The organism is Bacillus sp. FSL M8-0350, from assembly GCF_038593345.1.
In the GTDB taxonomy this organism is placed as follows: Bacteria; Bacillota; Bacilli; order Bacillales; family Bacillaceae; genus Bacillus; species Bacillus safensis.
The window spans coordinates 3,506,691-3,564,361 of record NZ_CP151985.1; the positions used below are offsets into that span (position 1 = coordinate 3,506,691).

Sequence of the window (57,671 nt, forward strand, 5' to 3'; positions counted from 1 at the left end):
ATCATGATCACGGTTAAACGTGACATCTGCTTGCTCGATGATGCTGACAATCCGTGTTTGCCAGTCACTATATTTCGCACGATACTGCGCATCAGCGACCGCATAGACAGTGACCTTCTGACTGCCTGTACTTGCTTTTGTTGAAATTGAATCTCCTGTATTGGCCTTAAAGGTTCTCGAGCCTACCTGCTTACCAGACTCATCTAATACCTTTGTTGTCACATCTCGTTCAATTGGAGGTGCTGTCTTCAAATCTTTAAAATCTTTTGCTTTTGGCAGCCCCTCACTAATATGGGTTTCGAACGGCGCATGACCATGATCATGCCCATGACCTGCACTCGCTACTGGTGCTGAAGCTGAACTTACCCCCGGTAACAAACTACCTACCAATAAAAATGACAAAAAGACTGAACGCTTTTTCATTCCTATCCCTCCTTTGTTTTTCACAAGGTTATATATTCACTGAAAATTCACCATTTTCCTTCTATTCAGTCAAAAACAGGGAATTAGATGCACAGGAAAAAAGTCGAATTACGTCATTTTCACTAATTTTTCGGATATTTTGACACACATTTCATCGAAAAATAGCGCTTTTGGTCTGGGTCTTACCAAACAAAAAAAGCCCTAAAAGTCGGGCTTTTGTTCAACTAGTTCAATTCCTTCAACTGATCAATATAAGCAAGGGCCGCCTCAAATTCTTCGTCCGTATAGCGCTGCTTGCTTTTAATGGTAAAGACCTTTTCCTTTACCTCATCTTCTGGCAGGTCATCAAAATATAAAATCGTTGAGACAAGCTCTAGGAAACGGGATGATTGCTCGTTCATCTGCTGCGTCAGCGCTTTGAGGTCAGGCATGTCCACTTCACACTGATCGAGAAACTCTTTCCCATTGTCCGTCAGCGAATAGCGATATTGATAGTATCCGCCCTTTTTTTCCTTCATTTCGTCCAAGAATCCAAGGTTGCACAGCTCTTCAATTCTGAGCGTCAACTCCTCTGAATAGGGGCCATAAAAATGAAAATCGTATTTCTCGTAAAAAGGCAAATCTAGCTTTTTTGCTATGTAAATCATCTTTTGCAGCTTCTTCCGTCCAACGATTTCCCCTGATTCAGAGAATACCTTCATCAACTTTGCATGCTCTTTCAACAAATTCCCGACATCTCCTTTTTCAGTACTTCCTTATCCCAAACCAAGCAGCTTCATGATCGCCTTTTTTTCTTCAGCTTTTTCCGACATATCTACAATTAAGTCCATCGGGAAATAAAGTTTATGATCGGTTCTTCGTTTACCGGAAATGGCGTCAACAATATCTGACTGTCTCGACAGTTCTTTAATATGACCGCTTTGCGTCAAAAGGTGGATTGGCAGCCTCTCTTCTTCCTCCCCTGGTCTGTAGAAGTCATAGGGCAAGTCAGAGGAAGAATCGACCACTAAATAATAGTCAGGATCAATTCCTGCCTCCTTGAACAAGGCAGTCAGCTTGAAATATTTCGTCATTTCTTCATTTGGATTAAACTCTGTATATTGGAACAATCGGCGGTTCATAAAACGGCGGCACAAATCAGCCAGCACGTGATCTTCTTCATCTTCCCACGCCTGAAAGTAAAATAAGACAATGGATTCATCCAGCTTAATATAGTCCTCTGTGGTGACATTCCCCTCAAAGATTGAATAAAAGTGAACGGGGGCATGTGTAAAAATATAACCCGTTTCATGCAGCTCTTTTGCCCGATGAAGGATTTTCGTTAAAATGACCTCCGCACTGCGTGTCACTGGGTGGAAATAGACTTGCCAGTACATTTGATAGCGGCTCATAATATAATCTTCAACCGCATGCATCCCGCTCTGCTTCATCACAATCTGATCTTCTCTCGGGCGCATCACACGTAAAATACGTTCCATATCAAAGTGGCCGTAGCTGACGCCTGTATAGTAAGCATCACGCTGCAAATAGTCCATTCGGTCGGCATCAATTTGACTTGAGATCAAACTGACCACCTGTTTGTTTTGATACGTTTTGGCAATGACTTCAGCCACATGCTTCGGGAAATCATCACTCACCCGGCGGAGCACTTCATTGACTTCCGTCTGCCCTAAAATAATATCTCTTGTAAACGATTCATGGTCTAAGTGGAAGACCTTTTCAAAGGAATGAGAAAATGGACCATGTCCGAGGTCATGAAGCAAGGCAGCACTAAGTACAAGCTCGCGCTCTCCTTCATCCCATTCAGGCCGCCCTTTAAACACATCATCCACAATTCGTCTCACAATCTCGTATACACCGAGTGAATGATTGAATCGGCTGTGTTCTGCACCATGAAACGTCAAATAAGTAGTTCCTAGCTGTTTAATTCGTCTCAGGCGCTGAAACTCTCTTGTTCCTATTAAATCCCATATTAATGCATCCCTTACGTGAACATAACGGTGCACAGGATCTTTAAATACCTTTTCCTCAGATAATTTCCCTTTTGGATACGCCATCGTTTCGTCCCTCTTTTTTTAAGACGTGTTTCTATTATATCGGGTAACTTTTCCCGAAAACATCCTTGAATTTGCTGGTGAATGTGTTCTCAAAGATTGCACGGACGTAAAAAGCCCGACCTGACAGGGACGGACCTCTTTTTAGGTCGACTGAACACATTCAGTGACATTTATTTGACTTTTTTTTGAACCTTTTCAAGTAATTCATCTTCTGTTGGTGCGGATAATGGGCGATTGTTCACAAACGCAAAAGCCTTTTTTCGTCCTGGACCACAATAGGATTGACAGCCGATCTCAATTTTTGCATCAGGGTCAACCGATTTGAGTCGAGGCAATAACGTCTTTAGGTTCGTCGCATCACAATCGTCACATACGCGAAACTCATTAGCCATGGTCTTACGCTTCCTTTCAATGATGATACTTCATTCTATATGAAACAGTTGGACAGCCAATCGTGAATAATATACCACCCAACATTGTACATCGAAGCGGCTGGACTTGCAAGACGCTTTGCCGCCCCAATCACGTGCTTACATAAAAGCTAGTATTTTCCACTATCCTTTTAGCAAACTTGTATAAACCTTCTTGAACTTGGCTAATCTAATACCATCAAATCATATGGGGGTTTAAACACATGTCAAAACAAAGACAAGATGCTTGGTCAGAGGAAAATGATCTCCTCCTGGCAGAAACCGTCTTACGTCACGTCAGAGAGGGCAGCACGCAGCTAAATGCGTTTGAAGAAGTTGGAGACAAGCTGAACCGCACCTCAGCGGCATGCGGATTTAGATGGAATGCTGTCGTCAGACATCAATATGAAAAAGCGCTGGCACTTGCCAAAAAACAGCGAAAACAACGGATGCGCGCACTTGGCAATGGCCAGCCTGCGAAGAAACGATTACTTTATCAGCCGCAAGTAGAAGAAACGGTTACTCAAGAGGAATTCTCACAGGAACTAGAGCCAGCAAAGGAAGAAACATTTGCACCAGCAGCTGAAACTGCTGAACAGCTTCAGTTTGTGGATCAAAGCTACAATGAAGAGTTAGCTAGTTTATCACATTTATTGTCACAGGCTTCTCCTGCCCCAAATACCGCAGAGAAAAAACCGGAAGCAAATCCATTTAGGCAGCATCAAGAATTAACCATCGACGATATCATTGATTTCTTACGCCGTTATGAAGGCGATGGTCAGCAATCCACTGCCTTACGTATGGAAAACAGCCGCTTAAAACGAGAAAACAATGAGCTTTCTCATAAAGTCTCGCAGCTAGAAGCTGAAGTGAAGAAGCTTGAAAAGGATCAGCTCACGATTCAAGAAGATTATGAAACACTCGTGAAAATCATGAACCGTGCAAGAAAACTAGTTTTGTTTGAAGAGGACGATAGTGCCGCACCAACCTTTAAAATGGACCGGAACGGCAACCTCGAAAAAATGGCAGAATAACAAAAAGTGCTCCCCGCCTCGGGAAGCACTTTTTTAAATGCCCAAAAATAGCATCACACTAAAAAGGACATTGATCAAAAACACAAACATAAAAATATACCTGACCTGCCTTACCTGAAAATCACCAAACATAAAAATATAAAGACCTGCAATGCCAAGTGTCAGGACAGGCTGAAGAAATGGCACTAAAAGCGAAATGCCGTAGCCGGCTCCCATGATGACAGGAAGCCATAGTAAATAGAGGTAACCGCCGTTTTTGGATTTCAAGAAACCACTTCCTCTCTTTCTTCTATCTGCTTGATTTCAGGCTGAACAAACTTGAGTCCGGCCATTGTGCGGCCGCGTTTTTGTGATGTCCAGACTGCAATCGCCGGCTGATCTGTGAGAGATTCTGTGTCAATGGTGATCAGCACTTTCTCATGTAATTCAATTGAAGCTTCAGATTCGATTTTGCACCCAGATAAACTTATATCATGTATGTTGACCGGCACCTTCTCTTCTAACCGGCCCTCATAGGACAGCGTGCCTGCGACGCCTTGCAACGGTCTTCTCATCCATTTGCGCCGCAAGGCCCTTGGTACTTTCTCCGTTTCTCTTATAAAGCGGAGAAATGTCCGAACAGCATAGGATTTTTTCTCACGATCCGTTATCGATACATGCTCTCGTGTGAATAAGAAACGGATCAGTGACAGATACTCTGATTTTTCTGTATCAGTAAAAGCAACACCAACCATCAGCTTGTCTCCATCTGGATGGCTCCAAACCACATCACACGCCACACTTTGATCCTCTGAAAAGAACAATTGCATTTGTCCTTGATTTAAAGAAGAAGCTTGAGCCAATGGAATGGATAGACGCGCACCTGAATCACTCATGTCTAGTAGAAAACAAGCAATCGACTCATCTTGATGATCAGAACAGATCTGCCCCTCTTTTTCTATGACAAACCGCTCTGATTTTCGATAACGCGGACGATCAAACGCCACAATCAGTGCCATGAGTAGACCTGCACCGTTATAAAGCACCCAAAAAATATTAATCAACGTGAGATCAGCATTCATCGTCCCATTTACCTTCATATCGTATCCTATTTTCACAAGGACAAGCAATGAGAGCAGCAAGAAGATCAAATGAGGAATCATCGTTTTTAAATGGAAATGTCTCTTGTCCGTTTGAATTCCCTTCGGTGTGACAAGGAATTCAACCCTCTTCTTCAAAAACAGCTCACTTAAAGCTACACCAGCCAAGTGGAATGCCATAGAGCTTTCGTAAATATGACTCCAAAACATACTTCGTTTTTGATTCGACACCAGTTTAAACGCTAAATACGAACTAAAGAACGCCGGCAGCCAAAACATAAAAATGGACTGGAAATCGGCCCAGAAACTTTGAATACCAAACAATAAAAACAATATTGGTGTAAGAATGTAAATCATTTTAAACAAACCGTTAAACCAATACACAATGCCATCTAAATAAAGAACTCGCTGCATAAGCGTTAAGCCGCGAACCTTCAATGGATTAAACTTACGGGCGCACTGAATGTTCCCTCTCGACCACCGGTCTCTCTGCTTTAACAAGTCAAGCCAGCTTTCAGGTGCCAGACCGACGGCTAATACTTCTCCGACAGACACAGATTTGAACTTCCCTTGGAGAAGCATTCCGGTCGCCATGTCTTCTGTAATCACTCCAGTAGCAAATCCGCCAATTTCCTCTAAGGCCGTTCTTCTAAATACAGTATTACTCCCGACATACATCACCGCATTGAACCGATCCTTACCAGCTTGGAGGGTTTGCATGAAGAAGTCCTGTTCATTTGGAATTCGATCCTTCGAGAACATATTATATTGGAAAGGGTCTTCGTTATAAAACGCCTGTGGAACTTGAACAAACGCAGTCGCTCCATCATGAAAGTAAGGCACTGTCTTTTCTAAAAAGGCAGGAAGGGGGACCATATCAGCATCAAGTGTGAGAATCAGTTCCCCATTCGTTTGAGACATCGCATGGTTTAAATTACCCGCCTTAGCAAACTTGTTATCTGTTCTTGTCAGATAATGAACGCCAAACTCAGATGCAAGCTGCTCCACAGACTCCCTCTTGCCATCATCACATAAATAAATGTGGACGCTGCCTTTTGGATAAGACAGATTCAAACAGCCTGCAACCGTGCGCTTCAGCACTTCAATTGGTTCATTATATGTAGCTATGAAAATATCAACTGTTGGCAGCCTCTCAAGATCACTGATCGTGACTTGTTTCCGATTTGAAGGCTTCCAAACAAGTGTATAAAACACAAGCAGCTGTAAAAATCCAATACATTCACAGGCAACAAGCAAGATGCCCATTATCATATTAAATGTACCTTCATGCGGCAGTGTAAAAAAGAGACGCCAGCAAATATAGGCAGCATTTGTTAACACACAGAGCACAATGATGATTTTTTTAACAGTAGAGGCAAGCGGCTGAATACGATACATCACATACAACACAGACAAAACACAAAGCATAAACAGCGGGTAATACGTGGTGAATATTGACAACAAATTTACCTTCTTTCTTACGCCATAAATGACTATTACATATAAAATCTCATAACAAAGGAGGGGATTTTTTCATCACATTGCCCCTCCAAATCTATTCAAGTAGCCAAATCAACATATTATTTCCACAATGTATCTAACTGATTTGAATAACAATCAATCACTTTTCGATAACTTAAAATAGCAGGATCTTTTGTCGTTTCAGTTAAACAGTTCAGTAATATTTCCATTGCTTTGCTATGTTCCTTTAAATTATTCAAAGTATGGCATAGAACGTTTGAATGGCTTTGTTGTCCGGATAAGTTTCCATCCCTTTTAGGAATATCTGTTTTGACTTTTCATATTCTCCTAAAGTTCTGTATGTACTTCCTAACCCTAGTAAAGCGTCTTCTAGTTCTTCTGAAGACAATCCTAACTCAATGGCCCTTTCATAAAAAAAGACAGCCTGCCTTTCCTCTCCTAACAAGTCATAACTTCAGGCACATTGATAATGAATAGAGGCATCGTCTGGATACTCTTCTGCAAGATGAGACAGCATTTCATTTGATTCTTGAAGATGTCCACTTTTTCGAAGTTCAATGGCTTTTTCAAGCTTTGTTTCCATCACTTCACCTCTACTCTTTTCAAGATAAAAGGACTGATATTTACGAAAATACCTTTTCATTCCGTTCAATCATCCGCGTCATGTTTTTCTCAAATTCCAGCTGTTCTTCTGCGTTCAGGCCCGAGGCTGTCAGCTGATCACTAAGCTTTTGAAGCTCCTCTAGTAATAAACGCATAAGAAGTGTACAATCAATCGGTTCACCGATTAATTCTGATAAGGATGCCATCGTATCCGGCTGTATATCAGGAAATACTGCCTTCACTTCTTGCCGTTTATCCTTTAAGGCGGCGTCATAAAAACGGCGGATCAAGTCGGCACGTTCACGCCCGCTTCCATCTGCACACAAATAAATTTGCACAGCGACCCCACCGCGTAATCTACGCTGAGAAATGCCTGCAAATTTCTTTCCATTGATACTTAAATCGTAGCTGCCTGGACAATATGAGCCGACTATTTCATAGGCTTCAATGTCCACATCATACATCGACAGCATCCGGCGGATCAATTCCACCATCGCATCATACCCGCGGTCAATATCAATGCCCTTCTTTTGTTCCGCAAAAATTAAAGACACATTCAGTACACCTTCATCCAGCACCACAGCAAGACCGCCTGAGTTGCGCACAATCACACGATATCCCTCTTCCTCAAGCAGCTTTACGCCATCTTGGAGGAATGGAAGTCTTGTATCCTGAATCCCAAGCACAATCGTATTGTAATGTACCCAAGAACGGGCTGTCGCTGGTGAGAGGCCCTTCCCCACCGACGCGCAAAGCGTATCATCCATCGCAAAAGATTGCTTCGGGTCCACATAGAGACCAAGACTCGACTGATCGATGATTCGCCATTTTGGCTGTGTCAGTAACTCAATAGGTTCATTTTTCATCTCCTGCATATCCTCTCGTACATAAACTGTGTTTATTATAACATGTGATGAATGGGGGGAGAATGCAAAAAAGCTCCATAACATTTGGCGTCACAGAGCGTTTCAGTTGGATGATTTGGTTTTCGGTTACGCTTCTATGTTACAGCCCTCACTCACCCATTTCAGAAAGTTGCCGGTCAGGAGCTCTGCATGCTGAGGGTCCATTACACCAGCATCCACGATCCATACCTTTTTCTCCTCTTCAGCCAGCCGCATGAGAAATACTTGCCCGCCGCCATCGTCGCCAATTGCCACATAGCCGCTTGCATATTGTCGAGCCTCCCATGTTGCATTGCGTTCCGCCATGTCCTCCGTACCGTATAGAAGCACCTCACCGCCAATGGAACATCCATTTGTCTGTTTCAGCAGTTCCTTATAAACATGGGGCAGCAGCATGTTTAGCTGGGATTCTGCCTCTTTGATCTGTATGTCACTTGCTGGTTTATTCACGTGCAGATGTGGGATTTGAGGTAAATTGAGCATTTTAAGAGCCTCCTCTATTTTAAGTTGCTGATTTTTTCATCACCCTTTTATACAAACGAAGGAGCATTTTTAAAAGAAAATAGAAAATGACCACGTCAAGTATAAAACCCCACACTAGAAATTCAAAAGTATGATGTCCGTGCAGAACTAGCCAATCAATAGGGAAACCGCGATAATCAGCATCTGAGTAAGAAACTCCTCTCAGCAAAGCTGTTCCTATAACAATCAGAACACTGATACTTAATAGCCAGTTGGATGTTTTTTTGTGTTGTTTATGTTCCATATGCATTCCTTTCTCTGTTTTGCTGCCCGATACAAGACTTGATTCCAGTACTACAGACAACCGTCCTATCTATGACAGCATTTCTTTAAGCAAACTCTCTGCTTTATGTAATTCATCTAGAAAGGGGTTTAGATAGTCATTATAACTATCCAAATAAGCTCTCACCCCGCCAATGATCATAATCTTTTGGAGATCTTCATTGTTCTGAATGATCCTTTGTGCATTTTTATATCTTTTGTATATTAATAGGAGAACACCTTGATTGATTTCTTGTGGATATTCTTTTTCTAGGATGTTGATGACGGTTTGGATTTGTTTCGTTAGTTGTTGTTTTTTGTTCATTGAACGCTCCTATTTTCAAGGTTTTATTTAAATCATTCAATGGTACTTTACTGTTAATAATATTTATTGAGCTTTGATGATACACATGCGCTATCATATTTCAGCCCAAACTGCCCCAGTTATGAACCTACAGAAACCGGTTTTGCCAACGATCAACTTGAAGCATATTTCGCTAACTCATAAATAATAAAAAGGCCCTCTTACCGAGGGCTTGTCAATTGTTACTCATCTGCCAATTCCCATACTATTTGACCATCTACCAAAATCTTATTTGGTGGATCATCATAAAGAGATATCTCAACTAAAGAGCTTTTCTCTTGAATTAACCAATCGTATACACTGCCACTGTTTTCATTAGGATGAGATAGAATATCATTTACTTGGAAAGCGGCAGCAATATATTCCGTAAAATTAATATCCTCTTCATCTAACATGTTATCTGTTTCAAAAACTGTATCTAGTCTTCCTAAGATTTTCAATCCACTATTCCATTCCAATATTATATCTTTTTTTTCATACTTTATTAATGTTCCAATCAAAGGATCATAACCCATTTTTTACCTCCAATTCACCATACTAAGGCCTCGCTGGTACGATATGAGCACCATCTTTCCCATAATGTATCATTCCCTTAGTAGTCTCTTCATACTTTCCAGTATCAATATTATAGTATTTTCCTATCGCTTGGCCAAAGTCTATCCTTTCTTTATTCTTACCCAATTCTTTGCCTGTCCCTGCATATTTATCCAGCAATTCCTGTGCCTTTTTATTATCTCCGTAAAAAATGCTTTTCTTTTTTCCATTTGCTACTTCTTGCTTATAATTTGGTGTTTCTGGAATATGTTTTTCTTGAGCTCCTGATTTTACTTTTGCAGGGAAACCATTTACTTCACGGTACGGTCCTTTTGGTACGGATTGTTTACCGTAAGTAGGTGTTTTAACCCTCATCACATTCTTCCCTTGATCCAACCTAAAAACATATTTCCCAACCTTCACTATCTTCGTCATTGGGATGATAGAGGCTGCGGATAGGGCTTGGTCTGTTCTGCTGATGTTTTGGCTGGTTTCTGGGTCTTTGCCAGTAACGGCTCGGTAGCCGTCGTAGATGCCGCTGTATTCTAGGATGATATTTTCGGTGGTTGAGACGACTTCACCGTCTAATATGCGTTTAGCGTTGCCACGGCTGCGGCTTTCTGGAATTTTGTCGACTTCTTCTATTCTTATTTCGCCGTTTGCGATATACGTTCGGATGATTTGTTTATTGGCGTAAACGGTGTATCGTCCGCCAATAAAATCAATATCCGACGGGTCCGTGACGACTTCATCTGCGATGTCGAATTCTTTTAACTTTTTAATGCCTTTTACGTTGTATAGTCTACCATTTATGACCCTGATGTCTCTATGAATCTTGTTTTTCCCGTTCACGGCTTCCCTTTGCAATGTCGTAAGCGATGGATCGTTTGCTGACACTTGTTTACTGATGTTTTTATAGGTGTCATTCCGAACAACCGTCTCCACATTCGCGTGTTGTTTCTCTTTCAGTTTCTTCAGCATGATCATCATTGGATTGTCTTTTGGGTTGTCTATTTTATCCTTCAATCCACTGATGGTGCTGCTTACTTTTTCTTCTTTTTCATCTTTGAAAATAGATCCCTTTTGATAGCTCGTGATGTCGATTTTTGGGCCGGTGAACATGGGACTTAAGGTATCGATGTATTGCTTCATTGTTTGAAGGGAGCTTTTGGTTTCATGTAAAGCACTTGTCTGCTCCCGGTCAAATGCATGAAGCAGACCAATGGTTCTTGAGGTCTCGAGCCATGCCTTTTGATAGTTTTGCTGAAAAGCTGATTCATCTACATTTGGTAAATGAACAATATGACCAACTCTGTCAATGGCGTGGTTTACCTCTGATATGATTTCAGAAATTGTTCGTTCAGCTTTTTTTAAGCCTTGGTCAAGATCATGTTCGATAAATGCTTGTGAGATAAATCCGTGCTCATTTGATTCTAATGCGTGAAGAGCCTGCTTTGTGTTTTTTAATGCAGCGCTATATTCCTCAATGACGACCTGAAAGAATTGCAGGAAGGGAATATGGCATTCTGTATAAAAGGCGCGGATGGCTTGTCCCGCCTCTCCCTTTAGTGCGCCATCGAGTGAGATGATGTGATTGATTTGTTTTTCTAGGGAGCTGATTTGCTGCGACTGCTGCTTTAACGCATTCAGCGTTTGATCTATTCCGTTTATTAGCTCAAAGGCGTCAAGGGTTTTCATTGCGTTCTCCTTTATTTTCTTTTACTGCTGAAAGCAAGCGCCTTGTCCGTTTCAATCATGGTGTTCACCGCTTGTTCTGTTTGTACAAGCTGTTTCTGAAGAATGCCTATATAGGATGAACTTAATTCGTTCAGCTGCTGATTGATCTTTTCTATTGTGTCTGCCGTCAGGAGCTGATTTCTCCCTTTGATGGTGGTTGGAAGGGCTGCATTCATTTGAGCGCCTGATTGTTTTGCATGCTGTAATACTTGTTTGACCTGACTGGCATCTATTTTAATTTCTCTCGACATGTGACTACCCTCTTTTTTCTTCCAGTTGTTTCTGCTTTTCTTTCTCTATTTTTCTTTCAACCGAATGAATTTCATGTTCTAACGAATAGATCTCCGATGTGAAATCACTGATTTTCTCATTGATTCGATTTAATAGATTGGTTAGCTGTACACCTTTTATTTCCTGACTGGCGGAAGCCATTTCGTCTCGAATGTCATCAAACGTGTCTGCCAAATGGCCAAACCATGTATGTGATGTCAGACCTGGATGAGTGATTTTTTTGCTGGCATCTGACAGGGCCCATTTTGCCTCTTTGATTTCTTTTCGGCACATATTGAGTTCGATGATTTGTTCTTTTTTGATAGATATATCTGCCTTTAATGAATACAAGGCTGCTTTATAACCGATGATTGCTCCAGATATGGTCAAACACCTCTATTCCTTAAATAGTCCTCCGTTATGTTACCATTTACTAGCACAAGAGGCATATGATTGAAAGTAAATTTACCAAAAAATGAATCGTACGTATTGGGTTTTAATACCTAATTCTCGCGCGCAAAAAAGCTGGATTCATTTACTGAATCCAGCTTCTTATTGCTTATTTGAGCGAATCACCTGCTGATGCAGATGGATGATCGCTAAATGAGGTGTCTTTCTTTTCAGGAATATAATGGAGAGAGAAACCAACAAGACTGAAAAAGGCACTTAACACCAGTGTTGGGTTTTTGAATAGGTTCGTACTTGCAATGATCATATCTCCCTTTTGCAAAAGAATCCCTAGTATTTGACCGAATACCAACAGGGCTCCTGACGTTAAGAACAGGACAAGCAGCACTTTAAATAAAAATTCCATCAATGCTCTCATGTGTTTCTCCTTTCTATACTGGAAGTATTCCCATTCCGATGAGCCAGCCAATTCCTACGATCGGCAGCATATAGTAGAGAATCAGCGGTATAAACGTTTTCTCCGGTCTGGCTCCTGCAAGACCAGAAGCAATGAAAATCGATCCTGATGCCGGCGGGGAAGCGCCTTCTGTTGATGAAAAAGCAAGAATGGCGACAACAGCTACAACTGGGTCCACTCCGACTGAGACTAAAGCTGAAAATGAGACAAGTCCAACAGCTGTTAACGTGGCTGTTGAAGATAATGGTCCAGCCACCAGCGTAACAAGAATACCCACAATGAGCACCATAAGCCATTTCGGAATGGTAAGTACTGATGTGATTTGCGTCAAATCTTCTGCGAGTCCTAATTCAGCAAGCACCTGACTAGCAGCAACAGCAAACAGCATCAAGGCACCGATCGTTGTAAACTTAGGAATGGCCGACTTGAAAAACTGAGACCAATCTAGTGCAGACACCTTTTTTCTTCCAATTGTTAAACTAATCAACATCATGAGAATCGGAATCCACGTAATTAAAGAAATTTGATCCATTGCCTCTGGTCCGATGTTTGGATTACTTTTTAAGTAGTTTGCCAGCGGACCAATTGTGATAATGATAGGAATCAAAGCACCGAAAAAAATAAAGATCGACTTCCATCCTTGTTTCACAGCTTCCCTAAAAGGGAGAATATCATCTGGCGGCATAGCCTGAATTTTATTCTTTTTCACCAGGATATACACCAAAATAAATCGGTATACGACTTGATACAGTCCTCCTATTAGAAGCGCAATATATAAATCTCCCTCAGATACAAGGGCTGCAATTGGTGCAAACCCCAGCATGATAAACATGGAAGAGTTAGGAGGCAGTGCCGCCCCAAGTCCGCCATTCCCTGCTAAAATCGTGGCCGTATGGGTTCGGCTCCAGCCTGATTTAATCATCCAAGAGGCCGTGATAGAGCCAGTCGCAGCTGTGTTTGCAGAATTTGAACCTGAAAGAGCACCTAAGACTGCTGAACCTAACGTACTCATATAAGCCGCTCCACCAGGAAGTTTTCCTACAACCGAATTTAAGATTCGCAAGAGTGCATGAATTAATTCCAGCTTTTCGATTAAATAGGCCATGAATACAAATGCAACAGCTGCATAGAGCACCTCATATGTGGATGCAAATTTTAATCCATCCCAGAAAAGTCTTAATGCATCCAATCCGCCAAATAATGTGGTTGCAATAAAGCCTAATAGCATGGCTTCTCCCATATTCCGTTTCACGACGACATTCCATATAATGATGACAGCTATGAATAGAATCAACGCAATAAAACCCATATCGTTTTTTCGCCTCCCCTTTGTTCAATAAAACGCTTACAATTTATTGCCCCTGCTGCATCACGTCAATGACTTCTTCCCAGCTGGCCGGCTTTTTCCCATTAAACCGTTCTACGAATTGAAAATCTGCTAATCTCTCAAGCTTTTGTTGTGCTGCCCGAGACATACTGGCATCAACCTCTGCTTCATTCAGCATGTCAATAGAGCCAAGCAGCTCGATCGCTCGTCTTTTCGCATGAAGTGCACTCCCTGTCACAAGACGGTTCATGGTCTCTTCAAAACTTTTGCTATCCATTGTATCGCTTAGAGAAGAAATCACTTGATGTTCCACACTATACTTTTTTGAAATTTCCAAAAATTCAACCATGAGACCAACGATTCCCTTCATATAAACGCTTCTGATCAGCTTCAAAGCCGAAGCATCTCCTGGCTGGTCACTGATTTTTGTGATATTCATGCCATAAGCATTCATTACTTTCATGAATTGGTCAGTTCCACTGCCGCTTGCCGTGATCGGAACCTTGTGTTTGTTGACTGGAAGAGGCCCTAGCATGGCAGCATCTACGAATAGAGCTTTTTGCTTTTCAATTTCGTTTGCCACTTGTTTTTTGATGTCTGGTGTTGATGCCGATACATCTACATATAATTGATCCTCTTTCAAACTTCCCGATACGGATTGGGCCACTTCTAAGGTTTTATTCGCTGGCACAGCGGCAATGACAATATCAGATTTCTCAATGACTTCGCTAATACTGCTGGTTAATTGAACTCCTGTCTGCGATGCTTTTTCTTTCAATGCGCCAGCCAATTTCTCATTTTGTAATAGTACATCATACGCATAAAATTGATCTAATCCTTCTGTTTTCAATCCTGTTGACAGCTCATATGCCGCTTCTCCATATCCAATAAAGCCTATCTTCATCACAGATTCCCCTATCCTTGATATTTTTTCATTCTGCCTTCCAGCCATGCCGGTGCTAAGAGACTGATGTCTTGCTTTCCTTCGTTCATATACTGTTGAATCGTTTGTAATCTATGATTTTCATACGCTTGTTTCTCTTCCGCTAGCGTCAGCAGGTGTTCCGCTTTTTCCTTTGGAACGATGACGACTCCATCATCGTCTGCAATGACTAAATCACCTGGTGCTACTTTGACACCACCGCACGAGATGGTTTGATTCAATTCCCCAGGACCATCTTTAAAAGGTCCATTTGGCATAAACCCCTTACTGTAGATCGGAAAAGCCAGCTCCTCTAAAGCGAGTTTGTCGCGAACAAGCCCGTCAATCACGATTCCTTCTATTCCTACAGCCTTTGCTGCCCCTGCCATCAATTCCCCTAAATATGCATGGCCCTTATGGTCTTTTCCATCAACAATCAGTACATCTCCTTCTTTCGCAGAGTAGATCGCTTGATGAAGAAATAAATTATCCCCTGGCCGTAAGCTGACGGTAAAAGCTGTACCTGCTACATCCATGCCTCTTGCAACTGGTTTAATTTGATGATCCATCGCGCCGGTGCATCCCATCACGTCTGACAGCAAGGTCGAGTTAAGCTTTCTTGCCCGATCTATTAGATCATTTGACACGAATTGAACAGTACTCATAGTTTCCATCATCCCCTTTTAGTTATATTCATTACATTTAATATAATTAAAGTAATATTTATTACTTTTGTGATACGATCATACCATCTCGATTTTATTTAGTAAAGCGCTTTCAAAAAAATCAAATTAAAAAAATGAGTCACCACACGACTAATGTGTTGTGTGATAACTCATTTTCGTTAACATATGATTGATTTGATCTAAACGTGGTTTTGTTCTTTCAGGATCATTAATGGCTAAGGCACTTAAAATATAATCTACGATAAAGATAGCAGATACGACAGAGTTATGAGAGCTCACACTTGCTGAGGAACATGGCAATACATATTGTGCATACTTTGTTAGTGGAGAGCTGTAGCTGTCTGTAATTAAAAGCACTTCCACCCCATATGACTTCGCTGCCTCCAGCAAATCCTTCATACGCTTTGCATAGCGGGGATAGCTGACCGCTATAATGAAATCATCAGATTGAAAATGAACGAGATCATCCACCCAGTCACTTTTGTCTGCATCAATATATTGACAGTTCCCCAACAGCCGATTGATTCCGAGTGACAGATACTCGCCGACAGGTCTTCCGCTTCGAACACTTGTACACAGAACCTGGCGGGAGCTGGCTATTTTTTCAACAATATGCTGAAAGGTTTCTTCCGTGATATTGTCTAAAGCGTACTGGATATTTTGAAATTGCAGCTCAACATGATTATGCAGGAGCTTACTTTTATTTGAATGTTTGAGGTTCGCTTCAAGTCTCGTTTGAGGGGCAGCTTTATGCTTCATATTTGATTGAAGCTCTTTTTGAAGCTCGGAGAAACCGGAATACCCTACAGCAGCAGAGAATCTCATGATGGTCGCTGTACTCGTCCCTACTTTTGACGCCAATTTATCTACAGTTAAAAACGCAACCTCCATTGGATTTTGCACGATATAATCTGCAATTCTCCTTTGTGCCTCGGTTAATCCCGCGACCTTATGCTGAAGCTTATGTATTAAATCGTCCATTATAGCACCTGCCCATTCTATCGGCTTTATCTACGATCAAAATTTTTTCTTTTCCCCTATATTGTACACATTTGTCATCAAAAAAACAGCCAGCACGAATCTATCGTACTGGCTGCCTTTGTCGAGATCATTATAGTGCTTGAGCTGCTGTGATAAGCGCAAGGTTGTAAACGTCTTCGGCATTACAGCCTCTTGATAGATCGTTTACTGGCTGGTTTAAACCTTGAAGGATAGGACCTACAGCTTCAAAGTTACCTAAGCGCTGTGCAATTTTGTAGCCAATGTTTCCAGCTTCGAGGCTAGGGAAAACAAATACGCTGGCGTCGCCTTTGATGACGGAATCTGGCGCTTTTTTCGCTGCTACTGAAGGAACGAAAGCTGCATCGAATTGGAATTCTCCATCAAGTACAAGCTCAGGTGCCTTTTCTTTTGCAATGCGAACTGCTTCAGATACTTTTTCTGTTTCGTCTGATTTTGCTGAGCCTTTTGTAGAGAAGCTAAGCATTGCCACACGTGGTTCGATATCAAACATTTTTGCTGTGTTTGCACTTTCGATCGCAATTTCAGCTAGATCTTGGCTGTCTGGTGCAATGTTGATTGCGCAATCAGCAAACACATATTGCTCTTCGCCGCGAGCCATGATGAAGACGCCAGATGTTTTCTTTACGCCTTCTTTTGTTTTAATGATTTGAAGTGCTGGACGCACTGTGTCAGCAGTTGAGTGTGCCGCACCGCTCACAAGTCCGTCTGCAAGACCTTTATACACAAGCATTGTACCGAAGTAGTTTTCATCTAGTAATGCTTTTCTTGCTTGCTCTTCTGTTGCTTTGCCTTTACGTCTTTCTACGAAAGCTTGTACAAGCTCTTCAAAACCTTCATATGTATGAGGATCATACACGTCAACACCATCAAGTGTAAGACCTAGTTCTTTTGCTTTTGCTTCAACTTCTTGTTTTTTTCCTACCACAATTGGCTGCAATACTTTGCCATCTGCTAATTTTTGAACGGCTGTTAGAATGCGTTCGTCCATTCCCTCAGGAAAAACGATCTTTACTCCTTTACCTGCAACCTTTTCCTGAACTGTTGAAAAAATATCTGCCACTTCAATACCCTCCTTGATTTTACAAAAAAAGCGTTCTCTTTTAAGCATACTCTTCTTCTACCTAAATTCAAACTACCAACTTATATTATAGCGCTTACAAATTAAATTCTTATTTTTCAAACTAATTTAATCAATTTTGATAAAAGCTGTTTTCCTCGTTCAAGTTTTGATCACATCTCCATTTGGACAAACTATGTTATAGTTGGAACAGATGGAAAACTGTTAATAGGAGTGAAAGAAATGAGCGAACAACATACAACAAATGAAGCAGCTCAAACACTAGATGGCTGGTATGCACTGCATGATTTTAGAACAATTGACTGGACAGCTTGGAAGCTGCTGACAAGTGATGAGCGCCAAGCCATCATTCATGAATTCACAGGTCTATTGGAAAAATGGAAAACAGCTGAGCATGATAAGGCTGGGAGCCAAACAATCTATAGTATTGTCGGCCAAAAAGCAGATATTATGCTCATGATTTTACGTCCGACAATGGAAGAACTAGGTGAAATTGAACTCGAATTCAACAAGACACGGCTAGCAGAGTTTACGATTCCAGCTTATTCTTATGTTTCAGTTGTTGAGCTCAGCAACTACTTAGCAGGAGGCGGCGATGGCGGAGATCCTTACGAGAACCCGCATGTACGTGCTCGCTTATATCCAGAGCTTCCTTCTTCTCAATACGTGTGCTTCTATCCAATGGATAAAAGACGTTCTGGCAATGACAACTGGTACATGCTTTCCATGGATGAGCGTAAATCTCTTATGAGAAGCCACGGCTTAATTGGCCGAAGCTATGCTGGGAAAGTAAAACAGATCATTACAGGTTCTGTTGGTTTTGATGATTATGAGTGGGGCGTTACCCTTTTCTCTGATGATGTGCTTCAATTTAAAAAATTGGTTTATGAAATGCGCTTTGATGAAGTCAGTGCACGCTACGGCGAATTTGGTTCCTTCTTTGTTGGAAACCGATTAGCAAACGAGCAGCTGGCGTCTTATTTCCATGTATGATAAACCCTTAAGGCTTCGGATCTCTCCGAAGCTTTTTTATGTATTTGTTTAGAAAGGTGATCACATCTTCATTTTCAGGATAAGTAAGAAACAAAACTAAACTCATGGCCCACAACAATGCAGTTAGGATGAACATCATTTTATTTCTTTAGCCTGCTTTCAATAAATTGAAGTGTGTCGGCTGCTATTCTATTTCTAGATAGTACAATTCCAGCATGCCCACAACTGTATACGTGCCTTTTAGGTTGATCCCAGCTATTCCACAGAGTATCAGCATCGTTTATGTCGATATACATGTCATATTTTCCTGATATTAAGAGTACATTTTCTTTTTCTAAGAGAAGTTTTGCTTTACTAGGGTTCATAATATCCCAAGCTTTGTCGAGTTCTTCATACGTTGTCCCATGTTCCTCCAGATCTCTTCGTATATACTTCCCAGGAAGAGTGTTCCAGATGGAATGCGCAATATTGTTCGCATAAAAAACTGATACAATAATATTCACGTCTTTCTCGACTGTTGCTAATAAGTTTGTTAGCCACCCTCCTAAACTAATACCAACTACGATTATGTCCCCACCTTCATTTTCCTTGATCCATTTAATCAGCCCTCTAAGTTCAACAATAGCTTGCTGGGAGGATTGCACGGTTCGACTTATATTGGCGCTAATCATGTGTTCACCAGAATATGTTGAATTTTGTGGTTCCCTATCGAAATGATAAGGCAGCGTGTAGTAATACATATTCCAATCATAATTTTTAACAATTTTATCGTGAAAAATCTTCTTGATTCTGTCGTATGAATCCATTCTCCATCCATGTACAAAGATTACATTAGGCTTGTGCTTTGACTCTTTTCGTAAAAACACTTCCACCGAAACCTTGTCATTCTTATCTTCACCAGATTTGATGCTAGAATGAAAAGAAAATATTCCACTTTTTAAGTTTGCTGTATGGTTATCGATATGAAATTGTAAATCAATTGGCTGAGCACTAAAAAAACGATCCCTGTTACCTACGTCAATAGGCAAATGATTATAGTGACTTTCTTTGCTTCTTGTTCTGTGCATATCCATTAATGCTGCGTAATCTATTACCTTTAAAAGCTTCAAAAGAATTAACTCCTTTAATCTCAAATTATTACTATACGAATATTTCAGCATAAAAAGCTGAAAAGAATACAAAGGGCTAAAATAAAAATCATTTTAGCCCTTTGTCAACAATCTGAAACTTTTTATTTCACCACGGTCATTTCTGGCTCTTCTATTGGTTTCACACGTTCCTGAATGGGATGGGAAAAAGAGTGCTCTGACAAGACAATATGGGAGACGGTTTTTGTAAATCCAGATACTTCTTGAATAAAGGCTTCAATTTCTTCAAGAGAAGAAACTGACAGCTTAATGAAAAAGCAAGACTGACCTGCCACTCGATAAGCAAAAAAGGCGCGTGGATGCTCATTCATAAAAGCCACAAAACGCTGATACTCCCCATTTAACACCGTAACTTCCAGCAGGCAGTCAATCAGAAGCCCTAATTTTTTATAATTGACCTGAACAGAATACCCTTCGATAATCCCTGCATCCTCTAATTTACGCACTCTTTCTGCTACCGCAGGTGCTGATAAATTCACTCGTTTGGACAATTCCCTCATGGATAAGCGGGCATCTTCTCTCAATTCATTTAAAATATGCACATCTACATCGGTGATTTTCATTCGTACCTCTCCTATCCAAAAATCGTTCCATTTGAAAAGTATTTGATGATAATACTTATGATATGAAATGTAAAATAAAACTAAATAATGGTAGAATTTATTTTAACGGAATTGAATGAAAAAGCAAGTATGGAGGGATTACTTGATGAAAGAATCTTTAGACAGCCAGGCTTCTAAAACATTTCCCATCACACTTGCCATCGCACTCACACTTGGCGTTTTTGCTGCGGGATCGGAAGAGCTGGTGATTTCACCACTGCTGCCTGATTTATCAAACTCCTTTCAGCACTCTCTTGATATTCTCGCTCTTTCCATCAGCATTTATGGGTTAGCTGTGCTGGTTGGAGCTCCGCTGCTCGTTCCTTTAGGGGACCGGTATTCAAGAGAGCTGTGTTTGATTATTGGGCTGTCTTTCTTTTTGATTGGAACAGTGATGTGTGCTGCTGCCCCAAATTTGGCCGTGTTTTTTGCAGGCCGTGCTATTTCTGGGCTGGCGACTGGTGTATTTGTGCCAACAGCCTATGCTCTTGTGGGCGACCGGGTTCCATACGAGTATCGCGGCAAAGTGATGGGACTCATTGTATCGAGCTGGTCTCTTTCTCTTGTCCTTGGTGTGCCCATTGGCGCCTTTATCGGTCAAAGTTTGAACTGGCGCTGGACATTTTGGATTTTTGCCATGATGAGTCTCGTTGTTCTGCTGCTCGTCATCCTTGAATCTCGAAAACAAGTCACAACAGCTGCTTCAAAGGCACCTCAAACTAGGGAGAAATCAGGCTCTTTATGGGGGGCTTTAAAAATCGACCGAGTCCCTGCCTATTTGACCGTGACATTTTGTAACATGCTTGGATTTTATGGCATGTACTCATTTTTAGGAGCATACTTGCAAAGTCTGTTTTCCGGAGGGCAATCAACAGCTGGACTTCTGATCATGGCTTATGGTGTTGGCTTTTCCATGAGTATGTTTACCGGGAAATTAGCAGATTGGTTTGGCAAAACACGTTCACTTTACTTTGTGCTGGGCGGCATTACGCTTGTTCTTGCCTTACTTCCTTATGCACCGTTCTCATGGACATTGCTCATTTTTGCTTTATTTATTTGGGGTGCCATGCAAAGTTTATCTGTCACGCTTTTGAGCACCGTCCTGAGCGACTGCTCCCAAACCCACCGAGGCAAAGTGATGGCTTTTTACAGCCTTGCTTCCAATCTTGCCGTAATGCTTGGATCAGCTCTGATGGGACCTGTTTATGTCCATTTCGGCTATCATACAGTAGGGCTTGTATGTGCACTCATTACGCTTGTTGGTTTTCTCATCAGCTTCGTCAGCTATAAACGTGAAAAAACCTTACAGCAGAAACATAAAAACACATTTGAAACGTGAGCTCATTTCACTGCACATCTCGATATGTGCAGTTTTTTAGATCAATTTTTAATATCATCATAAAATACATTTTTTATAAATTTTGTTGACAATTACCAATTTTATTTTTTATAATCTAGTAAAAATTTGAAAAAGATTGGATGGTAAGGTAAACATGATCTTAAAGAATGATGTTTTTCATTTCAAAGAAGAGCCCATCGTTTCACCTAAGATGTTTACAGTCAATACATTAGGCCCTAAGGGGACAAGCAGTGAATATGCAGCAAAACATTTCATCTCTCATTCCACCACTACACTCGGCACTCATACGAAACTATCCCTTTACGACACATTCGAAACTTGCATTGAACATACTCTCTCTAACGCACTCCAATACACTCTCGTTCCACACGCATACGAAGGAATTAAACACTTCTACATGAGACCTGACCTTCAGCTTTTACAAATATTCAGATGTGACACGCCCATGTATGGTTTGGCTGTCAGACCAGATTTCCCCTTTCAAGAACAAATGCTTCACCATTTAAAAATTGTTTCTCATCCTGCACCTGTGAATTTGATTCAATATTTTATTCATCAAAATGCTGAATTTGAGCTTGTCAATTCTACAAGTACAGCCGCACAAAAAGTCAGAGACGGCGAATTTGATTTCGCTTTAACCAATGAGGTGGCTAGAGCTACATACGGCCTCACCTTCATTCGAACATTTAAAAGCATTCCTATGAGCTGGTCTATATTCGGAAAAGGAGAGATGTAACATGACAACTGAACAAAAGGTGCAAGAATTATATTTTCCTCAAGCGAAAAAACGAGAATGGGATAATGGTGTCATCCAATATTCTACTGTCAGAGGCGATACGGAAGTGTTAATTTCATACGTCCCTCCTCACACGATCATCGAACCTCATGAGCATCCAGAAGCACAAATCGGCATCGTATTAAAAGGCGAGCTTCAAATGACGGTCGGCCAATCGACCCAATTGCTCACCCCATTAGAATCAGCCTATATTGCACCACCATTCGTTCCTCACGGCGCATCGAATCTGACAGATGAAGAAGTGATCGCCATTGATATTAAGAGATTGAAAGATGGCGAGGAATATACGGCTCCTCCTACTTATTTCTTAGACATTTTCAAAACGCGTGATTTACTTCCTGGCATGGAAGTGACTTTTTTTGTGGAGGACTGGATGGAGCTTATGATTGCCAACATTCCGGGAAATGGCGGGGAAATGCCTTTTCATAAGCACCGTAATGAACAAATCGGGATTTGCATTAGCGGTGGGTACGATATGACGATTGAAGGCTTTACAGAAAAGATGGAATTTGGCACGACCTACTTCTGTGATTCAAAAGAAGATCACGGCGCCATTAATCCAAAGCCAGAAGCATCAAAGTCTATTAATCTCTTCTTCCCTCCACGCTATAACCGCTTAAAGCCAAAAGCGTCTAAGGTGAAGAAATGAACATTGCCGGAAAAGTCGTCCTGATTACAGGAGGTGCGTCTGGGATTGGGCTTGCCGCCGTCAAGCTTTTCTTTGAGCACGGAGCAAAAGTAGCAGTGGCTGATATCAATGAAGATAGCGGTAAACAACTCATTGAATCATTGCCTCATGAACATGCTGCGTTTTTCAAAACAGATATTACGAATGAGTCTGACTGTCAAAAAACCGTTCAATCCGTGCTGAGCCAATTCGGGACAATTGATGTTTTGATTAACAATGCAGGCATCGAAATTGTCTCACCTATTCACGAGATGACACTGGAGGATTGGAACCACATTCTACAGGTCAACCTGACTGGTGTATTTCTTATGAGTAAGCATACATTGCCGCATATGCTTGAAAAGAAAAGCGGAAGTATTATTAATACTGGATCTGTCGGAGGTCTCGTTGGCTGGCCTGACATTCCTGCATACAACGCAACGAAGGGCGGTGTCATCCAGCTCACCAAATCGATGGCGATCGACTATGCCGCTCATCAAATCAGGGTGAATTGTATCGCCCCAGGGATCATTGATACGCCATTAAATGAAAAATCCTTTTTAGACAATCATTCAGAAAGTCTTGAGGTTGTTAAAAAGGAAAAAGCAAAGGTGAATCCCTTGCTTCGTCTCGGAAAACCCGAAGAAATTGCGGGCGTGATGCTGTTTCTCGCCTCTGATCTATCCAGCTATATGACTGGAAGTGTTGTCACAGCAGATGGCGGATACACCGCTAGATAAAAAGGAGTGCTTTCATTGAGTAAAAAAACCGTACTTGTCATTGCTGACTTAGGAGGATGCCCGCCCCATATGTTTTATGAAAGCGTGGCGGCATCTTATCATATCGTTTCCTATATCCCTAGACCCTTTGCCATTACAAAGGGTCACGCTGAACTAATCGAAAAATACTCCATTGCCGTCATCAAAGATCGTGATTATTTTGAGACACACCCTTCTTTTGAACACCCTGATTCTATTTACTGGGCACATGATGATTATCTGAAATCAGAGGAAGAGGTGGTGGATGACCTAGTCCGTGTGGCTTCCTTTTTCAAAGCTGATGCCATCACCACCAATAATGAATTATTCATTGCACCAATGGCAAAAGCCGCTGAACGGCTGGGGCTGCGCGGCGCTGGGGTAAAAGCAGCTGAAATGGCACGTGATAAAAGCCAAATGAGAGCTGCATTCAACGCTGCTGGTGTCAAAGCGGTGAAAACTCAGCCTGTCACGACTTTAGCTGATTTCCAGCAAGCTATTGAACATATCGGGACACCGCTTATTTTAAAGCCTACATATTTAGCAAGCTCCATTGGCGTGACCCTTTTTCATGACAGAGCCGGCAGTGATGATCTCTTTTTAAACGTACAATCCTACTTGCAAACGATCCCCGTCCCAAACGCTGTGACATATGAAGCACCATTTGTCGCTGAAACGTATTTAGAGGGTGCTTACGAGGATTGGTATCAGGAGGGTGGCTATTCTGATTATGTCAGTGTAGAAGGGTTAGTCGTGGAGGGAGAATATATCCCTTTTGTCATACATGACAAGACCCCTCAAATCGGTTTTACAGAAACGGCTCATATTACTCCCTCGATCCTAGACAATGAAGCCCAGCAAATCATTATTGAGGCAGCTAAGAAGGCAAATGAAGGGCTGGGCCTTGAAAACTGTGCGACCCATACAGAGATCAAGCTCATGAAAAATCGAGAAGCAGGACTGATCGAATCCGCAGCTAGATTTGCTGGCTGGAATATGATTCCGAATATCAAAAAAGTGTTTGGGGTGGATATGGCCAAGCTGCTGATCGATGTATTAGTCGATGGAAAAAAAGCGGAGCTGCCAAAAGAGCTGCTTTCTGGACATACGCATTATATAGCAGACTGCCATTTATACCCTCAGCATTTCAAAGAAAGCGGACACATACCGGCAGAGGCCACACACATCACCATTGATCATATCCATATTCCGCAGGATGCTTTAGTTGGAGATACTGTGATCGTCAGTGAATCTGGCCCGTCCAAAGGCACCTTTGTCGATCTATCTTTATTTGAAGCCTTTAATGGCATCGTGTCGCTTGAGTTAAAAGGGTCATCCTCACAGGATGTTGCAGCATCCATCCGCAACTTACAGAAACAAACTGCCCTTCATTTAATGGATGAATTAGTCAAGGGATAGAAAGAGAGGGTAACGTGGTGGAGATCTTACCATCTAACATGATTAAACGGCTGCCAGAACAGAAATTTGGAACCGTATTTGAGAAAATTGCGCAAAAAGCACAAAACGGAGCGAACATCATAAACCTTGGTCAGGGAAATCCCGATCTTCCTACTCCTGCACATATCGTAAGCGCCCTTCAAGAGGCAGCAGGCACTTTGCAATTTCAGCAATATGCACCTTTTAGAGGCTTTGACTTTTTCAAGCAAGCCATTGCAGATTTCTACAAAAAGGAGTTCGGCCCTGAGATAGACCCACAGAAAGAGGTTGCTCTTTTCAATGGAGGGAAAACAGGCCTTTATGTCATGAGTCAGTGTCTGCTTGACCCTGGGGACGTTGCCCTCGTCCCCGATCCAGGCTACCCAGAATATCATTCTGGGATCTTGATGGCAGACGCAAAGCCCTACTGCATCAAACTTGAATCGAAAAATGGCTATTTGCCGACTCTCTCTTCAATTGATCCGGAGGTACTCAAAAAGGCAAAGGTTCTTTTCTTAAATTATCCCAATAACCCAACAGGTGCTGTGGCAAATGATGCATTTTTTGAAGAGGCTGCTGATTTTGCATCAGCTCACGGACTGCATGTCATTCATGATTTTGCCTATGGTTCATTTCATTATGAACAAAAACCCGTAAGCTTTCTGAACGCTCCTCTTGGGAAAAGCGTAGGAGTGGAATTATATTCTCTATCCAAAACATTTAATATGGCAGGATGGAGAGTCGCTTTTGCTGTAGGTAATGAGGATATCATCCAAGCCATTAACGCCTTCCAAGATCATGTGTTTGTCAGTATGTATGGCGGATTTCAACAAGCTGCAACTGTCGCCTTGCAAAGTGATGACCGTCACATACAATCATTAAAAGAGGTCTACCTTGAACGAATTCACTTTTTCATCCGTCAGGCAGAAAAGCAGCTAGGATGGTCCATCGAACGTCCAGCTGGCGCCTTTTATTTATGGGCTCCAATCCCTGATGATTTTGAACATTCTCATGCTTTTGCTGACTATTTACTCGAACATACTGATGTCGTTGTCACGCCGGGGGGTGTGTTTGGATCACATGGAAGCCGTCATGTCCGCATCTCAATGGTTGCTCCAATTGAACAGCTTGCCCTGTTTATCGACCGGCTTCGCATCCTTCCGATTCGCTTTAATCAAAAAACCCGCATATAGCGGGTTTTTTAATGTTATATACTTTTCATCGAACCACCATCGACGGATATTTGTTGGCCTGTAAGATAGGAGGCTTCCTCTGATGCGATAAAAGCGGCCAATGAAGCCATTTCACTCGCTGACCCCACTCTTTTCATTGGAATTCCTGACGCTACAGCCTGTACAGCTTCTTCCCGCGATAATGCCTGTTTACGCATCATGTTTCCGATAAATTGTTCATACCGATCTGTAGCAATAAATCCCGGGTTTAAACAATTCACTGTGATCCCTGAAGGTGCAAGCTGTGTGGCAGCATTTTTACTAGCATTGATAATCGCTGCATTCATCATACTGTTCGTAAACATTTGGTCGCCAGGCTCCTTCCATAGGTTCCCGACAATTTGAATGATCCGGCCATACTCATGTCGTTTCATCATCGCTGCCGCACGCTTCATCGTATCAATGTACGCAAGGGCTTTTTGAGAAAATACTGCCATCATCTGCTCGCTGTCACACGAATCAAAGGTATCCGGCTTCCCCCCTGGAATGTTATTAATCAACACATCCAGTCTGCCAAACTCTTTTTCTATTTTCGTAAAAGCCTCAGCCCTCACTCCTTCATCTGACATGTCCCCACAGAAAAGAGCCACCGGCTCCTTTGTTTCTGCCATACGCCCAATGTGCTGCTGCGCTTCTTCTAGTGAGGATTGATTTCTAGAATTGATGATAATCTTTACATTGTCTTGAACGGCAAGCTTTACGGCGATGGCCTTTCCAATCCCTGTACTTGCTCCTGTTACAAACGCAATTCTTTTAGACAAACTCATCCACATCCCTTTTCTTATCAGCTTAGTACATATACATAAAATGACACATATAGAATGTATTTCAACAAAAAAAGACCTTTCTCCTGCGAAAGGCCCCCCGTTCTCTATTTAAATGTCGTTTCCCAATTAAACCCGATCGTTTCGTCATTCCAGTCGATTCGCTTTTCATCTGGGTTATTCGGGTCATACGATTCTGTTGTGAAATACACAATTTGCAGCGGCGTCTCACCTAGTACACGATAGCCATGCGCGACACCCTTTGGGATAAGAAGCAGCATCGGATTGTCTTCCCCCATATAATACACATCGGTTTGCCCCTTTGTGGGAGAGTCCTCACGCAAATCATATAACACGACCTGCGCATGACCTGCAGGGAAGAACCAAACGTCGTCTTGTTTTTCATGATAATGAAAGGCTTTGATCACGCCTGGAAAGCTTTTCGACCATGACGCCTGCCCAAAGCGTTTCAGCATCGGTTCATCATCTCGAATGAGCTCTGCAAAAAAGCCGCGGTCATCACAATGTTTCATAAGTTTTTTCGTTTGAACACCATCAATCATGCTGTTGCCATCTCCCTTCTTTCTGCAAATATTCGTAAAGTGCATCCTTCCAATGCCTCGGCTGCCAGCCTGTGGCTTCAATCGCTTGAAGATCTAAGACAGAATAGGCTGGGCGAGGCGTTTGGAAGCCGTACTCTTCCGTGGAAATCGGCTCAATTGTGGCGGACAGGCCGCTTTTCATCACAATTTCTGACGCAAAATCAAACCAGGAACAGCTTTCTCGATTACTGACATGATACACGCCTGCCTTCTGATCAAACAAATGAATCAAGGCCTCAGCTGCATCCTTTGTATAAGTAGGAGACCCTATTTGATCGTTCACAATGCGCAAATGATCCTTCGTTTCAGCGAGCCGAAGAATGGTATTCACAAAGTTATGCCCCTCATGTCCATAAAGCCACGAGGTACGAATGATTTTCACTTCATCTGACACAAGCTGAATCAATTCCTCACCAAGCTTTTTACTCTTTCCATAAATGGTTTGAGGGTCTGCCTGTGCATCGATTTGGTAAGGGGTGTCCGCCTGCCCGTCAAACACATAATCTGTACTGACATGTAACACATCAGCGCCTGCGCGCTTTGCTTCCAGGGCTGTATAGTAGGCGCCAATGCCATTCACAAGATACGCCTTTTCGGTTTCTGTTTCACATTGATCAACAGATGTATAGGCTGCTGCACTGACAACAATATCAGGCTGATAGTGTCTCATCGCATGTCTAACTGCCTGCTGGTCTGTGATATTGAGCATGTTCCTCGTTAAGGCAATGACGGTCATGTCTTTTTCTTTGAGCTGTCTGCTCAATTCTTTCCCTAATTGGCCGCCTGCACCGGTGATTAAAACTTTCATCCGTCACCCTTCTTCGCTCTGATCGTATTTGGTTCGATACCAATTGATCGTTTTTTCGATACCTTCTTCAAATGACGTCTCCTGCGTCCAGCCGAGCTCGCCTTTTAGCTTACTTGCATCAATGGCATACCGTCTGTCATGTCCTTTTCGGTCTTGAATAAACGCAATTTGATCATGACTGATTCCAAGCTGCGATAGAATCGTTTTGGTTAAATCAAGATTTGTTTTCTCATTGCCGCCGCCAATATTGTATACCTGCCCGGCTGTGCCGTTTTCGAGCACCTTCTTCACAGCTCTCGCATGGTCTTCTACATACAGCCAATCGCGAATTTGCCGGCCGTCTCCATAAATCGGGATTTTCTCTCCATTGACTGCTTTTCTAATAATGGTCGGTATTAATTTTTCCTCATGCTGATACGGTCCGTAATTGTTGCTGCATCGTGTAATCATCGCGGGTAATTGGTAAGTGTGGATAAAGGATTTTACAAGCAGGTCTGAACTCGCCTTGCTTGCTGAATAAGGATTATTCGGTGAAAGTGGTGTTTGTTCTGTGAAAGCAGGATCATCTGGCTCCAAATCTCCATATACTTCATCTGTTGAAATATGAATGAGCTTTTTCGCCTTTCCTTTTAAAACAGCTTCAAGCATACGATACGTTCCAAGGACATTTGTTTGAATAAAAGGCTCTGCCGATTCAATGCTGCGATCAACATGCGATTCTGCCGCAAAATGAATGATCGCATCATAGACTTCGTCAAATGCTTGATCCAGCTCATGCTGAAGGGTAATATCCCCTTGAATAAACCGAAAATGAGACAACTTTAATAATTCATCCATCTCGTCTGGATGACTGGCATATGTTAATTTATCAAAAACGGTGAGCCTGACATTTGTATCCTGAAGCAGCAGCTTCACAAAATTCAGTCCGATAAAACCCGCTCCGCCTGTAATTAAATATGACTTCGTCATTCGGATCCCTCTTTTTTCTTCATCGTTTCAAACATTTTCGCAGATGCTTCGTGGAGAGATTCATGTGTTCCTGCATCAATCCACCACCCTTTTAACATATCATAGGTCAGCTGGCTATTTGAGATATAGAGATTGTTCACGTCTGTAATCTCTAATTCGCCTCGATCTGACGGCGAGATTCTCTCAATATATTGAAAGACTTCTTGATCATAAAAATAGATGCCCGTGACGCAGTAGGATGAGCGCGGATGCTCCGGCTTTTCCTCTATTGATAAAATCTGTTGACGGGCGGCATCAATTTCTGCAATGCCAAATCGCTTTGGATCTGCCACTTCTTTCAACAGAACCTTGGCTCCTCTATCTTGCTGCTGAAAAGCTTCAACAAAAGGGTTTAGCGAATCCTCAAATACATTATCACCAAGCATCAGCACAAACTTCTCCCCTTTGACAAAGGGCTTTGCATAGGATAAACCGTCTGATATCCCAGACGCTTCAGGCTGTACCTGATATACGATGTTCATCCCCAATTCCTGATCGCTTTCAAGCAGCTTTTGAAACAACGGGATTTGTTCTTCTTGTGATATGACCATCACATCTAAAATCCCTGCTTCCTTCAATTTGAACAATGACCAATAAATCATTGGATATGGACCAACCGGCAATAAATGTTTATTGAAAATCTTCGTTAAAGGCGCCAGTCGTGATCCCTTTCCTCCTGCTAAAATAACTCCCTTCACATCTACACATCCTTATAGTCTTTTTGGTGATGATTCATGAGGTGTATAAGAATGTTTTTCACTCGTTCAATTCCTTTTCCATCAATGAGTGTCCGTCCATTAAGATGGATGCTCCTGCGGAGAAAGTAGCTGCTGGACAGTCTTTCCACAGCACACCATATATCTTTTTCATCCACAAGTTCACCTAAGCCAAGATGGTGGCACGCTCCCTTTTGTGCAAAACGAGCGGCTGTCACTGCTTGATGGTCGACTTGTGAAAGGACAATACTGGGCACTCCGATACAAACTGCCTCGTATAATGTCATCCCGCCAGCAACTATTGCCAGATCAGCTTCCGAGAGACGCGCAGGTAATTGATCTGTATGACGAATGAATTGAATATGCTCAGCCTCTATTTGTTCTTCAATGCGGGAGGCTTTTCCTGTAACCGCTAAAATGTGTAAGTGGTCCGCTTCGAGTATTGCTGATACAGTCTTTAATAACAATCCACGCGGGTCACTGCCCCCAAGGCTGATGACCACCTTTTTGCATTCTTTTCGAACCTCATATGTGTCTTTTAATCGGCTTATCTCTTGATCTAACAATAAATAAGGTGTTCCATAAAAATATTCTGTCCCATCTACTTGCATGTACTTTTCGTCCAGACCGCCATAAATGCCGTTCACGACAGCATCAGCAAGCTGACAAGCTTCTGCTCTTTTTTCTTCGAATAAGACCAGCCTGGCAGAGCTGGAGGATGCTTTGACTAATTGAAGAAATTGGAGGTCACAATCAAGTACATCAATCAGCAGAAGATCTGGATTCAGCTCTTTTATGTCCTGCTCCATCTGAAGGAATGCCTTCGACTCCTGCACCAAATGAACGTGCCAATCTGGACCTGAGAGCATTTCTACACAGATCTGTTCATTTGTATAGAAAGATATGTCGTTTCCTTCTTGAAACAGTTGATTTGCCAGCCGTTTCATTCTGACGACATGACCCATCCCTCTTAAAAACCCACCATACACAACAATCATGATTTTCTTGTTCATTCAGCATCCTTCTGTTTCACAAATTGATTCAACCGAACAATATCAGGGTCTTGTTCGCAAATGGTGATGAGTTCAGCCGTAGGCACAGCAATGGAGCCGCCAGCTTTCTCTAGTAAACGGGTCGCAAACACATAATCTTCTTCTGTATCAATCGTGAATCGATAAGCAGGATATGCAAGTTCTTTGGGCGGTGTGAATAATTGCAGGTGAAATTGCTCAGGATGCTTTCTGATATAGAGCGTGACATGCTCACGCTCTGGCTGCGTAAGGGGAAAATTGTCGATTTCACTTAAAATCTGTGCGTCGATCATTTCCCCGGAAATACCGAGTGGCGTTCCAGCCGTATACGTGTAATCAGCCTTCTCTTGTCTATGTTTTTCAAGCATTTTCGACAAAAGGACTGGATCTATGAATGGGTTATCTCCTGTTAAACGCACAATGGTTTGCGGTTCAAAATGACGGACAATCTGCGCAAATCGCTGCAGTACATCCGCCTCACTGCCACGAAATACTTTATAGCCCTTTGATAAACAATAATGAGCCAGCAGATCATCTTCTGCCTCAACTGTTGTGGCGATCATGAGGTTCTGCGTTTTGTGATTGTAATGATCTGATTGCTTTACTCGTTCAACAATCAGGTCGATCAGCGCCATACCGCCGATCGGTTTCATTACCTTTTTTGGCAGCCTTGTTGAGCCCATTCTCGCCTGTATGACAAAAAGGACATCATTGATCATTTGGCGTCTCCTGCATGAGTACATCTTTCCACGAAACCCCTGTATGGGCTGGGATATCTCTGACAGCCTTTGCGCCAAGTAAAACCGCCATATACCTTGGATGCAGACCTTGGCTTTTTTGTCCTGGACGTAACACGGCTAGATTTTCTGCGGTCAATGTCTCGCCTTTCGCAATGCCTTTTGTCGTAAAAATGCCTCGATACGCAAATTCACGAATCTTGCCTTCAATAGCTGTTGTCGTTTTATAAGAACTGCCAAGGAGCTCCTCTGGCACTGAATGAGTGTCAGCTTCTGTTAGATTCCGCTGCTTTTCTGCCGCTCGAATATGCTGAACCATTTCCTTCAATTCTTCAGGATCAAGAGCAAAGGAATGATCAGCCCCAGGTAACGTTTTATCGACTGTAAAGTGCTTTTCAATGATTGCTGCCCCAAGCTTCACAGCGGCCACAGGCGCTTCAGTTGGATGCTCACTATGATCAGAAAAGCCAATGACTGCCTCGGGAAATGCCGCAGCTAAGGTTTGAAGCACGCGGAGATTCGTGTAAGCTCTAGGTGCTGGATACTTTGCTACGCAATGCATGATAGCGACCTGCTGATTATGCTCGCTTGTAATCGCCTCATATGCTTCATGGACATCCGAAATGGTTGCCCCGGCTGTTGAGAATATGATGGGCTTTTGAAAAGATGCCGTGTGACGCATAAGAGGCAAATGATTGATTTCATAGGATGCCAGCTTGAAAGCCGGCGGATCGGTTTGATTCAATAGATCCGCAGATTCTTCGTCACACACTGTGCTTAAAAATATCAGCCCTTTTTCCGCGCAACGTGACAATAACACCGGGAGCCATTCTGGCGGCAGCTCCATTTGTTCCACTAAAGAAAAAATAGACACCTCTTCCCCTTTGGCTGTTTCGTACAAACCCGGTTCCTTTTGATACATCCGATCAGCTTGAAACATTTGAAACTTCACCGCATCGGCACCTGCTTCCTTTGCCACATCAATTAAAGCAAGCGCCTGATCCAGCTTTCCATCATGGTTAATGCCTGCCTCTGCAATGATAAAGACAGGCGCGCCATCCCCTACTTTGCGATCTCCGATATAGAAATGCGCCATCTTACCTCTCTCCTTTTTTCGGCCACACATGGTAATACAAGAAGGCATTTTTTGTTCTAAAGCCCAGCTTTTCGTACAGCTGAATCGCGGTTGTGTTATGCATCTGAGTTCCGGCAGACATAAACCGATGCCCTCTCTCATGAGAGGCGTTAATCATCGCCATCACGAGCTTTTTTCCGATCCCTTTTCCTTGTGCATCCGCTCTAATGGACAATAAATCAAGTACCAGTTCATCGCCCTTTGTCACCCCTTGAATCAAACCAATGACTTCATCGTTCACCTTTGCTGCGAGATTGATATCTGCACGTCCGAGTAAATTGTTTCTCATCCATTCCTGAAAAAAATGCTGGACGGCATTCTGATCTAAAAAAGGATCAAGTGCATACCGGCTTTTCACAAAAGCCTGATGAGCAAGTGACACCGCCTCATCGTAATCCTTTTCATCCGGCAGACTGATGACCACATCTTCACCTGTAGATGGCATCTCCATTTGAACAGGCGGCGCCTCAAGACGAGTGAGACCGCCCACATAGTACACATGTGACAGCCTTTGGACGATGCGGTTTTTTTCAAGATCAGACGCTTCAAGACGTAAAAAGAAAAAATCGCATTTTTCTGTTCTCATCCAATTGATGAAACGCTCCATCAATTCTTGAAAAGCAGACGCTGTCTCCGCTTCGACAAACTTCACATGAAAAATATGCTGATGAAAAATGCCGCTTTCCCATTTTGACCATTCATATAACAGGACTGCCTTTAGCTGTGCGCCATTAACAAGAGCAAACTGCTTGAAGCCGTTCATTTGTTCCGCTTGTTGACCGTATTTCTCCAGCCAAGCAGCCAGCACCTGATCATCTACAGCATGAACGACCTTCATGATAATGCCTTCTGTTCTTTTAAAATAGACAACACCGCTGTGATAACATCCTGCACATCTTCATCTGTCATACTTGGATAGAGCGGCAGTGAGAGCGTCTGCTTGTAGTATGCAAGTGACTCAGGAAAATCCTCCGGTGAATAGTGATATGTTTCTTGATAGTATGGATGCAAGTGAACAGGGATAAAGTGAACACTCGTGCCGATTTTATATTCCTTTTGCAGCTGATCAATCAGTTCATCACGCGTGATAAATGCTTCTTTTGGATTCACTTGCAGTACATACAAATGCCATGCATGTCTTCCTTCTTGATGCACAGGCGGCAGGATCAGACCCGCTTCTTTTTGAAAAGCCTGATTGTATGCTTTTGCAATCTGTTCTCTCCGCGCCTGCATGTCATCTAGTCGGCTTAGTTGAACAAGCCCTATCGATGCCTGCACGTCAAACATGTTCATTTTATAGCCTGGTTCCTCGACCTCGTAATACCACGTTCCTTTTTCTCCATAACGATTCCACGCTCCCTTGCTCATCCCATGGAGCGCTAGTCTTCTAATCCGAGCCGCAAGCGCATCATCATTTGTTGTCAGCATGCCGCCTTCACCAGTCGCTAGGTTTTTCGTTGCATAAAAGCTAAAAGCGGTCGCATCACCAATGGATCCAACGGGCTGACCGTGATACGTTGTGTAAAGAGCGTGGGCAGCATCTTCAAGTACAAATAGATCATACTTTTTGGCAATGGCTAAAATTCGGTCCATATCGCACGATTGACCGGCAAAGTGAACAGGAACAATTGCTTTTGTGTGTGGTGTAATCGCCGCTTCTAGTTTCTCTGCATCAAGGTTGAGTGTCGCTGGATCAATATCGACAAATACAGGCGCTGCTCCCGTATGGATAATCGTATTGGCTGTTGCGCAGAATGTCAGAGGGGTTGTAATCACCTCATCCCCAGCCCTAATCCCTCTTGCCTTTAACGCTAAAAATAAAGCAGCCGTACATGAATTGACAGCGATCGCATGTTTTGCACCTGTCAGCTGCTGAAATTCTTCTTCAAACTGTCTTACTTTTGGTCCAGTTGACAGCCAGCCGGACTTTAATGTTCCAATGACTTCATCAATTTCTTCCTGCTGAATGAAAGGCAGAGCATAAGGAAGAAATTGTGCTCTCTTTTTTCCCATATCGCTTGCACACCCCTATCTTCATCTCTGAAAATCCACACCAGTTTTTGTTTTAAGCAGAGAAAGCAGAACATCGATAGATCGCGCATGCGGATAATGTTGTTTAATGAACTGAGCTCCTTGCTGCTTTGCCAGTTTCATCTCTTGTTCATCCGACAAAATACGAATGGCTTTCTCAGCTAGTTCAACAGGGTTTTCCATATGATAGCTGCCAAGCGACTCGTAATATGGGTATCTTCTGCCTTCTGTCATTTTCCCGATCAGCACACTCTTTTCAAAAAGCATGGCTTCAAGACCAACTGTTGATGTGAGCGTAATCACGATATCCACATATGGCAGCAAGTCATACAGGTCAATTTCTTTTTTAATCAATTTCACATGATTTCCCGCTCGTTCAATAGACACATAGTCATTTAATCGATTTCGAGCAATTTCCCAAGGATGCGGCTTCATGATCAGCTGAATGTCTTTCCGTTTGGCGATCGTTTTAAGAACATCGCCATAAAAGGCTTCAGAAAATGGCTGCGTTGCCACAAGCACGGTCTTTTTAGCCGGACTGAAATTCAATTTACGAAAAATGAGATCCTGTTGAAGCGGCGTTCGCTCCTTCACCAAATCAAACCTCGGATGACCTGTGATTTCCACCTGTTCCGGCTGACAGCCTTTGTCTACATACCAATCCTTTTCATACTTTCCAAACACCCCATGGCAAGTCGTAAAAATCGGTAAAAAGGCTTCGTCTCCCATAAGCGCGCCGTGTTGAAGACAGATACTCGTAAGCTGGCGTTTCACTGTTTGCAAAGCGAGTACGCGGCTGTAGACATCCTCTGTCGTTCCAACAATAACAGCTGCAATCGGCTGCATTTGAAATAGCATTTCTATCTGGTCAATGACATCAATAAATTGCACAATGTCCTTCCGCAGTTTTTCTCTAAAAAAGACATTGCCAAAGACAGGGTGGTGAGCGTAAGGTTTAAGGAGAGCATTTGCTTTTTCAATATATTCAGCGTGGGCTTCTTTATTAACCTCTCCGGCTAATTCCGGCTTACTGATCACGGGTAATCCGTAATAATCCGCCTTCTTCCAGCGAGCGAGCACCACCGTTTGGTTTGGATGGAACCGCATGTAATTTTGTTCCGTAAAACGCAGGTGTTCAAAGTGAAGCAATACCTTTCCATTCGCCGGACGATAAGCAATACGCTTGATCTGCTGTTTATGCTGATCAAAAAATGGCTGAATCTCTTCCGGTAATGGACAAGCGGTTGTCAGTTCTTGACCGAATGCTTCATCTTCCATGCGTTCCCTCACTTCAGGACTGATATATTGATAAAAATTACTGATCAACCCAAGAGGAATTTGCTTGTAGGACAAATCCTTCATCAGATTCACATACTCAAAGTACACCTGCCAATAATGATGAATATAGTGCGACACTTCAGGTCACCTCCCATGTCTTTGTTTTAATATACTGCGAAGCTCCCAGCAGGTGGACTGCTCGGGAAGTGCTTGAATAAAGGCACTTTTCTCTTCTTCTGCCAGCTGATAATGAATGGACTGTTCTGTAATGTAATTTGTATCTAATATTTCATCAAAGGGATAGAACGGATAAAAATGATTTAAGCGGAAAAAGAAACGGGCATCCCCTATTCGGTAAAAATGCGGACTCTCGTCCCAGTAAGACCCAAATTCCTCATGAATTTTTGATAAAATGGATGTACGATGCACGACCGAGCAATGATCTATGGCGCAGGGGGCATTCCATTGCACTGTTTGCGCCGGCCGAACCGTTTCCTTCACTGGCTCTTTTTTGCTATTTAAATAGATCACTTTAGAACTAGAATAGACAATATCTTTACCTGGATGGGCATCTAGATAATGAGTGAGCTTCTCTAAACGGTCCGGGGCGTAGACATTGTCATCTGTGGCATAGGAAATATACTCCCCTTTTGCCAGTTCTAATGCTTGATTAATCAGCACGGCGTAGCGAGTTTTCGCTGTTCTCTCTTCCAGCGTTTTAACACCGCTTTGGATAAAATGAACGCGGGGATCTTTGCGAAAGGGCTCAATCACGGCAAGGGTTTTTTCGTTTGATCCATCATCCATGATAAAAAGTTCAAAGTCTGACAGCGTCTGCTTCAAGACCGCTTCAATCGATCTGCCGACGTAAGCCGCCTTGTTATAGCTCGTCATAATGACAGTTACTTTTGTCAAAGTTTTCACCTCGGTCTCTTTCAAACTATGTTTATCATATGTGTCTCCTCTAAAAGAGACTGTAGAGTGACCTATTTTTTATTAAATTGTATTTTTTTATTGATCTATCTTTGAAAAATGCGAACTTTTTGGTAATATAAGTAATCATTTGTGTGTATTAAAGGGGTAAAGAACATTGGAAGCTATGAAGAATGATCACTCCCAAGAAGAGGAAGTAAAAGGATTTTTTCGATTTTTTAAAATTTTCGTCGCGACAAAAACGATTATTCGCTCATATCAACATTCCAATATTCCCATTTGGCTGATGATGCTCCTTGCAAGTATCGCCGGTACGGGCTGGATCTACGAAGGGTATTTTAGCGAGTATATGGGCAATCATATTCCATTCCCTTTTATTCTGTTACAAGGAGCGGGATATGGTATTTTGGCAGGCAATATGATTCTATTTTTCGGTGTCCTTCTGATTAAATGGTTAGGCCGTCTCTTTTTCGACTGTCAAACGGCATATCGAGATATACTCAAAGCCTGCACACTGACGGTCTTTTTCCCTTCTGCTTTATTTTCACTTACTTGGATTTTCACTGTTGGGATGCTCGGTCCGTATACGTTTGTTAAAATCTCACCATATTTAGATCAGCATTATGAAGTATGGTATTATCTCGATCTTTTAACTCTTACGGATGTATATGCAAAGACGTGGATATTTGGAATGGCAATTTTAGGCATTGTCGCTGTGATGAAGCTCAGATTATGGCAAGCCTTCATCATTGTGATCACACCGCTCGCCGCGTTTTTTCTCATCATGACACTTTTATTTGATATTCAGCACGCTGTAAACTGGATCATGTAAAAAAGACGAGTACCGATAGAATACGAGGGATTGTCTACACGCTGAGGAATTGCATAGCAGTTCCTTTTTTTCGTTCAATGTACATATTCTCCCCTCCTGTCTCATAGTGTGAAAGAGAGAAAGAATGCTATGGAAACAACAGGTGCTTTAGCGCCTTCTGTTTAGAACACCATGAGGAAAGAGGAGGAACGTTATGAAATTGAAAAATCAATTTGGGCAAGGTTCGGGTTTCGAAGGTCAAGATTTTCGCCAGCAACAATATGGAGCAAATCCGTATCCTGCGCAGCAGATGGGTTATTCAGTCCCTCCCCAAACGCAGGGTCAAATGCAGCAGGGGTTTTCGCCAATGCCGTCTACCGGCACTTCACAAGGAGGCCAAGGAACGCAGGGCGGCGGTCAGCCATATCAAATTCCTTCTGGACCGGTTTATCAGCAGAATGTCACCGGGCAGCTGCCTATTGAGCAGTCCTATATTGAAAATATTTTACGATTGAACCGCGGCAAGGTAGCCACGATTTATATGACATTTGAGGCGAGCAAGGAATGGAATTCGAAGATTTTTAGAGGCGTCATTGAAGCTGCAGGACGTGACCACATTATCATTAGTGATAATAAGACAGGAACACGATACTTACTATTAACGATCTATCTTGATTACATTACGTTTGATGGGGAAATTCAATACGACTATCCATACTCCATGTCTACGTATTCTCCGAGATAACGTCAAGCATGGCAAAAGCAAGGCTCAGGTGCCCTTGCTTTTTTCTTTTGTCTAGGTTTTTGTCACACCTCTAGGGCGCTGTTCATAAGATGCCTAGTAGTTTTTATCAAAAGCCTAGAGGTGACATCAATGACTGTTGAGCTGGATTATACATCACCAAATGTCAAATTTTCATACGATCTGAATCAAAGCCCCCTTGTGAAATTCGATCAGCATAACCTGATTAATGTGTTAGGAAAAAAACAATTAAACTCGTTGGATCAAGTGTCCCTGCTGGATATATATTTGAGTAAAAGCAAAGTCGTAGAGCCTCATTATCATCAAAATGCCGCAGAGCTTGTTTATTGTATAGCCGGTTCTGCTGCCGTATCGATGCTGAATCCATTTACAAAAAAACTGCACACCTACACCATCACACCTGGACAGGTGGCAAACGTGCCTCAAGGCTGGTGGCACTATGAAGTCGCTCTCCAAGACAGAACTCATTTGTTAGCCATTTTTAACGCATCTACACCTGAAGTGATCCTAGGCTCAGACCTTCTCACCCTCACCCCTTCTCACATCATGGCCCATACTTATTGCATGAACGAAACACAGTGGAAGCAGGCGATAAAGCCTGTGAAACCAAGTGTGTTTATCGGACCATTTTGCCACCGGGAGGATGAGTCTCAAACGCATCCTGTCCCTCCATCTCACTACGTCCCATATTATCAAGCACCGCCCAACTATACCCCTTACTGGAGTTAAGAAAAAAACCGATGCCCCTATGAGAGCATCGGTTTTTTGGCTTATAAATTTTTTGCTGCTGCAATGACAAGCATGATCCAAGAGGCGATAAATGCTACTCCGCCAATAGGAGTAATGGCTCCTAAAATCTTCACCTGCGTCAATGCCAGCACATAAAGGCTTCCTGAGAAGAAAAGGATGCCTGCAAGCATCACCCAGCCAGCGGCAGGAACCAAGGAGACACCTGACAGCTTATCTGCAAGAAAAGCGACAACAAATAAGCCAATGGCATGGAACATTTGATATTGAACACCTTTATTCCATATTTCTATATATTTTTCAGGGATTTTCCCTTCTAGACCGTGCGCACCGAAGGCTCCAAGTCCAACAGCAAGCATGGCGTTAATGGCACCTAAAATGAAAAATAGTTTCATTCGTCATTCTCCTTATCTCGTCAATTATATTTATCATAGCGCGGGTGAAGGGCGACATTCAACTTTCCCTTTACGTTGACACGAGATTGTCGGATTTCTTTTTCTTTCGTAACAAGAATTGGTCGACCACGATCGCAATGAGTGTGCCTAGAACAAGACCGTTGCTTAATAATGAAATGAGCACAGGATGCATGCCTTTCAAGGCCCCCTGAGGCACAAACATCGCCCCTACGCCTGCTAAAACAGCAATACCAAGAACAAAGCGAATCCGCGGAATTTCTTCTTTCTCATACTGATCAAACTCTGACATCGCAATCCCAATCATAGAAGAGAAGACCACAAAGTTTACAGCAAGCCCCACAGGTGATGGCAATGCAGAGAAAAAGCTCATGAGCAGCGGGAATAAACTAATGAGTACAATGAGCAGACTTCCTATGAAAAATGGCTTTCTCGAAGGAATTTTGGTTGTCTGGATAAATCCGGCTGCCCCCGAAATAGGTACAGGCGCAATCGCCCCGATCAGCCCGCTTAATAAATGACCAAATGCTGCGACAAAACCAGCAGGTCGTGCTCTTTTCCGCTCACGCAGTTCACCAAATGCCTTCACTGAACTTTCCACAATTCGAATACTTGCCAGCATGTTCACAATGAGTAAAATCGTTATAAAAAAGGACGTGACAAGCAATCCGCTGTCAAAGACCGGCATACCGAATGGAAACAGCTTCGGAAACTCGATGATTTGTTCTGGAATTCGAACCGGCTTCGCCAATCCGAGTAGAGCGAATAACAGCCATCCGCCTGCAAGTGCGAATAACACAGAAAACTGCCTCAAGTAATGCCATTTTGAGCGGCTGATCATGAAGGTGAGGATAATAATCAAGATCGATAAGCAAAAGACAAGCCCGTCCACCTGATTTCCCCGATAGCCGATGCCCATCAGCCCTTTCATGATTGGTTGACTTAGCTGCACAACAAGCAGCAGCAGGTAAATGCCTGTGACGACTGGCGTAAATAAAGACGCGAGCCAATTGATGATTTTAAATAAACTAAAAATAAAAAAGAAAACAGCACTAAAAATTAAAGCCCCTTGTAATGCTTGCAGGGTTTCAGGATACGTCGCAAAGATTGTACCTGTCATGCCGGCATAAAGGGTATACACACCCCACCAAAGCCCTGCTGGACTTTCATTGATCGGCAGCATATGGCCGCATAAACACTGCACCATCGCCACAAGACCAAGTGAAAAGAAAGTACTTTGAATCAGCTCCGCCGATTGCACTTGGTTCAATTCAAATGCTTGTGCAATCGCAATTGGTACGGCAATAGAAGCTGCGATAAAAAATGCCATCCACTGAATGGCGCCCAAAAATAGTTTCAAACCGATCACCTTCCCTTTGTCGTGACAAGACCATTAAAAATCAAAAATAGAGTCGCCGTTCCCGTCCTTCTCTTTTTGACCCTCATCATTTTGCTGAAATTTCTTCGCACCACTTGTGCCCATGAGTTTCTCAAGCATGGCTTGATCTGTAGTCACAGATGGCGCTGATGGTGTATGTATCGATGGAGGTGGTGAGATGGCCGGCGACTGCGGCATTTGCACCTTTGATGGTGCGTCGAGAATGACATCACATAGTGAAGAAATGGCCGCTACTTGACGTTTCACCTCTTCATCATTTCCACTTTGTTTTGCTTTTTGAACCGCTTCCTCCATTTTTTGAAGCAGGCTTGATATATGAATATTCAAGGGTAGACCCTCCAATCTAAAAAAATCTCTTTTCAACATTATTTTACCAAATGAACAAACCAAATGGGTTCATTTTTTCAAAGCAGTGCGCTCACGACTCTCTTATTTGACCCGTCATCTTCATTCACACATAATAAAAGAAACAAAATCGTCTATGAAGGGATTGAATAATGGACAAGCTTACTGCTCTATTTCAGAAACAAAAAGTCTTTCAGAAGCCGGCGGTTCAAGAACGCATCCGCATTCTTCAAGATTTAAAAGCAGCAATCAAACAGCATGAAAAGGATATATTACAGGCCTTAGCCCATGATTTACATAAATCCGAACAGGAAGCCTATACAACAGAGATTGGGATGGTGTATGAAGAAATCAATCATACCATCAAGCACCTTCACAAATGGGCGAAGCCAACTCGCGTGAAAACACCGCTGACTCATATCGGATCAAAAAGCATGATTATCAAGGAACCTTATGGAACTGTGCTCATCATTGCTCCTTGGAACTATCCTTTCCAATTGGCCCTTTCTCCATTAGTCGGTGCGATTTCTGCGGGAAATGCCGTGATTTTAAAGCCGTCTGAGCTGACGCCGGCAGTCTCACAAGTGATCAGCACTATCATCAAACGTGTATTTCAAGAAGACCATGCGGCTGTCGTAGAGGGCGGTGTTGAAGTCAGTACAGAACTGCTGAAACTGCCCTTTGATTATATCTTCTTTACTGGAAGTGTGGCAGTTGGCAAAGTCGTCATGGAAGCCGCCGCAAAGCATTTGACCCCTGTCACACTTGAGCTTGGCGGAAAAAGTCCCAGCATCGTCATGCCTGATGCCGACATCAAGCTAGCAGCGAAGCGGATCACCTTTGGAAAGTTCACCAATGCAGGGCAAACCTGCATTGCACCAGACTATTTGCTCGTTCATGAATCCATCAAAGAGGAACTTTTGCGAGAAATGACGGCCTGTATCCGTGACTTTTATGGTGAACATCCCGAAACGCATCCGCACTTTGGAAAAAATGTCAGTCAGCGTCATTTTGACAGGCTTACACAATTTCTCTCAAATGGAACGATCGTCACAGGTGGACAGCGCAATGAACAGGAGCTCAAAATTGCTCCGACCATTTTAGACAACATCACATGGGAAGATCCTGTCATGCAGGAGGAAATTTTCGGACCGATTCTGCCTGTCATGACCTTTGATTCTCTGCATGAGGCAGTTCATATGATCAAAGCAAGGCCGAAGCCGCTTGCGCTTTACTTATTTACAACAAATAAAGAAACAGAATCCTATATTCTAGACAACCTCTCATTTGGCGGAGGATGTATCAATGACACGCTTATGCATGTCGCTACCCCTTACCTGCCATTCGGAGGCGTCGGCGAAAGCGGCATGGGGCGATATCACGGGAAGGAAAGCTTCTTTACTTTTACGCATGAAAAAAGCGTCCTGCGGCAAACCAATCGCTTCGATTTTTCCTTCCGTTATCCAAATGCGAAAAATGGACTCGACTTGGTCCGCAAATTTTTAAAATAAACAGGACGAAGGGGCTCTCCCCTCGTCCTATTTTCATTCAATATCCTTGATACACCAATTGATTTCTTCAATCCCCATTTGCTTTAAATACGCGTTTACCTTTGAAAACGGCCGGCTGCCAAAAAAGCCGTTTCTTGCAGAAAAAGGACTTGGATGAGGTGACTCAATGATGTAATGCTTGTTTTGATCAATGCGTTCTTTCTTGTTTTGAGCATGTCTTCCCCATAACACAAAAACGACAGGCTGCTCACGCTGATTCAGCACATCAATCACGCGGTCTGTCACTCGTTCCCAGCCCTTGCCTTTATGAGAATTCGCCTCGCCCCTTCTCACAGTCAGCACAGTGTTTAAGAGCAGCACACCCTGCTCTGCCCAGCTGACAAGTGAGCCGTGGTTTGGAACAGGACAGCCAAGATCATCCTGTAGCTCCTGAAAAATATTTCTTAAAGATGGCGGGTGTTTGACGCCCGGCTGAACAGAAAAGCTTAATCCATGTGCCTGCCCTGGGCCATGATAAGGGTCTTGTCCTAAAATCACCACTTTGACCTTTTCATATGACGTCAAATGAAGAGCACGATACACGTCATCTGGTTTTGGAAAAACGGTCTGCGTGCGATATTCTTCCTTCATCCATTCACGTAATTCCTGATAATACGGCTGTTCAAATTCACTTTTCATTACAGCCCACCAGCTATCATTTAAAAATGGCTTCATTGTGGTTTTCCTCCTTCTACTTGCTGCGCTAGTCTGGAGATCATCGGTTTTCCATCCCACACAATCTCACTCTCTGATTCTCTTTTTTTCATCGCTGGTTCTTCTAATAATATCGCAAAGTTCGCTGTCGGCAGATCGCCCAGTTCATGCTTTTCACTTAAATCATCTAAGTAGTTCTTCCTTGTTTCGCCCAGATCACTAGACTGATTTCCACCGCCGTCAAAAAACGCATAGATCACGCTCGCCGCTGGCACTCGTTTGACTCGGGCATGCTGTGATACACGCAAAAAGAAGTCCCAGTCCCAATAATGATGCATCGCTGGATCAAAATAGCCAATCTCATCGTGTATACAGCGTTTGTACATACTGCCCGAAGGAACATATGTAGAAAAGACACGCATATCCTCAATATCCGCTGTATAAGCAAACAAACGCCTCGACAGCGGGAAACGGGTCGCGCCTTTTTCTTCAAATGATACAATTTCTGCATCAGAAAAGACAAAATCGGCATCTTCCAGCGCCTTGCTCATGCGTTCGATATGACAAGGTGTGAAGTAATCATCGTCGTCACTCAGCATGATGACGTCTCCTGTCAGCTCCCGCACCCCCACATTTCTGGCATTTACATGCTGGACATTCTCATCTAAATGAATCAAGCGGATCGGAAGCTCAGGGTAAAGTTCCTGAATGATGTCGACTCGCTCTCCTGCATCATTGACGACAACAATTTCAAAAGGCTGTACGGTTTGTCTTGTAATGGATTCAAGCAGCTCACACAGTGCGCTGAGCCGGTTATGTGTCACAATTAATAAGGAAATCTTCATATGCAGCTTACTCCTTTAATAGATTCGTCTTTTTCCATTAAAACATAAATTGACTTTCTTCTCATGATATAAAAGGCGGTTTGATTTGATGGGAAAATGGGAATTTTTGATGAAAAGGAGTGATCATGATGGAATATATTACGGCGGAGAATAGTAAAGAAGCAAAACAGACCATTGACCACATTCATTCATCGGGTTCATCAAAAGACGCTGTTTTTGTTTTTGCGTACGACCCAGAACGCTCTGATACCGTAACGGAGTATACAGATGCCAAAAGCATGACTGCGGTCGATCAAGGGATTTTGGATCAAGTCGCCAATGTCATTCGCACCCGGGATGATGAACTGATGGCCAAAATGATGTCAACTGGGGCCGATCAAGAGTTAGCCTTAACCCTTTTAGATGAACTGAAAAAAGGGAAATTGGTGATTTGTAAAAGGTAAGAAAGAGAGGCGTTCCGATGAGAGGAACGCTTTTTTATGCCGTTTCATTGTGATAAATGGAAAAGCTGATTATAATAAGGGATAGAACAGTAACTGTTACACATCACATTGGAGGTTCAGCAACTATGTCTATGAATAAAGCACTCACCATCGCAGGTTCGGATTCAAGCGGCGGTGCAGGTATCCAAGCAGATTTAAAAACGTTTCAAGAAAAAAACGTCTACGGGATGACAGCTTTAACCGTTGTCGTTGCAATGGACCCTCATAATCATTGGGATCATCAGGTGTTTCCAATTGATACGGCGACAATTCGCGCGCAGCTCTCTACCATTGTAGAAGGTATTGGTGTAGATGCGCTGAAAACGGGTATGCTTCCAACCGTCGACGTGATTGAGCTTGCAGCTGACACCATCAAAACATATGACCTAAAAAATGTCGTCATTGATCCTGTCATGGTTTGTAAGGGTGCGAACGAAGTCCTTTACCCAGAGCACGCGGAAGCATTGCGTGAAAAGCTCACGCCACTGGCAACCGTTATCACACCTAATCTTTTCGAAGCAGGTCAATTAAGCGGAATCGGCGAGATCAAAACGATCGAACAAATGGAAGAAGCAGCAAAACGCATTCACGAACTTGGTGCAAAGTATGTGGTAATCACTGGAGGCGGTAAGCTCAGCGAAGACAAAGCCATCGATTTGCTTTATGATGGACAAACCTTCGAACGCCTTGAAACAGATAAAATCGACACAGAATACACACACGGCGCAGGCTGCACATTCTCAGCAGCAGTCACAGCTGAACTAGCGAATGGATCAGACGTGAAAGAAGCCATTTATGCAGCAAAAGAATTCATCACGGCTGCCATTAAAGGCTCTTTCCAGCTAAACGAATACATCGGACCAACAAAGCATTCTGCTCATCGTTTTGACAAATAAAACAGAAAAAACCGATTCGCCTTGTTAGGAGGTGAATCGGTTTTTGTTTATCGAAAGCTTCGTCTCTGTGCAAACAGCCAATCTGTTAAGCCTGGCGTCTCATAAGCAGGCGTCCATGATGCATGGTCATATCCATACTTGCTTGCATACTCCGTATAAAGCGGCTGGCCGCCAGCTTTTTGAATAGCTTGAATTGTATTTCTTGCATAGCTGATAGGGATAATGGAATCATCCTCTGCATGAAATGCCCATATTGGCTTGCTCGCTAAAATTCCCGCCTTGCTCGGATCTGCACCCCCAGCAATAGGAATCATCGCTGCAAACAAACGAGGATATGTGATGTTCAACTGGTACGTGCCAAATCCACCTTGTGATAAACCCGTCGCATAAATTCTTTTCTGATCAATCTGATAAGAAGTTAACACATGCTGAAGGACATCATAAGCTTTGTGTAAATCTGGTGAAAATTGAAACACATTCGTCAGATCAATTTCATTTTGCACATTTCTTGTTAATGCAAAGCCTCCATCGACAGCATTTCGCGCCTGAGGTGCAAGTACATACGAAGGATGTTTCTTTTGAACTTCAGGAGAAGCCCATAAAACTGCACCATCATTCGCAAGTAACTGCTTTTGATTGTCTGTTCCCCTCTCCCCGCCTCCATGTAAGAAGAGGACTAAAGGATAGGCTTTACCCCTCTTATGATTTTTCGGAATGTACAACCGATAAGGCATTCCTTGATATTCAAAAGATAAAAAAGATGATGCGATATCCTCTCGTGTGACAAAACGATAATTGTACGTAGACGTAGCAAGTCGATGCCTATTTTTGTAAACGCTTACTTTTAAAGTCGTATCAGTTTCGATATGAATGGGCTTTTTGTATAACTGACTTTGAGTTGTCGGCTGGCTGCCATCTGTTGTGTAATAAAGAGAAGCTTTTTGAACGTGAGAATGCAGAGCTACCTCTTGTGAACGATAATATTGACCAGACGGGACTGAAGCAGTTGACGCAGCAGATGACGTATGATTTCGGGCAGAAGAAACGAAAGGAAAAAGAAAACTCATAGAAAACAGGACAATAATAAAGGTGATCAGGCATTTCTTGGTTGTATGGTTCATATCGTTCCTCCTGTACATGCTCAGATGAAATTTTTATTTATTATTGATCATGACAATACAAATGTCAACGCTTTCATTTAAATTTCTGAATCATCTTATTGAATAAAAAAAGCGTACCCGCTTCCGAGTACACTCTTTTATCCATACATGAACGCCTATTTTTGCTGATCGGACTCTTTCGCCATTTTTCGAATAAAGGCTTCAATGGATTCAACAAATAAAGCATATTCTTTCATTTGTTTATACGTATCTGACAGCTTCTCTTTCACTTCTTCCTGCTCTAAAGAAGGTTCACCGAGAATAGATTGAACTTGAATGAGCAATTCTTTATATTCTTCACGTTTATCTTCAACATGATCTGCCATTGTCTCCAAGCGTTTTCTAGTCGTCGGCTGCTGTTTTGAATTCAAGTAAACAACCCCTTTTTTTGTCCTACCGCATTTGGATAAACGTCAGCCTCAGCTGTATATATTTTAAAATGATACCATAATTCCACCTGTTATCATATATGTAAAACGTCATCAAACCGCTTTAGGCCAACCTTGTATATACATGCTATAGGATCTAAGATACAGGCTGATCTCACTAGAAAAAAGCAGATCATTGATCTGCTTCTCTTTGTAAATGCCATGTCTTCAGTTTCAGCTTTGTTTCATTTCTGCCACTGATGGAGATCGATTTATTTCCCGGGGAAGGAAAGTAACGTGCAGTAAAAACTTCTCGGCCTCCGTTTACAAAAATCTCAATTGACGATGAGTCGATAAAGATATGAAGGTCGTGTAATTCCTCTATGACTGCTTCACGAACTTCCTTTGATCGATCTTCAAATCGATCCCGCTCTAATGTCAGCTTCCCTTCCTCTTTATCATAGATAATGCGTGCTGCTGCACGGATACAGCATTCAAACCCTTTTTGTGTGTCAATTTGATCAATGAATACCTCTGCGCTCGTAATATCCTCTACAGGGATGGAATGAACAGAACGTTTAATATGAAAAACATGCTCTTGTTCATTGGTTCGCATGGATTGAAGTTCACTTACTGGTTTTTGAATCAGATGTCCGTCCTCATCTAAACGGAGCTCTCTCGGGATCGTGAGGCAGTGTATCCATTGATAAGAAATGGTCGGATGATGTTCTTCTCCTTGATCAGGCACCCCCATCCACCCGATTAAAAGTCGTCTGCCTGATTCGTCTAGAAAGGTTTGCTGCGCATAGAAGTCAAAGCCGCGGTCCAGCTCCTCAAACGCTCCGTGTGTATATTGATAGGAATGATTATCAAATGTGCCAACAAAATAGCCTGATTGATGTGTGTTGTGATATTTTAAGCCATCCGGCTCTAGCCCTTGCGGTGACACAATCAATACATCCCGGCCGTCTAATTCAAACAGGTCTGGACATTCCCACATATAGCCGAAATTGTCTAAACCATTCTTTCCGTTGCCTGCAATCGTGCCTTGAAACGTCCAATTATCTAACGTATCAGAGGTAAATAAGACAAGGTGTCCCTTCAGGTCTAAGCTTTGTGCACCAAGGACCATGTACCACCGGCCATTTCGCTTCCATACCTTTGGATCTCGAAAATGAGCAGTGAACCCTTCCGGCAGTGTTGCCACGACACCTTTTTTCTGAAAGTGAATACCATCTTCCGAAACAGCTAAACATTGATACGTCTCACGGTTCCCTTGTTCATCCCGAACGTTTCCAGTGTACATCACATGCATCTGTCCATCGTCTATAAATGCACTGCCAGAATAACAGCCGTTTTGATCAAACCAATCACTTGGGGCAAGAGCGGCTTCTTCGTGCTGCCAATTGACTAGATCTGTCGATGTATAATGCCCCCAGAATTTTGCACCATGCCCCGTTTTGAATGGCTGCCACTGATAAAAGACGTGGTAAATTCCTTTCCACTGAATCAGCCCATTCGGATCATTTAAAAGACCGACTGGCGGCATCAAATGAAAATGCTGCCGGTACACATCCTTTTTGACCAAATGCTCATAGTTTCGAATACGGTCTGCTATCTTTTGACGAAGTGCTGCGTCAGTAGTTGTCATGACTGTGACCACTCCTTGATTATTTTTCGACTTCTTTTATTTTAAAAATGATAGTGAGAATAAATGAAACAGAAACAGCGATTAACATACCAATCACATAATTGACCACATTCTGAACACCGAATGGTGCTGCAATCGCAATCATCGGAATGCCTGTTAAACCATAAGCATTGGCTGCTACCTTCGTGAAAACTACAAATGCCCCGCCCAATGCTCCTCCAATCATCGCCGCAATAAATGGTTGACGATAGCGGAGGTTTACACCGAATATAACAGGCTCAGTAATTCCTAAAAAAGCAGAGAAGGCAGCAGGAAGGGCAATTTCTTTTGTTTTTGCACGCTTGGCTAAGAAAAAAACAGCCAATCCTGCCCCGCCTTGAGCGACATTGGACATTGCCCAGATTGGCAGCAAATAGTTACGCCCAATATCATTCAGCAATCCTGCCTCAATCGCATGGAAGCTATGGTGAACCCCTGTGAGCACAATTAAAGAGTAAGCACCGCCGAAAATGAGTCCTGCTAAGAACCCTGCATGGTCATAAATAAATGTCAGTGCATTCGAAATGCCTGTACCAAGCATTCTTCCAAGCGGTCCAACTGCAATAAATGTCACAAAACCAGTGACAATCACCGTCACAAATGGGGTCACAAGTAAATCAATACTGTTCGGAACGACTTTTCTTAAATTCTTCTCAACAAGGCACATGATATATACGGTCAATAACACTGGAATAACCGTCCCTTGGTAACCAAGAAGAGCAATATCAATATTGAATAAATGCATATATTCAGGTTTTGCTTCCGTCAATCCCCACGGATTAAGCAGATTCGGGTGAATCATAATTCCCCCTATGACAGCCCCTAAATACGGATTTCCGCCAAACTCTTTCGCTGCACTGACCCCAATTAAAATCGGCAAAATGATAAAGGCTGCACTTGAGAACATATCAAGCATTTGGAAGATCGCAGAGCTTGGATCAGCCCATTTGAAGGCTTTCATCATACCTAAGAGACCCATTAACAAACCGCTTGCCACAATTGCTGGAATGATCGGTACAAAAATATTCGATAACGTCTTTGCAAAACGCGCAAGTGGATTCATTTTTTGTTTCACTGCTTCATCATGGCTGACAGGCTTTTGTTTCTCGTCGCCAGTCTCAAGACCAGTCTCACGAGCAAATGGTTCATATACTTTGTTGACAGATCCCGTTCCAAAAATGACTTGAAATTGTCCTGAACTTGAGAAAGCCCCTTTTACACCTTCAAGTTCTTCAATGGCCTCTTTGTCAATCAAATCCTCATTTTTCACCACCAATCTGAGTCTTGTTGCACAATGCGTAGCACTGATGACATTTTCTTTGCCACCTAACAGTTTTGTTAATTCTTTGGCTGTTTTTTGATAATCCATGAAGTTTCCTCCTTTTTTAAAGCAAAAAAGACCTAAAATTCACCAACGAGTAAAGGACATACACGTCCCCTCGTTACGCAAATTTTAGGTCTTGCCTGCCTGACAGTCACAATCCCGCGGTATCAAATTTTGATGACGCTTTCATCATAGTATAAGACTGTGACATGCGTCAACCTCTTTTTTCAAATCCAATGACCCATATACACTAATAAGAGTAGTGTGCATAAAAAAAGCCTGCATGCAGGCACATCATTTTAAACCAATTCGGCTTCCTGCAGACGCTGGACATGCAGCGTGATGTAGCCGATCTCCGATTCAGGGAGATGAAGTCCATATTCATCTTTTAACAAATCAGCAAGTCCAAGTGCACACCGGTACGCTGTATCATACTTTGTTTGGATAAAAATCAGCATGTCTTCGTCCATGATTTGAAATGCCTCATTTGATTCCAACCTGCCTAATGCATACCTCAAATGTGTCACAAGCCGCTGATAGGAAATACTATCCTCATCAATTGAATGCTGAAAATATCTTTCAATATGCTCGATCATTTCTTTAATCATCGTTGTATATTTCACGGTCTTTTTCATGGACTCCGTATTCATTTTGGCCGTATGAATATGAAGTGCCACATATCCTGCCTCATCGTCCGGCAGTTCAACCCCAAGCCGCTCCTTTACATAACGAATGGCATACTTTCCAATCTCATATTCCTGCTTATATAAGACTTTGATCTCACCAAGCAATTTATTATATAACACAATGCCTTTTTGAAGGCGTTCAATGGCGAAGGACAAATGATCAGTCAGTGATATGTGAATGTGATCACTGAGCGGCATCATGAGTTTCCCCTCTGCATAACTGATGATATGCTCTGCCACCTCAATATGCGCTTCTGGCAATGTGGCAAGAATTTGTTTGAATTTCTCATTTTCTTCACGCACAACAAAGATTTTCTCTATTTTTTGAAGAGGAACGACGTCATTTTTCCCCTTCTGAAAAGCAATTCCGGGTCCCATCACAATTTTCTCCTGATCGCCCTCCTTCACAATCACTGCGTTGTTATTCAATATTTTATATATCTTCAAGGGGTATCCTCTCCCAGCAGATAACATTTCTTATGTGGGATTTTACCCTGTTTCACTTTTTCTGTAAAGGTAAGAGCGGACCAGCACGCGCCTCTCGCATCGTCTTCTCTTCAAGCATCATCAGACTTTGAGTAAACCGCTTCTCTATCCTGCGTTTCTTCTTATGTTCTTCTGCCAGTTTCTCCAGCTCTCTCTCTTTCACTACTTCAAAGAATCCGGCATCCGCCGCGGCCGCCTGAAACGCTTGCTGTTTCATCATCACACCAGGGTTCACAAGCACATTCATCATAAAACCAAACCATACGCTCAACCAGCTTTTTAATTTCTTCACTGAACATCCCTCCGCTTTTCTTAGAATCTAGCAGCTCTAGCAAAACAACTGCTCCTATCATATCCCGGGAAAAAAGAGAGGTTTGTCACAATCTGGGTGAAAAAACCAACTAGTTTTCAGAAGTTTTGTTGAAAAGTGCAGAAGATCATCATGTGCCTGGATGGTTCAATGAAAATTTTATGCACACGCTATCCCAAAGATAAGCACACCTTATCAACAGGGTTTATCCACATATCAACACCCCCTTACTAGATTTTGTGTATGTAAATTTTTTATTTTCCATATATGTATCTGAATAATTGAGTTATCAACAGACATTTGTGAATAAGTGCGACTTTATAAACAAAATAGTTCTTTATAACTATGTAAAATAAGACCATTTTAGTAAAGGAATTGTTTTCAACGTATTGAATACTTAATAACGGGCAGTGAATCTTTCCTATTTATCCACAAAAAGAAAGGCTATCTCCCTAAAAACACAGCTAGAAAGGGGAAAATAAATGAAAAAGGTAATATCTCGTTCTTCTGTTCTATTGTTCTCCACTATTTTTATTTTATCCACATTCTTTACCGGTCAACAGGCTGCTGCTGCTCCATCTAACAAAAAGATGGAACTAGAAAAAGCAGAAATCTTCGGTGAAATCAATGTCAACTCGAAAAAACAAACCACTGTCATTGTTGAATTAAAGGAAAAATCCTTAGTTGAAGCCGAGCAAGAAGGCGAATCACAAACAAAGGCCTCCCTCAAAAAATCTCGAACAAAAGTAAAGAACGCAGCACTCAAAGAGGTAGATAAAGCGAGTGTTCGTCAAGAATATGAAAAAGTTTTCTCTGGTTTCTCTATGAAACTTCCTGCAAACGAAATCCCGAAGCTGCTCGCAGTGGATGGAGTAAAAGCCGTTTATCCGGATGTTACATATAAAACCGATGAAGTGAAAAAAGAAAGCATCCAGCTTCCAAACGAAGATGTCTCCCCGCTTATGGATAAAAGCGCTCCATTTATCGGTGCACCAAAAGCATGGGATGCCGGCTATTCTGGAAAAGGGGTCAAAGTCGCAGTCATTGATACTGGAGTAGACTATACCCACCCTGATTTAAAAGGAAACTTCGGTTTATACAAAGGCTATGATTTTGTTGATAATGATTATTCTCCGCAAGAGACACCTAAAGGAGATCCTAGAGGCGAATCCACAGATCACGGCACACACGTTGCAGGAACGATTGCGGCAAATGGACAAATTAAGGGGGTCGCAAAGGATGCCACGCTTCTTGCATACCGTGTACTTGGACCAGGTGGATCTGGAACAACTGAGAACGTTCTTGCAGGCATCGACCGGGCTGTTACTGACGGAGCAGATGTCATGAACCTCTCTCTTGGAAACAGTGTCAATAACCCTGATTATGCAACGAGCATTGCACTTGATTGGGCCATGTCTGAAGGCGTTGTCGCTGTGACTTCGAATGGAAACAGCGGTCCGAACAGCTGGACAGTCGGTTCTCCCGGCACGTCAAGAGAGGCCATTTCTGTCGGAGCAACTCAGCTTCCGTACAGCCTTTACAATGTGAAATTCCCGAACTATTCTACTGCAAAAGTCATGGGCTACTACCAAGAGAGTGATTTAAAAGCGCTTGACCAAAAACAAGTCACACTCGTCCAAGCAGGAATCGGTGACGAAAAGGCGTTTGAAGACATCGATGTTAAAGGAAAGGTGGCCGTAATTGAACGTGGTGCCATTGCTTTTGTGGATAAAGTGGACAATGCAAAAGCCGCTGGTGCAATCGGCGTTGTGATGTATAACAATACCGATGGAGAAATCCCAGTCGACGTACCAGGACTCGCACTTCCTACGATTAAGCTGTCAAAAGCTGAAGGAACAGCGCTTATTAAAGCCATTGAGGCTGGAAACGATACAACGGCTTTCTCCATTCAATTTGTCAAGGAACTTAGTGAGCAAGTCGCTGACTTCTCATCCCGCGGACCGGTTGTGGATACGTGGATGATTAAGCCTGATCTATCAGCACCTGGCGTCAGCATTGTGAGTACGATCCCAACGCATGATCCTTCTCAGCCTTACGGATATGGCTCTAAGCAAGGAACAAGTATGGCATCTCCACATGTGGCAGGAGTTGCAGCGATCATCAAACAAGCAAAACCATCGTACTCAACTGAACAAATCAAAGCATTGCTGATGAATACAGCAGAAAAACTGTTTGACGCAAATGGCAGCCCATTCCCTCATAACACACAAGGAACAGGCAGCGTTCGAATCATGGAATCACTTCAGGCGTCTTCTATCGTTTCTGATGCGAGCTATTCTTACGGCACTTTCTTAAAGGAAAAAGGCGTTCAAATCAAAACGAAAAAATTTAAGGTAGAAAACCTTTCAAAAGCACCGAAAACGTATACCATTGATTACAAATTCAATGGCAGCGGCATTAGTACAAACGGAACGAAAAAAATCACCGTCAAAGGGAATTCCACTGGATCCTTTACTTCCGCAGTACAGGTGAATTACGGAAAAACCAAAAAAGGGACGTACCAAGGCAGCATAACCCTTCGCGAAAATGGCAGAAAGATCACAGAAATCCCTACCCTATTGATTGTGAAAGAGCCTGATTATCCGCGCGTCACTTCTGTTTCCGTAGAGCCGGACAATCGTGCTGGAAGCTATGTCATTAGCAGCTACCTGCCTGGCGGTGCTGAGAACCTTGCATTCCTTGTCTTCTCGACCGATGGAGAGTATTTAGGTGAAGCTGGTGTTTATCAACATGTTGATAAAGGAGAACACCGCGTAAAATGGAATGGCACAATCAATCAAGGCCAGAAGCTTGAAGCTGGTGAGTATACAATGCTTGCGTATGCAAGCTTGAAAGGAAAATCAGATACCGTACAAACGAAGGAAGCTTTCGAAATTTACCCTGAATAAATGTGAATCACAAGAAAAGCCTTGTATGAGCGGATAAGCTCATCAAGGCTTTTCGAACATATATGGAGGAAAGAGAAACTCATGTTGATATTGCTATGGATCGTTTCTTTTTTTACTGCTTTTTTTCTGACGATCACCTTGGTTTATTTTCTAACCTTTTTACACACGAAGCAGCCTCGTCCTTTTCATCAAGCATGCGAGCTGTCTGTTTATACTTCCTGTATCTACCCGCTCAGCCTGCTCGTGTCAGCCGCCTTCTTCCTCACCATGATACTCCTTTTCCCCTTGTACTGGCTCCGCAGGCGATAAATATACATACGTTATGCATCAAAGGCTTCTTTTAATAAACGATACGATGTGAGCCGGTCTTGCATGTGATGTGTGATGGTCACAGCGATCAATTCATCTGTCCGATAAGCCTTCGCGAGTGCGGTCAGCTGCTCTTTCACAGATGCTGGCGTTCCAACGACCATCCTTTGACGATTAGCAGCCACTCGTTTTTGTTCATATGGACTGTAGGAATACGACTGTGCCTCTTCATATGAAGGAAAGCCTTCAAGATTCAGCCCTTGTTCATTGGCAAGTAAAGATAAATCTAAGCTGACAGCCAGTTTTTCTGCCTGCTCCTCTGTTTCGGCACATAAAACAAAGACTGCCAGACTGACACGCGGCTTTTCACCGAATACTGAAGGTTCAAATCGGTTGATATATTGCTCCACAGAGTCTTCTCCGCCTTCACCATTAATAAAAAGCGCAAACGTGTAGCCTGCACCTGCTTTCGCCGCAAGCCTTGCACTCCCTCCAGAAGAACCAAGCATCCATACTTCTGGCGCGGTCTCTACCTTCGGAGAAGCAGTCAAATGAGGCAGCGGGTAAAATTCATCCGCTAGATCATGTAAATAGACCTTCAATTCCTCTACCTGCTCAGGATACTGGTCGCCTAGACGCTTTCGCTCACCATGATGAAGGGCAATGGAAGAAATGGGCATACCACCAGGGGCACGTCCAATCCCAAGATCGATTCTGCCGGGAGCCAGCGCTTCGAGAACCCTGAAGTTCTCTGCTACTTTATAGGCACTGTAGTGGGGAAGCATGACGCCGCCAGAGCCAATGCGGATGTGCGACGTAACAGCTGATAAATGCCCGAGGAGCACCTCTGGACTCGATCCTGCAAGCCGGTTTGAAAAATGGTGCTCTGATACCCAAAAACGGTGATAGCCCCACTTTTCCGCCTGCTTCGCCAGTTCAACCGTCTGCTTCAGTGCTTCAGCAGGTGTTGCGTCTCCAATCAAAGGAGATTGATCCAGTATACTTAATTTCATCATGCTGCACCTCTTACAGAAATCCCCCTCTCTTAAATGGAAAGGGGGATTTCTTATTTATTTTCGATTAAAGCCCTTCTCTTTCACAAATTCTCCAAGGAAGGCACGCTTTGGCTGACTAAAGCCTCTCAGCATCTGCTCAGACCAAGTATCTTTTCTATCGCCATTTGTTCGTTCTTCATAATATGCCGAAATACGATCGTCGTATTCTTTTAAATAACGATCCACATGCGCTTCATCTTGCTGATATGAATTTTCATGATAGATGAGTTCAACAGGCAGCCGTTCCTTTTGTGACGACTGATTAGCTGGATGGCCAACAGCCAGACCGAATAACGGCAGCACATAAGATGGCGTTTCAAGCACTTCAGAGACTTCTCTCAGCTGATTACGCAGTCCGCCAATATAGCAGATCCCAAGTCCCATTGATTCTGCAGCAACACTGATATTTTGTGCAGCCAATGCCGCATCGATGACGCTAATGAGAAAGGCTTCCGTGTTCTCAAACGCCTCCTGATGATTCTTCCCTGCTCTTTTTGCAATATGATCATGGCGTTTCAAGTCTGCACAGAAGACAAAGAAATGCCCATTCTTCTCAACGTAAGGCTGATTCCCAGCCAGTTCAGCAAGCTTGGCCTTCTTCTCCTGATCTGTCACCCCAATAATACTATACGCCTGTACATAGCTTGATGTCGAAGCAGCCTGTGCACTTTTGATCAGTGTCAACACCTCTTCTTCTGTCAAACGCTCGTCTGTAAACGAACGGATGGATCGATGATTTAATATGGTTTCTATCGTTTTGTTCAATTCGAAGACCTCCTTCACTTCTTCTATCATAAGGCAAAGACATAGGGCTTTTCAAAAATGAAAACTCGCATAAAAAAAGACAGCCT

General features: G+C 42.7%; 62 protein-coding genes and 1 pseudogene (1 of these 63 only partly in view). 15 read left to right on the top strand and 48 right to left on the bottom strand.

What is annotated here, in order from left to right; all coding sequences use genetic code 11:
- The 4 genes from NSS80_RS18265 to NSS80_RS18280 form a co-directional block, all read right to left on the bottom strand.
- Positions 1 to 423: the 5' portion of a zinc-dependent metalloprotease gene (locus NSS80_RS18265; RefSeq protein WP_025093861.1), read on the bottom strand. Its footprint begins 390 nt before the window's first position; only the first 423 of its 813 coding nucleotides appear in the window; it begins with the start codon at positions 421 to 423; its stop codon lies off the left edge, out of view.
- Positions 424 to 647: 224 nt separating this feature from the next.
- On the bottom strand, positions 648 to 1,148 hold the full coding sequence (locus NSS80_RS18270; protein WP_034281252.1) for a YwgA family protein: 501 nt from the start codon (positions 1,146 to 1,148) through the stop codon (positions 648 to 650).
- Positions 1,149 to 1,178: 30 nt separating this feature from the next.
- Positions 1,179 to 2,480 (bottom strand): HD domain-containing protein, encoded by a 1,302-nt coding sequence (locus tag NSS80_RS18275; RefSeq protein ID WP_007497716.1) that lies wholly within the window; start codon positions 2,478 to 2,480, stop codon positions 1,179 to 1,181.
- A 170-nt stretch (positions 2,481 to 2,650) separates the two neighbouring features.
- Entirely contained in the window at positions 2,651 to 2,872 is a 222-nt protein-coding gene (locus tag NSS80_RS18280) for a DUF1450 domain-containing protein (RefSeq protein WP_003215259.1), read from the bottom strand.
- 242 nt (positions 2,873 to 3,114) lie between these two features.
- Between NSS80_RS18280 and NSS80_RS18285 the strand changes: the two genes are divergently transcribed.
- Positions 3,115 to 3,924: an RsfA family transcriptional regulator gene (locus NSS80_RS18285; RefSeq protein WP_034281253.1), complete on the top strand. Its 810-nt coding sequence runs from the start codon at positions 3,115 to 3,117 to the stop codon at positions 3,922 to 3,924.
- Between the two features lie 33 nt (positions 3,925 to 3,957).
- Here NSS80_RS18285 and NSS80_RS18290 read toward each other — a convergent pair whose 3' ends face one another.
- The 17 genes and pseudogenes from NSS80_RS18290 to pta all read right to left on the bottom strand — a co-directional run bounded on the left by NSS80_RS18290 (position 3,958) and on the right by pta (position 17,564).
- Complete coding sequence (locus tag NSS80_RS18290; RefSeq protein ID WP_024426379.1) at positions 3,958 to 4,191, bottom strand: DUF5970 family protein; 234 nt, start codon at positions 4,189 to 4,191, stop codon at positions 3,958 to 3,960.
- Positions 4,188 to 6,464, bottom strand: a complete 2,277-nt coding sequence (locus tag NSS80_RS18295; protein WP_317221780.1) for a glycosyltransferase — start codon at positions 6,462 to 6,464, stop codon at positions 4,188 to 4,190. The genes NSS80_RS18290 and NSS80_RS18295 overlap by 4 nt, the downstream gene beginning before the upstream one ends.
- 119 nt (positions 6,465 to 6,583) lie before the next feature.
- Positions 6,584 to 7,068 (bottom strand): annotated as a pseudogene (locus NSS80_RS18300) (tetratricopeptide repeat protein).
- A gap of 40 nt (positions 7,069 to 7,108) precedes the next feature.
- Positions 7,109 to 7,954 carry a lipoate--protein ligase family protein gene (locus NSS80_RS18305; RefSeq protein ID WP_317221779.1) on the bottom strand — a complete coding sequence of 282 codons (846 nt, stop codon included), beginning with the start codon at positions 7,952 to 7,954 and terminating at the stop codon, positions 7,109 to 7,111.
- A 126-nt stretch (positions 7,955 to 8,080) separates the two neighbouring features.
- Entirely contained in the window at positions 8,081 to 8,494 is a 414-nt protein-coding gene (locus tag NSS80_RS18310; protein WP_317222496.1) for an SMI1/KNR4 family protein, read from the bottom strand.
- A gap of 1 nt (position 8,495) precedes the next feature.
- Entirely contained in the window at positions 8,496 to 8,759 is a 264-nt protein-coding gene (locus NSS80_RS18315; protein ID WP_061110207.1) for a hypothetical protein, read from the bottom strand.
- A 69-nt stretch (positions 8,760 to 8,828) separates the two neighbouring features.
- Complete coding sequence (locus NSS80_RS18320) at positions 8,829 to 9,101, bottom strand: hypothetical protein (RefSeq protein WP_317221778.1); 273 nt, start codon at positions 9,099 to 9,101, stop codon at positions 8,829 to 8,831.
- A 221-nt stretch (positions 9,102 to 9,322) separates the two neighbouring features.
- The gene (locus tag NSS80_RS18325; RefSeq protein ID WP_111926894.1) at positions 9,323 to 9,655 is read right to left on the bottom strand and encodes a hypothetical protein; all 333 of its coding nucleotides are present in this window, start codon (positions 9,653 to 9,655) and stop codon (positions 9,323 to 9,325) included.
- Positions 9,656 to 9,677: 22 nt separating this feature from the next.
- On the bottom strand, positions 9,678 to 11,372 hold the full coding sequence (locus NSS80_RS18330) for a T7SS effector LXG polymorphic toxin (protein WP_317221777.1): 1,695 nt from the start codon (positions 11,370 to 11,372) through the stop codon (positions 9,678 to 9,680).
- 11 nt (positions 11,373 to 11,383) lie between these two features.
- The gene (locus NSS80_RS18335) at positions 11,384 to 11,662 is read right to left on the bottom strand and encodes a YwqI/YxiC family protein (RefSeq protein WP_065214899.1); all 279 of its coding nucleotides are present in this window, start codon (positions 11,660 to 11,662) and stop codon (positions 11,384 to 11,386) included.
- A gap of 4 nt (positions 11,663 to 11,666) precedes the next feature.
- A complete protein-coding gene (locus NSS80_RS18340; protein ID WP_065215051.1) occupies positions 11,667 to 12,065 on the bottom strand; it encodes a DUF5082 family protein in 399 nt (132 codons plus the stop codon).
- Positions 12,066 to 12,240: 175 nt separating this feature from the next.
- Positions 12,241 to 12,507 (bottom strand): hypothetical protein, encoded by a 267-nt coding sequence (locus NSS80_RS18345; protein WP_252049891.1) that lies wholly within the window; start codon positions 12,505 to 12,507, stop codon positions 12,241 to 12,243.
- A 13-nt stretch (positions 12,508 to 12,520) separates the two neighbouring features.
- The gene (locus tag NSS80_RS18350) at positions 12,521 to 13,855 is read right to left on the bottom strand and encodes a TRAP transporter large permease subunit (RefSeq protein ID WP_317221776.1); all 1,335 of its coding nucleotides are present in this window, start codon (positions 13,853 to 13,855) and stop codon (positions 12,521 to 12,523) included.
- Between the two features lie 43 nt (positions 13,856 to 13,898).
- Positions 13,899 to 14,777 (bottom strand): prephenate dehydrogenase/arogenate dehydrogenase family protein, encoded by an 879-nt coding sequence (locus NSS80_RS18355; protein WP_317221775.1) that lies wholly within the window; start codon positions 14,775 to 14,777, stop codon positions 13,899 to 13,901.
- A gap of 11 nt (positions 14,778 to 14,788) precedes the next feature.
- Complete coding sequence (locus NSS80_RS18360) at positions 14,789 to 15,460, bottom strand: RraA family protein (RefSeq protein ID WP_317221774.1); 672 nt, start codon at positions 15,458 to 15,460, stop codon at positions 14,789 to 14,791.
- Positions 15,461 to 15,610: 150 nt separating this feature from the next.
- Positions 15,611 to 16,462: a MurR/RpiR family transcriptional regulator gene (locus NSS80_RS18365; RefSeq protein WP_041115469.1), complete on the bottom strand. Its 852-nt coding sequence runs from the start codon at positions 16,460 to 16,462 to the stop codon at positions 15,611 to 15,613.
- A 130-nt stretch (positions 16,463 to 16,592) separates the two neighbouring features.
- A complete protein-coding gene (gene pta / locus NSS80_RS18370) occupies positions 16,593 to 17,564 on the bottom strand; it encodes a phosphate acetyltransferase (RefSeq protein WP_024423792.1) in 972 nt (323 codons plus the stop codon).
- Positions 17,565 to 17,804: 240 nt separating this feature from the next.
- Here pta and hemQ point away from each other — a divergent pair, with 240 nt between their 5' ends.
- A complete protein-coding gene (gene hemQ / locus NSS80_RS18375; RefSeq protein ID WP_034281267.1) occupies positions 17,805 to 18,575 on the top strand; it encodes a hydrogen peroxide-dependent heme synthase in 771 nt (256 codons plus the stop codon).
- Positions 18,576 to 18,715: 140 nt separating this feature from the next.
- Here hemQ and NSS80_RS18380 read toward each other — a convergent pair whose 3' ends face one another.
- Positions 18,716 to 19,684 (bottom strand): alpha/beta hydrolase, encoded by a 969-nt coding sequence (locus tag NSS80_RS18380; protein WP_317221773.1) that lies wholly within the window; start codon positions 19,682 to 19,684, stop codon positions 18,716 to 18,718.
- Between the two features lie 122 nt (positions 19,685 to 19,806).
- Positions 19,807 to 20,286 carry an Lrp/AsnC family transcriptional regulator gene (locus NSS80_RS18385; protein ID WP_034281269.1) on the bottom strand — a complete coding sequence of 160 codons (480 nt, stop codon included), beginning with the start codon at positions 20,284 to 20,286 and terminating at the stop codon, positions 19,807 to 19,809.
- 145 nt (positions 20,287 to 20,431) lie between these two features.
- Between NSS80_RS18385 and NSS80_RS18390 the strand changes: the two genes are divergently transcribed.
- The 6 genes from NSS80_RS18390 to NSS80_RS18415 all read left to right on the top strand — a co-directional run bounded on the left by NSS80_RS18390 (position 20,432) and on the right by NSS80_RS18415 (position 26,536).
- Positions 20,432 to 21,664 carry an MFS transporter gene (locus tag NSS80_RS18390; protein ID WP_342498375.1) on the top strand — a complete coding sequence of 411 codons (1,233 nt, stop codon included), beginning with the start codon at positions 20,432 to 20,434 and terminating at the stop codon, positions 21,662 to 21,664.
- A gap of 154 nt (positions 21,665 to 21,818) precedes the next feature.
- A complete protein-coding gene (locus NSS80_RS18395) occupies positions 21,819 to 22,421 on the top strand; it encodes a bacilysin biosynthesis protein BacA (RefSeq protein ID WP_024423797.1) in 603 nt (200 codons plus the stop codon).
- Between the two features lies 1 nt (position 22,422).
- The gene (locus NSS80_RS18400) at positions 22,423 to 23,130 is read left to right on the top strand and encodes a cupin domain-containing protein (RefSeq protein WP_326483493.1); all 708 of its coding nucleotides are present in this window, start codon (positions 22,423 to 22,425) and stop codon (positions 23,128 to 23,130) included.
- Positions 23,127 to 23,888 (top strand): glucose 1-dehydrogenase, encoded by a 762-nt coding sequence (locus tag NSS80_RS18405; protein ID WP_342498376.1) that lies wholly within the window; start codon positions 23,127 to 23,129, stop codon positions 23,886 to 23,888. Before NSS80_RS18400 ends, NSS80_RS18405 begins: the two co-directional genes overlap by 4 nt.
- Before the next feature lie 15 nt (positions 23,889 to 23,903).
- On the top strand, positions 23,904 to 25,325 hold the full coding sequence (locus NSS80_RS18410; protein WP_326483494.1) for an ATP-grasp domain-containing protein: 1,422 nt from the start codon (positions 23,904 to 23,906) through the stop codon (positions 25,323 to 25,325).
- A gap of 17 nt (positions 25,326 to 25,342) precedes the next feature.
- Positions 25,343 to 26,536 (top strand): pyridoxal phosphate-dependent aminotransferase, encoded by a 1,194-nt coding sequence (locus NSS80_RS18415; RefSeq protein ID WP_342498377.1) that lies wholly within the window; start codon positions 25,343 to 25,345, stop codon positions 26,534 to 26,536.
- A 14-nt stretch (positions 26,537 to 26,550) separates the two neighbouring features.
- Here the strand turns inward: NSS80_RS18415 and NSS80_RS18420 are convergent, their stop codons facing one another.
- The 12 genes from NSS80_RS18420 to NSS80_RS18475 form a co-directional block, all read right to left on the bottom strand.
- The gene (locus NSS80_RS18420) at positions 26,551 to 27,342 is read right to left on the bottom strand and encodes an SDR family oxidoreductase (RefSeq protein WP_342498378.1); all 792 of its coding nucleotides are present in this window, start codon (positions 27,340 to 27,342) and stop codon (positions 26,551 to 26,553) included.
- 104 nt (positions 27,343 to 27,446) lie between these two features.
- Positions 27,447 to 27,902 (bottom strand): dTDP-4-dehydrorhamnose 3,5-epimerase family protein, encoded by a 456-nt coding sequence (locus NSS80_RS18425; protein ID WP_342498379.1) that lies wholly within the window; start codon positions 27,900 to 27,902, stop codon positions 27,447 to 27,449.
- Positions 27,895 to 28,749 carry a dTDP-4-dehydrorhamnose reductase gene (gene rfbD / locus NSS80_RS18430; protein WP_034281275.1) on the bottom strand — a complete coding sequence of 285 codons (855 nt, stop codon included), beginning with the start codon at positions 28,747 to 28,749 and terminating at the stop codon, positions 27,895 to 27,897. Before rfbD ends, NSS80_RS18425 begins: the two co-directional genes overlap by 8 nt.
- A gap of 3 nt (positions 28,750 to 28,752) precedes the next feature.
- Entirely contained in the window at positions 28,753 to 29,718 is a 966-nt protein-coding gene (gene rfbB, locus NSS80_RS18435; RefSeq protein ID WP_061110218.1) for a dTDP-glucose 4,6-dehydratase, read from the bottom strand.
- Positions 29,715 to 30,455 carry a sugar phosphate nucleotidyltransferase gene (locus tag NSS80_RS18440; RefSeq protein ID WP_041115453.1) on the bottom strand — a complete coding sequence of 247 codons (741 nt, stop codon included), beginning with the start codon at positions 30,453 to 30,455 and terminating at the stop codon, positions 29,715 to 29,717. The genes rfbB and NSS80_RS18440 overlap by 4 nt, the downstream gene beginning before the upstream one ends.
- 2 nt (positions 30,456 to 30,457) lie before the next feature.
- Positions 30,458 to 31,486, bottom strand: a complete 1,029-nt coding sequence (locus tag NSS80_RS18445) for a glycosyltransferase (RefSeq protein ID WP_081125014.1) — start codon at positions 31,484 to 31,486, stop codon at positions 30,458 to 30,460.
- A complete protein-coding gene (locus NSS80_RS18450) occupies positions 31,483 to 32,223 on the bottom strand; it encodes a glycosyltransferase family protein (RefSeq protein ID WP_061110221.1) in 741 nt (246 codons plus the stop codon). Before NSS80_RS18450 ends, NSS80_RS18445 begins: the two co-directional genes overlap by 4 nt.
- Positions 32,213 to 33,337, bottom strand: coding sequence for an N-acetylneuraminate synthase family protein (locus tag NSS80_RS18455; RefSeq protein WP_061110222.1), 1,125 nt, complete (start codon positions 33,335 to 33,337; stop codon positions 32,213 to 32,215). Before NSS80_RS18455 ends, NSS80_RS18450 begins: the two co-directional genes overlap by 11 nt.
- Before the next feature lies 1 nt (position 33,338).
- Complete coding sequence (locus NSS80_RS18460; RefSeq protein ID WP_211043660.1) at positions 33,339 to 34,214, bottom strand: GNAT family N-acetyltransferase; 876 nt, start codon at positions 34,212 to 34,214, stop codon at positions 33,339 to 33,341.
- Positions 34,211 to 35,389: a DegT/DnrJ/EryC1/StrS family aminotransferase gene (locus NSS80_RS18465; RefSeq protein ID WP_041115442.1), complete on the bottom strand. Its 1,179-nt coding sequence runs from the start codon at positions 35,387 to 35,389 to the stop codon at positions 34,211 to 34,213. The genes NSS80_RS18460 and NSS80_RS18465 overlap by 4 nt, the downstream gene beginning before the upstream one ends.
- Positions 35,390 to 35,410: 21 nt before the next feature.
- A complete protein-coding gene (locus NSS80_RS18470; RefSeq protein WP_073207818.1) occupies positions 35,411 to 36,823 on the bottom strand; it encodes a CDP-glycerol glycerophosphotransferase family protein in 1,413 nt (470 codons plus the stop codon).
- A 6-nt stretch (positions 36,824 to 36,829) separates the two neighbouring features.
- Positions 36,830 to 37,600: a glycosyltransferase family 2 protein gene (locus tag NSS80_RS18475; protein ID WP_208946277.1), complete on the bottom strand. Its 771-nt coding sequence runs from the start codon at positions 37,598 to 37,600 to the stop codon at positions 36,830 to 36,832.
- Positions 37,601 to 37,784: 184 nt separating this feature from the next.
- On the opposite strand from NSS80_RS18475, the gene NSS80_RS18480 reads away from it, so the two are divergent.
- The 3 genes from NSS80_RS18480 (at position 37,785) to NSS80_RS18490 (ending at position 39,921) form a co-directional block, all read left to right on the top strand.
- Positions 37,785 to 38,450 carry a hypothetical protein gene (locus NSS80_RS18480; RefSeq protein WP_317222495.1) on the top strand — a complete coding sequence of 222 codons (666 nt, stop codon included), beginning with the start codon at positions 37,785 to 37,787 and terminating at the stop codon, positions 38,448 to 38,450.
- 193 nt (positions 38,451 to 38,643) lie between these two features.
- A complete protein-coding gene (gene gerQ / locus NSS80_RS18485; RefSeq protein WP_024426405.1) occupies positions 38,644 to 39,174 on the top strand; it encodes a spore coat protein GerQ in 531 nt (176 codons plus the stop codon).
- 129 nt (positions 39,175 to 39,303) lie between these two features.
- A complete protein-coding gene (locus NSS80_RS18490) occupies positions 39,304 to 39,921 on the top strand; it encodes a cupin domain-containing protein (RefSeq protein ID WP_034281285.1) in 618 nt (205 codons plus the stop codon).
- Positions 39,922 to 39,962: 41 nt separating this feature from the next.
- Here the strand turns inward: NSS80_RS18490 and NSS80_RS18495 are convergent, their stop codons facing one another.
- The 3 genes from NSS80_RS18495 to NSS80_RS18505 all read right to left on the bottom strand — a co-directional run bounded on the left by NSS80_RS18495 (position 39,963) and on the right by NSS80_RS18505 (position 42,078).
- On the bottom strand, positions 39,963 to 40,334 hold the full coding sequence (locus tag NSS80_RS18495; RefSeq protein WP_025093833.1) for a DUF423 domain-containing protein: 372 nt from the start codon (positions 40,332 to 40,334) through the stop codon (positions 39,963 to 39,965).
- A 70-nt stretch (positions 40,335 to 40,404) separates the two neighbouring features.
- Positions 40,405 to 41,712 (bottom strand): purine/pyrimidine permease, encoded by a 1,308-nt coding sequence (locus tag NSS80_RS18500; protein WP_317221765.1) that lies wholly within the window; start codon positions 41,710 to 41,712, stop codon positions 40,405 to 40,407.
- 33 nt (positions 41,713 to 41,745) lie between these two features.
- Positions 41,746 to 42,078, bottom strand: a complete 333-nt coding sequence (locus NSS80_RS18505; protein WP_034281287.1) for a YwdI family protein — start codon at positions 42,076 to 42,078, stop codon at positions 41,746 to 41,748.
- 170 nt (positions 42,079 to 42,248) lie between these two features.
- Here NSS80_RS18505 and NSS80_RS18510 point away from each other — a divergent pair, with 170 nt between their 5' ends.
- Positions 42,249 to 43,607, top strand: a complete 1,359-nt coding sequence (locus NSS80_RS18510; RefSeq protein ID WP_317221764.1) for an aldehyde dehydrogenase — start codon at positions 42,249 to 42,251, stop codon at positions 43,605 to 43,607.
- Positions 43,608 to 43,640: 33 nt separating this feature from the next.
- Here NSS80_RS18510 and NSS80_RS18515 read toward each other — a convergent pair whose 3' ends face one another.
- Both NSS80_RS18515 and NSS80_RS18520 read right to left on the bottom strand, forming a co-directional pair.
- Entirely contained in the window at positions 43,641 to 44,321 is a 681-nt protein-coding gene (locus NSS80_RS18515) for a uracil-DNA glycosylase (protein ID WP_217008674.1), read from the bottom strand.
- Complete coding sequence (locus NSS80_RS18520) at positions 44,318 to 45,145, bottom strand: glycosyltransferase family 2 protein (RefSeq protein ID WP_024423819.1); 828 nt, start codon at positions 45,143 to 45,145, stop codon at positions 44,318 to 44,320. Before NSS80_RS18520 ends, NSS80_RS18515 begins: the two co-directional genes overlap by 4 nt.
- Positions 45,146 to 45,273: 128 nt before the next feature.
- On the opposite strand from NSS80_RS18520, the gene NSS80_RS18525 reads away from it, so the two are divergent.
- Together NSS80_RS18525 and NSS80_RS18530 are read left to right on the top strand one after the other, a co-directional pair.
- The gene (locus NSS80_RS18525) at positions 45,274 to 45,588 is read left to right on the top strand and encodes a general stress protein (RefSeq protein ID WP_101676582.1); all 315 of its coding nucleotides are present in this window, start codon (positions 45,274 to 45,276) and stop codon (positions 45,586 to 45,588) included.
- A gap of 125 nt (positions 45,589 to 45,713) precedes the next feature.
- Positions 45,714 to 46,523, top strand: a complete 810-nt coding sequence (locus NSS80_RS18530; RefSeq protein WP_024426411.1) for a bifunctional hydroxymethylpyrimidine kinase/phosphomethylpyrimidine kinase — start codon at positions 45,714 to 45,716, stop codon at positions 46,521 to 46,523.
- A gap of 47 nt (positions 46,524 to 46,570) precedes the next feature.
- Here the strand turns inward: NSS80_RS18530 and NSS80_RS18535 are convergent, their stop codons facing one another.
- The 6 genes from NSS80_RS18535 to NSS80_RS18560 all read right to left on the bottom strand — a co-directional run bounded on the left by NSS80_RS18535 (position 46,571) and on the right by NSS80_RS18560 (position 52,529).
- Entirely contained in the window at positions 46,571 to 47,644 is a 1,074-nt protein-coding gene (locus NSS80_RS18535) for a chitobiase/beta-hexosaminidase C-terminal domain-containing protein (protein ID WP_342498380.1), read from the bottom strand.
- 155 nt (positions 47,645 to 47,799) lie between these two features.
- Positions 47,800 to 48,054: a hypothetical protein gene (locus NSS80_RS18540; protein ID WP_024423823.1), complete on the bottom strand. Its 255-nt coding sequence runs from the start codon at positions 48,052 to 48,054 to the stop codon at positions 47,800 to 47,802.
- 190 nt (positions 48,055 to 48,244) lie between these two features.
- Positions 48,245 to 49,702 carry a sucrose-6-phosphate hydrolase gene (locus NSS80_RS18545; RefSeq protein ID WP_101676584.1) on the bottom strand — a complete coding sequence of 486 codons (1,458 nt, stop codon included), beginning with the start codon at positions 49,700 to 49,702 and terminating at the stop codon, positions 48,245 to 48,247.
- Between the two features lie 19 nt (positions 49,703 to 49,721).
- Positions 49,722 to 51,110: a sucrose-specific PTS transporter subunit IIBC gene (locus NSS80_RS18550; RefSeq protein ID WP_317221763.1), complete on the bottom strand. Its 1,389-nt coding sequence runs from the start codon at positions 51,108 to 51,110 to the stop codon at positions 49,722 to 49,724.
- 254 nt (positions 51,111 to 51,364) lie between these two features.
- Positions 51,365 to 52,198 (bottom strand): PRD domain-containing protein, encoded by an 834-nt coding sequence (locus tag NSS80_RS18555; protein ID WP_034281297.1) that lies wholly within the window; start codon positions 52,196 to 52,198, stop codon positions 51,365 to 51,367.
- Positions 52,199 to 52,250: 52 nt separating this feature from the next.
- A complete protein-coding gene (locus NSS80_RS18560) occupies positions 52,251 to 52,529 on the bottom strand; it encodes a hypothetical protein (RefSeq protein WP_317221762.1) in 279 nt (92 codons plus the stop codon).
- Positions 52,530 to 53,029: 500 nt separating this feature from the next.
- On the opposite strand from NSS80_RS18560, the gene NSS80_RS18565 reads away from it, so the two are divergent.
- Positions 53,030 to 55,456: a S8 family serine peptidase gene (locus NSS80_RS18565; protein ID WP_317221761.1), complete on the top strand. Its 2,427-nt coding sequence runs from the start codon at positions 53,030 to 53,032 to the stop codon at positions 55,454 to 55,456.
- Positions 55,457 to 55,776: 320 nt separating this feature from the next.
- On the opposite strand, the gene NSS80_RS18570 is transcribed toward NSS80_RS18565, so the two are convergent.
- Positions 55,777 to 56,781: an LLM class flavin-dependent oxidoreductase gene (locus NSS80_RS18570; RefSeq protein WP_034281300.1), complete on the bottom strand. Its 1,005-nt coding sequence runs from the start codon at positions 56,779 to 56,781 to the stop codon at positions 55,777 to 55,779.
- 54 nt (positions 56,782 to 56,835) lie between these two features.
- Positions 56,836 to 57,585: an oxygen-insensitive NADPH nitroreductase gene (gene nfsA, locus NSS80_RS18575; RefSeq protein ID WP_041115419.1), complete on the bottom strand. Its 750-nt coding sequence runs from the start codon at positions 57,583 to 57,585 to the stop codon at positions 56,836 to 56,838.
- Between the last annotated feature and the right edge of the window lie 86 nt (positions 57,586 to 57,671).

Coding starts and splice junctions, on each gene's coding strand:
- NSS80_RS18275 (WP_007497716.1), bottom strand. CDS start 2,480: ATGGCGTATCCAAAAGGGAAATTATCTGAGGAAAAGGTATTTAAAGAT.
- NSS80_RS18280 (WP_003215259.1), bottom strand. CDS start 2,872: ATGGCTAATGAGTTTCGCGTATGTGACGATTGTGATGCGACGAACCTA.
- NSS80_RS18285 (WP_034281253.1), top strand. CDS start 3,115: ATGTCAAAACAAAGACAAGATGCTTGGTCAGAGGAAAATGATCTCCTC.
- NSS80_RS18305 (WP_317221779.1), bottom strand. CDS start 7,954: ATGAAAAATGAACCTATTGAGTTACTGACACAGCCAAAATGGCGAATC.
- NSS80_RS18315 (WP_061110207.1), bottom strand. CDS start 8,759: ATGGAACATAAACAACACAAAAAAACATCCAACTGGCTATTAAGTATC.
- NSS80_RS18320 (WP_317221778.1), bottom strand. CDS start 9,101: ATGAACAAAAAACAACAACTAACGAAACAAATCCAAACCGTCATCAAC.
- NSS80_RS18325 (WP_111926894.1), bottom strand. CDS start 9,655: ATGGGTTATGATCCTTTGATTGGAACATTAATAAAGTATGAAAAAAAA.
- NSS80_RS18330 (WP_317221777.1), bottom strand. CDS start 11,372: ATGAAAACCCTTGACGCCTTTGAGCTAATAAACGGAATAGATCAAACG.
- NSS80_RS18335 (WP_065214899.1), bottom strand. CDS start 11,662: ATGTCGAGAGAAATTAAAATAGATGCCAGTCAGGTCAAACAAGTATTA.
- NSS80_RS18345 (WP_252049891.1), bottom strand. CDS start 12,507: ATGAGAGCATTGATGGAATTTTTATTTAAAGTGCTGCTTGTCCTGTTC.
- NSS80_RS18350 (WP_317221776.1), bottom strand. CDS start 13,855: ATGGGTTTTATTGCGTTGATTCTATTCATAGCTGTCATCATTATATGG.
- NSS80_RS18355 (WP_317221775.1), bottom strand. CDS start 14,777: ATGAAGATAGGCTTTATTGGATATGGAGAAGCGGCATATGAGCTGTCA.
- NSS80_RS18360 (WP_317221774.1), bottom strand. CDS start 15,460: ATGAGTACTGTTCAATTCGTGTCAAATGATCTAATAGATCGGGCAAGA.
- NSS80_RS18365 (WP_041115469.1), bottom strand. CDS start 16,462: ATGGACGATTTAATACATAAGCTTCAGCATAAGGTCGCGGGATTAACC.
- hemQ (WP_034281267.1), top strand. CDS start 17,805: ATGAGCGAACAACATACAACAAATGAAGCAGCTCAAACACTAGATGGC.
- NSS80_RS18385 (WP_034281269.1), bottom strand. CDS start 20,286: ATGAAAATCACCGATGTAGATGTGCATATTTTAAATGAATTGAGAGAA.
- NSS80_RS18390 (WP_342498375.1), top strand. CDS start 20,432: ATGAAAGAATCTTTAGACAGCCAGGCTTCTAAAACATTTCCCATCACA.
- NSS80_RS18395 (WP_024423797.1), top strand. CDS start 21,819: ATGATCTTAAAGAATGATGTTTTTCATTTCAAAGAAGAGCCCATCGTT.
- NSS80_RS18400 (WP_326483493.1), top strand. CDS start 22,423: ATGACAACTGAACAAAAGGTGCAAGAATTATATTTTCCTCAAGCGAAA.
- NSS80_RS18405 (WP_342498376.1), top strand. CDS start 23,127: ATGAACATTGCCGGAAAAGTCGTCCTGATTACAGGAGGTGCGTCTGGG.
- NSS80_RS18420 (WP_342498378.1), bottom strand. CDS start 27,342: ATGAGTTTGTCTAAAAGAATTGCGTTTGTAACAGGAGCAAGTACAGGG.
- NSS80_RS18425 (WP_342498379.1), bottom strand. CDS start 27,902: ATGATTGATGGTGTTCAAACGAAAAAACTTATGAAACATTGTGATGAC.
- rfbD (WP_034281275.1), bottom strand. CDS start 28,749: ATGAAAGTTTTAATCACCGGTGCAGGCGGCCAATTAGGGAAAGAATTG.
- rfbB (WP_061110218.1), bottom strand. CDS start 29,718: ATGACGAAGTCATATTTAATTACAGGCGGAGCGGGTTTTATCGGACTG.
- NSS80_RS18445 (WP_081125014.1), bottom strand. CDS start 31,486: ATGAACAAGAAAATCATGATTGTTGTGTATGGTGGGTTTTTAAGAGGG.
- NSS80_RS18450 (WP_061110221.1), bottom strand. CDS start 32,223: ATGATCAATGATGTCCTTTTTGTCATACAGGCGAGAATGGGCTCAACA.
- NSS80_RS18455 (WP_061110222.1), bottom strand. CDS start 33,337: ATGGCGCATTTCTATATCGGAGATCGCAAAGTAGGGGATGGCGCGCCT.
- NSS80_RS18460 (WP_211043660.1), bottom strand. CDS start 34,214: ATGAAGGTCGTTCATGCTGTAGATGATCAGGTGCTGGCTGCTTGGCTG.
- NSS80_RS18465 (WP_041115442.1), bottom strand. CDS start 35,389: ATGGGAAAAAAGAGAGCACAATTTCTTCCTTATGCTCTGCCTTTCATT.
- NSS80_RS18480 (WP_317222495.1), top strand. CDS start 37,785: ATGAAGAATGATCACTCCCAAGAAGAGGAAGTAAAAGGATTTTTTCGA.
- gerQ (WP_024426405.1), top strand. CDS start 38,644: ATGAAATTGAAAAATCAATTTGGGCAAGGTTCGGGTTTCGAAGGTCAA.
- NSS80_RS18490 (WP_034281285.1), top strand. CDS start 39,304: ATGACTGTTGAGCTGGATTATACATCACCAAATGTCAAATTTTCATAC.
- NSS80_RS18495 (WP_025093833.1), bottom strand. CDS start 40,334: ATGAAACTATTTTTCATTTTAGGTGCCATTAACGCCATGCTTGCTGTT.
- NSS80_RS18510 (WP_317221764.1), top strand. CDS start 42,249: ATGGACAAGCTTACTGCTCTATTTCAGAAACAAAAAGTCTTTCAGAAG.
- NSS80_RS18515 (WP_217008674.1), bottom strand. CDS start 44,321: ATGAAGCCATTTTTAAATGATAGCTGGTGGGCTGTAATGAAAAGTGAA.
- NSS80_RS18520 (WP_024423819.1), bottom strand. CDS start 45,145: ATGAAGATTTCCTTATTAATTGTGACACATAACCGGCTCAGCGCACTG.
- NSS80_RS18525 (WP_101676582.1), top strand. CDS start 45,274: ATGGAATATATTACGGCGGAGAATAGTAAAGAAGCAAAACAGACCATT.
- NSS80_RS18530 (WP_024426411.1), top strand. CDS start 45,714: ATGTCTATGAATAAAGCACTCACCATCGCAGGTTCGGATTCAAGCGGC.
- NSS80_RS18535 (WP_342498380.1), bottom strand. CDS start 47,644: ATGAACCATACAACCAAGAAATGCCTGATCACCTTTATTATTGTCCTG.
- NSS80_RS18545 (WP_101676584.1), bottom strand. CDS start 49,702: ATGACAACTACTGACGCAGCACTTCGTCAAAAGATAGCAGACCGTATT.
- NSS80_RS18550 (WP_317221763.1), bottom strand. CDS start 51,110: ATGGATTATCAAAAAACAGCCAAAGAATTAACAAAACTGTTAGGTGGC.
- NSS80_RS18565 (WP_317221761.1), top strand. CDS start 53,030: ATGAAAAAGGTAATATCTCGTTCTTCTGTTCTATTGTTCTCCACTATT.
- NSS80_RS18570 (WP_034281300.1), bottom strand. CDS start 56,781: ATGATGAAATTAAGTATACTGGATCAATCTCCTTTGATTGGAGACGCA.